This is a genomic window from Nonomuraea sp. NPDC005650, assembly GCF_040605375.1.
In the GTDB taxonomy this organism is placed as follows: Bacteria; Actinomycetota; Actinomycetes; order Streptosporangiales; family Streptosporangiaceae; genus Nonomuraea.
On the sequence record NZ_JBEXCR010000019.1, the window covers coordinates 54,459 to 111,021 of the forward strand.

Sequence of the window (56,563 nt, forward strand, 5' to 3'; positions counted from 1 at the left end):
AAGGCCGTGCTGTCCGGCGAGGTCGTGGACGGCGACAAGGTCAAGGTCGACCTGGGGGACGACGAGCTCCTGATCCAGCGCGGCTGACCATTTTCCCGGAGCCCGGGGCCCCTTTCTGGGGCTCCGGGCTCCCGGCGTTTTCGGGGGTATACGCCGTACACCTTGAGGGTTTACGCTGTATACCATGAAGACGACGTCAGAGCGGATCGCCGAGGCGGCGCGCGACATCCTGGTGGGCGAGGGTTCCGAGGCCGTCACCATGCGGCGGGTGGCCGACGCGGTGGGCATCACCGCCATGGCGATCTACAAGCACTATCCCAACCGTCAGGCGCTGCTGCGCACCGTCGTGGACCGCACCTTCCAGGACCTGGCGGCGAGCTGGGGCCACCGGGTCGCCGGCGGGGACTGGGAGGACCGGGTCTTCGGACTCCTGGATGACTTCCTGGACTTCGCCCTGGGCGCTCCGCACCTCTACACGTACCTGATGACCGAACGGAGAGAGCTGGCCAGGCGCTTCCCCGACGACTTCGCCACCGGTGACTCCCTCGCCTTCGGGCACCTGGTGATCCTGGTGGAGGAGGGCATGCGCGCCGGGCACCTGCGCGAGGACGACCCGCTGGAGGTGACGCTGGCGCTCACCTCGTCGGTGCAGGGCCTGGTCCAGCTCCACCTGGGCGGCCGCATCGGGCTGCCGGAGGAGGAGTTCCGCGCGCTGTGCCGCAGGACTGCCGGAAGGGTCCTCAATGGCGTCAGGGCTTAGGCGCGCACTCGTCGCGGTCCTGCTGCTCCTGGTCGCCGCGACAGGTTACGGCGCCTGGTACGGCAGCGACCAAGCCGTCGGCGTCGTCCACTACGGTCAGAGCAACACCATGGTGCTGTCCGCGCAGCCCGGTGCGGTCACCCTCACCGACACCCCCGACACCCGCAAACCAGGCGTCTACTGGCTGGAGTGGACGGGCTCGTTCACCATGCTCGGACCGGTCACCACGCGCCGGGACGGCCGGGTCACGCGCACGGTGCTGCGCGGGCACCTTCCGTCGGCGGGCACGCCCGGCTGGTTCGGCGACGTCCCGCCCGGCGATCCCAAGGTCGCCTGGGACATCGACTTCTCAGAGATCGCCGTTCCCACCGAGCTCGGCCCCGCCCCCGCCTGGTACGTGCCCGGCCGCGGCACGACCTGGGTCATCGCGGTGCACGGCCAGAACGGCAGGCGCAAGGCCGAGCTGAAGGTGTTGCCGGTCGTGCACGAGCTGGGCCTGCCGTTCCTGGCCATCACCTACCGCAACGACGAGGGCGCGCCACGCTCCCCTGACGGGCTGCTGCACCTGGGCGCCGGCGAGTGGCGCGACCTGGAGGCGGCCGTGCGGACGGCCCAGCGCGTGGGGGCGCGGCGATTCGTCCTGTACGGCACCTCCATGGGGGGAGCGGTCGTCGGCCACTTCCTGACCCATTCGGCGCTGGCCGGCACGGTGGACCGGGTCGTCCTGGACGCGCCCATGATCGACGCCGGCATGACCAACGAGCAGGGCGCGAGAAAGCACGGCCTGCCGCCGTTCTTCGGCCTGTTGGTCGGCCAGGTCATCACCTGGCGCACCGGCGTGGACCTCGATCGGCTCAGTCTCATCCGTCACCCGCCCCGGGTCCGGCCCCCGTCGCTGGTCCTCCACACCGTGGGCGACACCGAACACCCCGTGCGCGAGGCCCGCGACCTGGCCGCCACCGGGGCCAGGATCGGCTGGGACGTCCGGCTGGAGGAGTTCCCGAACGGCGGGCACACCGAGGCGTGGAACACCGACCGCGCCCGCTACGACCGGCTGGTGCGCGACTTCCTGTCCACGAAGTGACGGCACCGGCGTGTCAGGTCCCGGTCAGCCGGCCACGTCTTTGGTAAGGTCCGGCCCACTCTTCGGACAAGCCGCACTCCCGCGGCCGAATGTGTGACTACGTTCAGCGTTCGTCAGATCACCGAAATCGATCAGGGACGTGAAGTGTCATCTCAGAAGATCCGGAGCATCATCGCGGTGGCCACTCTGACCGCGGGCATCACCTGGCTGGCCGCGACCCCCTCGACGGCCCGCTCGTGCGCGGACAAGCAGCCTGTCCTGCTTTCGCCCAAGTCGGCCGTCTCGTACTGTGACGAGCGCACCCAGGCGCGCGTGTACAACGGCAGCAAGCTGGTCACCACCGAGAGCAACGACCTCGCCCAGGCGGCCGGGGAACTGGCCAGGCAGCTCGGCCTGACCGGGCTCGCCTCCGGGCGCAAGGTGCTCGGCATCGCCGACCTGGGCGGGATGGCGGCGACCTGGGGCATGCCCTCGCTGGTCTCGGCCTCGCCCGCGCTGTTCCCGACGGTGCCGGGTCCGGCCGGGATGAAGGATCTGGCGACCGTGGCCGAGGTGCCCGGTCTGCCCGCCCTGCCCGTGCTGCCCGAGAAGCCGCTGGTGGCCAAGGTGCCCGGCGAGGCGTCCCTCAAGGACCGTCCGTACGCGAACCGCGTCGCGGGCCACGAGATCGAGTCGCCGCTGGACCTGCAGAAGCCGGCCGAGGAGGTCGGCTCCGAGGTGGTCGACATCCTGCTGCCCAAGACGGTCGAGAGCGTCGAGGGCGCCTCGATGCTGCCGGGCAGCCAGCCGGCGGTGGACGGGTTCACGGGCCTGGCGCGAGAGCTGGGGCTGCGCTGATCCACCCGGTCCGGGCGCAGGCCGTGCCTGCCGCGCCCGGCTTCCCAGACCGGAGGGGTCGCGGGCCGTACCCACCGTGGCCCCTCCGCCTCCCGCTCGTGGAGGCGCAGGCGTCATCGCGGCACGGTACGTTGCCGCCCGAGGACGCCCCAGGGGCGAAAGTCTCGGGTGCACGGCCGCGGGTGAGCGCGGCCGTGCAGCGGTGGTCAGTGGACGAGAGCGTCCAGTTCGTCCTCAGGGAGCCCGAGATCGACCCGGATGCGGTAGCGGGTGCGCAGGAGCGCCCCCTGCTCCGGATCGTTCTCGTCGCATCCCAGGACCGCCTGGGTGGCCCATTCGAGCCCGCCCTGGAGGTCCCCGTAGGCGACCAGCGTCTCGGCGATCGTGTGAGCGGTCGCCGTGGAGACGCCGCCCTCCGTACGTATCGTCTCGATGACCTCCCTGGCCTCATCGGGCCGGTCGAGCTCGAAGAGGGTGTCGGCGATGCCGGCGCGCGGGTCGAACCCCGCCTCGCCACCGTCCTCTACCGCGCGCTGGAAACACTCCATAGCGCGCGCCGGCTGGCCTGCCGCTCGCCATTCTTCGGCAGCGAGGACCAGGATGGACGCCCTGGAGACGTCGCCCGACGAGTAGCCGAGCGCGACGTCGTATAGCCGACTGGCCAGGGAACTGTGGTCGTCGGCCAATAGGGCCTGCTCAAGCAGACGATCAAGGTGCTCACGGGTCACATGCGCCACACCGCGAGACTACCGAGCCGGTCGGCGCTTTGCCCGGTCAATGCGCATCGCCGGTCAGTCACAAATTAGGTAACGCCGCGTCCAATAGTGCTGACCGAGAGCGTGTTCGCCCAGGTGACAGGGCATATACGGGTCGCTTTGCTGCTACGCGAGCAAGGGGGCTGTGATGGGCGTGTCCAAGCAGATGACCTTCACACTGGCCTGTGTCGTCGTGTTGGCGGCCCTCGTCCCCGGTGTGGCGGGTTATTTGTCGGCCCGATTGGAGGCCATCGAATCCGCCGAACGCAGCCTGCATGCGCTGGAGGCCCGGCTCCATGTCCGGGAGGCCAGGGAAGCCCGGCCCGCCTCGATGTCCTCGCCGTGCCTGCGCACGCCGGCCACCCCGCACTTCCAGCAGGTGCCCGCGATCGCGCTCAGCGAGCACGGGAAGCGGCTGCCTGCCTGGCTGACCGGCCTGATCAGGGAAGCGGCGGACTTCGACCAGGACTAGCGCAGCGACCAGGATCGCAGCTGGCGCGACAGGAAGCCCCGGATCAGCTGTTTGGCCGCGTCGACGATCTCCGGCGAGCCCTTGGGGTCACGGCGGAAGGCCAGCTTGAGCACGGCGTCGCCCGCCTCGACCGCCACCAGCACGGCCAGGTCGAGCTCCGGGCTGTCCGCCAGCCCGAACTCCTTGAGCAGCAACCCCCGCAGCCGGCCCGCGATCACCGTGTTGTTGTCGGAGTCGGAGTCGAGCAGGTTGAGGTCGACGACGTCGCCGAAGTGCAGGCTCTTGAAGCCGGGGACCGTCCTGTGCATGTCGACGTACTCGTCGATGATCGCGTCGATGGCCTCCCACCAGCCGCGATATTCCTCCGTCAGGAACCTGCGGTCGACCCTCCGCACGAACTCCTCGACATTGCGCCGGGTGAGCTCCTGGGTGACGGCCCGCTTGTCGGGGAAGAACTGGTAGATCGACCCGATCGCGACCCCTGCCCGCTCGGCTATGCGAGTGGTGGACAGGGCTTCGTATCCGGTCTCGTCGAGCAGCTCGGCGCACGCGTCGAGCATCCGCTCCACGCGCCGCGCGCTGCGGCGCTGTGCCGGCTGGCGCCTGAGTGCTTTGGACTGGGCGCAATCATCATCGAGTTGCGGCGAGGACACGCAGTCATCTTCTCCCGGATGGGCGATCGTTACCTACCAATTCCTGAATTTCTTTTGGGTCCGTTCCAGCGCGCGAGCGCGCGCATGGATCCAGGCGAAATCCGGGAAAGGGCATACCCGATTTTCCCCTCCAGGTTGACCGGCACGACGGCCTGATTCCGGTGTACGGCCCGCAGAATGTGGGCGGCCACCCGCTCGGCGGGATATCCGCGCCGCGCCAGGCTCCGTACGGCCTCCTCCCGCAGGTCAGCGCCCACGTACGTGGTGTGGCGCGCGATCGGCGTCGAGACGAACCCCGGGCAGACGGCGCTGACCCCGATCCCGTGCCCGCCCAGCTCGGCCCTGAGACAGTCGCTGAGCATCTTCACGGCCGCCTTGGAGGTCGAGTACGCGGGCAGCAGCCGCGACGGCGCGAACGCGGCCAGAGAGGCGACGTTGACGATGTGGCCGCCTTCCCCGCGCTCGACCATGGCGGCGCCGAAAAGCCGGCAGCCGTGGATGACGCCCCACAGGTTGACGTCGATGGTCCTGCGCCAGTCGTCCACCGTATGATCAAGAAAAGACCCGGCGACGGCGATCCCGGCATTGTTCACCACAATGTCCGGCACCCCATATTGAGCGATGATATTTCGCGAAAAATCTTCCATTTGATCGATATGCGATACGTCGACCTGCGCGGCGTGCGCCGTACCCCCGAGGTCCTTGGCGATGGCGTCGGCGGCCCGCGCCGCGGCGTCGGCGTCGATGTCCGCGCACACGACCCGCGCGCCATGGGCCGCGAACGCCCGCGCGGTCGCCAGCCCGATCCCCGACCCCGCCCCGGTGACCACCGCCAGCCGCCCCTCGAAGGCGCGCCGCGGCCCCCGGGCGGCGGGGGCGGCGCCGGCGAACTCGGCGACCATCCGGGCCACCGCCTCGGGGCGGCTCCGGTGCGCCCAGTGCCCGGCCGCCACCTTCCGGTGCCGGAGCCTGGGCGCCCACTGCCCGATCGAGGCCAGCAGCGCCGGGGTCACGAAGGAGTCCCCAGTGGCCTCGATGATCTGCACGGGCACGTCGCCGACGCCCGGGTCGCCGGCCGTGCCCATGTTCAGCCGGTACATCCACAGCCCGTTGCGCCCGTCCTTGACCAGGGTCCGCGCCGGGTGCCCGGGCCGCGGCGAGACCCCCTCGCGCCGCAGCGTGCGGGAGATGATCCGCGGCATGAGCGAGCCCCACGCCAGCTCCGGCGCCGCCGGAACCTGGAACGCCCCGATGTACCAGGACTTGAGGCGCTGCGCCGCGACGTCCCGCCGCCGCCCGTGCCCCAGGAAATGGGCGGTCTGCCGCAGCCCCGGCCCGCCCAGGCTCGTGAACGACGCGATCCGGTCCCGCAGCCCGGCCCGGCCGAGGGCCTCCCAGCCCTGGAGCGATCCCCAGTCGTGCCCCACGAGATGCACCCGGGGCGAGCCGACGGCGTCGATCACCGCGGCGAGGTCGGCGATCAGGTGGTCGAAGCCGTAGTCCCGGCGGTTCCGCGGCGCCGTGGACTCCCCCGCCCCGCGCACGTCGTACCGGACGACGTGGTGGCGGTCGCGCAGGAGCGCGGCCACCTCGTCCCAGACGCGGTGCGTGTCGGGATAGCCGTGGAGCAGCAGCACCGTCGGGTTCGCCGGGTCGCCTTCCTCGAAGACCGCCAGCCGCACGTCACCGGACTCGACCCATCGCATCGCGACCTCCTATTGGACAAACCATCCAATAGAATAGATCGTTCAGGGGCGCGCGGCCAGCCCGGCGCAGGAGCGCAGCGCCTTCCAGTCCGTGACCGCCTGGGTTCGCGCGACCCCCGTCATCGGTATGGGCACGCCCCCCTGGATGGTGGCCGGGGTCCAGGTGTCCTTGAGCACCTTCCGCCCGTTGATGGTCAGCGTCAGGACGCCGGTCAGGCCCGTGGTGCCGGCGGTGGAGTTGTAGAAGACGAAGTTGCCCATGCCGTAATTGACGTAGGCCCTGCCCAGATACCCGGATCCGAGCAGGATGTGCGCGTGCCCGCCGATCACCACGTCGGCGCCCGCCTTGACCAGCTTGGGGGCCAGCGAGAGCTGCGCCGGGTTCGGGCATTTCTGCATCTCGGTGCCCCAGTGCAGGTGGACGATCACGGTGTCGGAGTTCTTCCGCGCCTGCCGCACGGCCCGCAGCAGGCTGGCCTCGTCCTTGGCCGAGGCCAGTCCGCCCTGGTCGGCGGTGGCCGTCCACGCCTGGATGAACTCCGCGTCCAGCACCTGCGTGGCCCCGATGATGGCCACCCGGTTGCCGTTCACGGTCCTGCGGAACGGCTTGTACGCCTGCGCCGCGTCCTTCCCGATCCCCACCACGGGGAACTTGCTGGTCTTGATCGCCGCCAGCGTGTCCGTCAGACCGGTCTCCATGTAGTCCATGCCGTGGTTGTTCGCCATGGAGACGACGTCGACCCCGGCGGCCTTCAGCGCGGTGAAGGCGGTCGGCGGCGCTCGGAAGGTGTACTGCTTCTTCGGCGCCGGCGTCCCGCCCGTGGTGATCGCCGTCTCCAGGTTCACCATTGATAAGTCGGACTTGCGCAGCACGCTCGCGATCGGCCCGAGCGCCGTGCGCGGGCTGGCCAGGCGCGCCCGCAGCATCCCCTCGAAGTGCACGTCCCCGCCGAAGGAGATCGTGTACGGCTGCCGCTTCGGCTTCGGCTTCGCGGTCGGCTTCGGCGTCGGCGACTCGGCCACCGGCCGGTCCACCTGCTTGCTCTGCGGCTCTTTCTCAGGTGCCGACGAGCAGGCCACCAAGGATGCGACGACGGCGAACAACGGCAGGGCACGGGGGAGTCTCATCTGCCGCCACTTCCGCTCGAATCCGGTCGTCTAGGGATTGAGCATGCCATGTAGGGCGGATTACCGCGCAGGCTCCCCCGTCTCCAGCAGCCCGCGCATCGCCCCCCAGGTGGCGTCGTCCATCGGCGTGTACACGACCAGCCGGATCTCGGGCACGGCCGTGAGGCTGGTCGTGCTGAAGCGCAGCTCCCCCAGCTCCACGTGCTTGAACCGCTTCACCCTCGGCCCCGGCTCGGCCACGTCCTGCCTGGCCCAAAGCCGCGCGAACTCGGCGCTCTCCGAGCTGAGCCGGCGTACGAAGTCCTGCCAGCACGGGTCGTCCACGTGGCGGCTGTAGGCGCCCCTGAACACGGCGACCGCCCGCGCGAGCTCCTGGTCGCGGTTGAGCAGCAGGGTCGTGGGGGCGGGGGTGAGGCAGGTGTGCCAGAGCGAGTTCCGCTCGCCCTCCGGCGCGTCGACCACCTCGGGGAACAGGGCGGCGTACGCGGCGTTCCAGGCCAGGGCGTCGCACCGGCTGTTGGTCACGGCGGCGGGCATGTCGCCGAGCCGGTCGAGGATCTGCCGCATCTCGGGCGTCACCTGGCCCGAGTCGGTGCCGGCCGGGATCTGCGCCTGGCCCGCCAGCCGGTAGAGGTGCTGGCGCTCGGCGGCGTCGAGCCTCAGCGTACGGGCGATCGCGTCGAGCACCTGGGTGCTGGCGTTGATCGGGCGGCCCTGCTCCAGCCACGTGTACCAGGTCACGCCGACGCCCGCGAGCTGGGCGACCTCCTCGCGCCGCAGTCCGGGCGTCCGCCTGCGCGGCCCCGGCGCGAGGTCGACCATCTCGGGAGTGATCCGCGCGCGACGCGTCCGCAGGAACGCCGACAGATCAGTGCGCTTTACCTCTGCCACCCTCACATCTCCACAACGGGCCTATTAGTGCCAATACCAGTATAAGTGGGCTCTCGTTACTGGTACTGGATCCCCGGCAGACTGCTACACATGACGCAAACTGCCGCTATCTCCCCTTCCGTGGACACAAAACCACAGGCGGGAACCCGGGCCGGCGGCCTGCTCCTTGCGATCATCCTCGTGGGGCAGTTCCTGGCCATCCTGAACGTCAACATCGTCAACGTGGCCACCCCGACCATCGAGTCCGACCTGCACTCCTCAGGCGCCGGGCTGCAGATGATCGTCGCCGGATACACCATTGTCTATGCCGTCCTGTTGATCACCGGAGCCAGGGTCGGCGACCTGTTCGGCTACCGCAAGGCGTTCCTGGGCGGGCTCGCGCTGTTCACCTTGACCACGCTCGCCGCGGGCCTGGCGCCGACGACCGGCTGGCTGGTGGCCGCCCGCCTGCTGCAGGGCGCCGGGGCGGCGATGATGATGCCGCAGGTCCTGACGTTGATCCAGCGCAACTACCACGGCGCGGCCAGGGGCCGGGCCATGGGCCTGTGGTCGCTGGTGATCAGCGGCGGCATCGTGATCGGCCAGGCGTTCGGCGGGATCCTGCTGGGCTTCGGCATGGGCTGGCGGATCGTGTTCCTAGTGCTGGTGCCGATCGGCGCGTTGCTGCTGGTGGCCGGGACCAAGGTGCTGCCGGCCGACGAGGGCGGCGGCAGGGCGGGCCTCGACCCCTGGGGGCTGGTGTCCCTGTCGGCGGCCGTGCTCCTGCTCGTCGTGCCGCTGGTCCTGGGCCGCGAGCTCGGGTGGCCGACGTGGGGCTGGATCTCGATGGCGCTGAGCGTGGTGACGTTCTTCGCGTTCGTCCGCGTCGAGCGGTGGGTGACGGCCCGGGGCGGGCGTCCCCTGGTGGACGCCCGGGTGCTGCGCGCGCCCGGCATGCGGCCGGGGCTGGCGATCCTGCTGTTCGGCCCGGCGACCTGGGGCGCGTTCCTGTTCACCTCGGCCCTGCACCTGCAGGGCGAACTGCACCTGACGCCGCTGTCCTCCGGCCTGATGCTGGTGCCGTGCGCGCTGGCCTTCGGCCTCGTCGGGCTCGCCTGGCCGCGCCTGCCCCTCCGCCTGCAGCGCCCGCTGGTGCCTTTCGGCTACGTGGTGGCCGCCCCCGCCTACCTCGGCCTGGGGCTCGCCGCCGGCGGCGGCCTCCCGTACGCGGTCATGAGCGCCCTCGTCGGCGCCGGGCTCGGCGTGCAGGTGGCGGTGACGAACATGGCGACCGAGCAGGTGGACGACGCCTACGCGGCGGACGCGAGCGGCGCGCTGCTCACCGTGATGCAACTCGGGCAGGTCATCGGCGTCTCCACGGTGGGGACGCTGTTCATCACGCTGAGCCAGGGCCACGGGACGGTGTCCGCCTCGCTGGTGTCCTCCATCGCCATGGCGGGCCTCGCCGTGGTCGCGGGACTGAGCTCCATTTTCCTCGTACGAAGCCGCGTACCGGCCCGCGCCTGAACTCGGCCTGCGTCCCTGCTGGGACGCAGGCCGTTCGCATGTCACCGTAGATGCATGACCCCCCGTAACCAGCAGCGCACGTCGCGCTTCCTGGTGTTGCTGCTCATGCTGATCGCGCTGGCCTGCGCAGCCGCGACGCTGCTCTCGCCTCTTCTGCTGGATCTCCTCGTGCCCGCAGGCTCGCGATGGCAGCAATTGAGTGACATCGGCCAGACGTACGGCGCGGCATCCGCTGTGCTCTCCGCCTTCGCACTTGTCGCCATTGGTCTATCTCTTTTTCTGCAGGCCAGAGAAATGCGATTTTCACGCCAGGACGCGGAACGTTCCCATCATTTCCAGCTCATGCAGCTGCTGATAGAGAATCCCGCGCTGAGCCGAGAACTCGGCATCTCCGGTACCAGACTCGACTCTCAGGTGCACATCTATCTCAATCTGCTGCTGTCCTACTGGGAGATGCTTTTCCTCACGGGCGAGATGCCGGAGCCCGTCCTGGTGGAATACGCGCGGGCGAACGTCTTCAACGTGCAGGCTGGAACACGTTTCTGGGAGGGCACACGCGAGCACCGCCGTCTGGTGGCGAAGAGCCGTCAGGCCGAGCGATTCGTCTCGGTGATCGACCTCGCCTGGCGGCAGAGCCTGGAGGATCGCCCGGCAGAGACACCGAGCCGAGGTTCCTCGCCCCGCCCGATCGCGGTGGGGGCGGCCGCCGCAGTGGCGGTCGTCGGGGCCGGGATCGCCTGGTTCACCTTGGGAAAGAAGAGGCGCGACACCGGTTGATCAACATGGCGGGGAGTATGCCATGATGTGCGAGTCTTCCGCGCTCGATCCTGCAGGGAGAGCTGGAAAGTCCCGGAGGTCGCGCCTCCACTCGAACGGCCCTGAGTGTTGCTGCTACCAACCCGCAGGGCCGTTCGTCATGCGCCGGCCGTCAAAGCAGCCAGGTCGAACTCGCCCGCGCGGACCCCGGCCGTGAAGGCGGCCCACTCGGCCTGGGTGAAGACCAGGACGGGCCCGTCCTGCTCCTTGCTGTCCCTCAGCGCGACGTTGCCGTCGGCCAGGGGGGCAACCTCAACGCACGTCGCTGCGCCGTTGGAGAAGGTGCTCTTCCGCCAGGCTGCCGTCGTAGTGTGGATGTACATTTTCTCCCCAAATGCGCAAAAAGGGCACCATTGCCCCTTTTGAGGTTTCGTCGTTAACGTCGCCAAAGCATAGCTTTGCGCTGTATAAGGACTCGTGATTCGTCCTCATCCAAAGCTTCCGACCGGATGTGATCGAAAGCCGTCTCGTATCCAGCTACTCGTTCGAGGTCTTCGACGAAGTGAGCTGTATACAACTGTTCCAGGTACACAACTTCATCGAATGCGGAAAACTTCAGATGAATAAACGCACCGGTGTTAACCGGATGAAGTGAGTCCATGGTGAGGACTTGGACGCTGACATGCGGCAGAAGTGAGACCTCCAGAAGATGCTCCATCTGCTCACACATCACCGCCGGTTCGCCGAATCTGCGCGTCAGCGCCGACTCGTCGAGCACCACATGGAGAACGCACGCGTCGGCCCTGTGGAGCACATGCTGTTGCCTGTCCAGCCGGGCCTCGACCCGGCTCCTGACACCGCTGTGCGTGATGCGCGAGATGCCGCGAGTCGCCAGGATCACTTCTCTGGCGTAGTCCTCGGTCTGCAGCAGGCCGGGCACGACCTGGGGTTCCCAGTTGCGCTGGTGCGTGGCCTCTGCCTCCAGCCCGAGGAATCTTGTGTACTCCTCAGGCAGGGCGTTTTCGTAATCTTCCCACCACCCACGCTGCTCCGCGTCCCGCAACAGGCCGAAGAGCTCGTCAAGTTTTGGCCCATCGAGGTGATAGAGCTCCGCCATGGCCTTGATGTCGTCGGCGCTGGGCATGGTCTTGGCCGCCTCGATGCGGCTGACCTTGCTCGCGGACCAGCCGAGATCCTTGGCCGCTCTGGCACCGGTAAGCGATCTTCGCTCCCGGAGAAGGCGCAGTTCCTGGCCTAGCCGGAGCCTGCGTACTGTCGGACTGCCCTGCTGCGATGGCACCGTCCACTCTCCTTTTCGGGAATGAAGGTGTAGTGGGAAGCGGACGTTTAGGCCCGGCTTTCCGGGCCCGTTCGCGCCCAATCTTACACTGCAAGTTGCACACGGCAGCTCACACAGCCTTGCCAGAAGGCTTTCACGGGGAGAGCCTAGGGGCAAGACGAACTCCGTGTAGGGGCGGGTCCGGGTGGAACTTCTCCCGCCAGGAGCCGACGCGACAGTTCTGATGCAAGTTGCACGGCAATCGTGAAGAAAACTAAATCTTCCCTTGCTGAACGTATTGCGGCTTCGCTCACCTCGGGGGACGATCGGTTCCAGGAGGGTTCTCGAGTGACGAGGAGGCCGGAGATGACGACACGGCCGTACACGTCGGGCCTTCCGTCCTCGATCGCGCGGCCCCGCCCGGGCCGTCTCGCCGGCAACGTCGCCGCCCCGGAAATGAAACTCTGCCCCAGGGAGGCCGCTTGCCGGAAGGACTTCGGAATCGCCTGAAGAACTCAGCGAGAGTCCGCTCATTCGAGCCTGGAAAAAACCGGGCCGCGGCTGACCACCAGCGCGCCGCATTCGGGCTGCCACCCTGCGGCGAGACCGGTCATCAGCCGTCGGTCCGGCTAAGAAGCCACCTCTGAAAATGCCGCGAAAGGGGTCTTCTCATGTACTCACAAGGTACCAAGGGACTCGCCCGAATCAAGTCCCGGATCCGAGAGCTTATGGCTTGGGCCGATCGCGAAATCTGCATGGAACCCGACGAGTTCGCCCACCACGTCGGCTGGACCGTGAGCAGGACGGGATTCGGCTCCCGGCGCTACCGCGACCCACGTTTCGACCAGCTCAGCGTGCCACACCGGGTGACCGAGGAGGTGTCCTGACGTGCCGAGGAACCCGCGCAACCAGATCTACCCCGCCAACGAGGACCTCCCCGCCGCCGGGCGCGGCGGGCCGCTGGTCAGGCTGTGGCGGATCCGTACCGAGCTCATGCTGCTCGGCGGGCTGGCGGTGCTCACGCTCGCCCTGCTGGGAGCCACGCAGGAGGGCCGGTGGTGGCCGTTCGTCCTGCTGACGAGCGCCGTCTCGGCGCCGGCCGTCACCAGGACCGGGCGCAACTGGGTGAGCGCGCACTTCTGGTGCGTGGTCTCCAGGCACCGCCTGCACCGGGTCTGCCTGGAGACCACGATGCACACCAGGGCCGGGCGGATCCCGCTGGTGCTCTGGATCACGCCGACGACCACGGGCGAGAAGGCCCTGATCATGACCAGGGCCGGCATCTCCGCCGAGGAGTTCGAGGCGTACAGCGAGGAGATCGCGGCCGCCTGCTGGGCCAGGAGCGCGAACGTCTACCGGCACCGGCGCCGGGCGCAGTTCGTGATCGTGGAGATCGTCAGGCGCGACGAGATCCCGGGGACGACCTCTCCCGGGCTCGACCGGCTGTACGGCAGACAGGCCTGGATCTCGCTGAGAGCCGACCTTGAGGAGCCGCCTGATCTGCGCGCAGGGGTCGCGCTGTCACAGGCGGGCTGAGGACCTGGGGGAATCCGGGACATTTCCCCGGGTGGGAAGCCCCGGAGACCGCGGGGGCTCCGGGGCTTCCCCATGTACGCGGTCCGGGCCAAGATGAGTCCAGCCCGCGAACTCAGAGGAGTCGTGATGACGTCGACCGTCCACCGGACCTGTCCCCTCTGCGAGGCCGTCTGCGGCCTGACCCTCACCCTCGACGAGGGCGGGCACGTCACCAGCGTCCGCGGCGACAAGGACGATCCGTTCAGCAAGGGGTTCATCTGCCCGAAGGGGGCCAGCCTCGGCCGGTTGGACGAGGACCCCGACCGGCTGCGCAAGCCGCTGATCAGGGAGGGCGACCTGTGGCGCGAGGTCGGCTGGGAGGAGGCGTTCGCGGCCGTGAAGGCGGGCCTCGACCAGGTCGCCGACCGCCGGTCCGTCGCGATCTACCTCGGCAACCCGAACGCGCACAGCATGGCGGGCTCCCTCTACGGCGCGCCCCTTATCAAGGCGCTCGGCACCCGCAACGTCTACTCCGCCAGCACCGCCGACCAGATGCCCAAGCACGTGGCGAGCGGGCTCATGTTCGGGCACCCGCTGGCCATCCCGGTCCCCGACCTCGACAGGACCGACTACCTGCTGATGCTGGGGGCCAACCCGCTGGAGTCCAACGGCTCGCTGTGCACCGCGCCGAACTTCCCCGGACGGCTGAAGGCCCTGCGCGCCCGCGGCGGCCGGCTCGTGGTGGTCGACCCACGCCGTACGCGCACCGCCGCGCTGGCCGACGAGCACGTCTTCGTCCGCCCGGGGACGGACGCCTACCTGCTGTTCGGCATCGTCCACACGCTGTTCGCCGAGGAGCTAGTGGGGCTGACACACCAGGTGAACGGGCTGGCCGAGGTGCGCGAGGCGGCCAAGCACTTCCCGCCGGAGGTGGTCGCCACGCGCACCGGCGTACCCGCCGAGGTGATCGTGCGGCTGGCCAGGGAGCTGGCCGGAGCCCCCACAGCCGCCGTCTACGCCAGGATCGGCACCTGCACGGCCGAGTTCGGGACGCTGGCCCAGTGGCTCGTGGACGTGCTGAACGTGCTCACCGGCAACCTCGACCGGCCGGGCGGCGCCATGTTCGCCAAGTCCGCCACGGAGTTCAGCGCACGACGTAGGTCGTACCAGGTGGGCAGGTGGAAGAGCCGGGTCAGGGGCCTGCCCGAGAGCAACGGCGAGCTGCCGGTGGCCACGCTCGCCGACGAGATCGAGACGCCCGGCGAGGGGCAGGTCACGTTCCTGATCACGGTGGCGGGCAACCCCGTGCTGTCGGCGCCCCACGGGGCCAGGCTCGACGCGGCCTTCGGGCGGCTCGGGTTCATGGTGAGCGTGGACCCGTACCTCAACGAGACCACCAAACACGCGAACGTCATCCTCCCGCCGCCGCGCATGCTGCAGTCGGGCCACTACGACTTCGCGCTGCTCGGGTTCGCGGTCCGCAACTACGCCCGCTACTCGCCGCCGCTGCTGCCGCTGGACGGGCAGCCGTCCGAGGCCCAGATCCTGGCCCGGCTGGCCATGATCGCCTCGGGGCTGGAGGGCGATCTGGACGAGTTCGTGATCGGCGAGATGCTGCGCAAGGCCGCCGAGACGCCCGGCTCCGGGATCGAGGGCCGGGACGTGGCCGAGCTGCGCGCCGAGCTGGAGGGCGAGACGGGCAGCGAGCGACGGCTGGACCTCATGCTCAGGCTCGGCCCCTACGGCGAGTGGGCCGGCAAGGGCGACCTGTCGCTGCGCAAGCTGCTCGACAACCCGCACGGCCTGGACCTCGGCCCGCTGGAGCCCCGGCTCGGCGAGGTGCTGAACACCGCCTCGGGCCTGATCGAGCTGGCGCCGCCGCCGATCATCGAGGACGTGGAGCGGCTGCGCGGCAAGCTGGACGAGGACCCGCCGGAGATCGTCCTGATCGGGCGGCGCCACCTGCGCTCCAACAACAGCTGGCTGCACAACGTGGGCCCGCTGGTCGGCGGCAGCAACACCTGCACGCTGCAGATCAACCCGGCCGACGTGGCCAGGCTCGGGCTCGACGGCGAGGCGGTGATCCGCTCCGCGAAGGGGCAGCTCACGGTGCCGCTCGAACCCACCGACACGATCATGCCGGGCGTGGTCAGCCTGCCGCACGGCTGGGGGCACGCGGGCAGCTCCCAGAGTGTCGCGGCCGAGCACGCCGGGGTCAGCGTCAACACGCTCACAGACGAATCCACCATCGACGTACTGAGTGGTAACGCAGTGTTCAACGGAGTTCCGGTCACGATTTCACCAACCGGGGTGATCATCGCACAATAGGGTGTCGCGCGTGACTATCGCGCCAGAAGAGGACCGCCTGAACGCCCAGATCGCCTTCGCCATCGAGATCGACAAGTTGAAGCGGATCATCCGCCGCAACCATTTGATGGACGGCTCGCGGCGGGAGAACACCGCCGAGCACTCCTGGTACGTGGGCACGTTGGCGATGATCCTCGGCGAGCATGCCCCGCCGGGAACCGACCTCCAGCGGGTTGTGGCCATGTTGCTGGTGCACGACCTGGTCGAGATCGACGCCGGCGACACGTTCATCTACGACCCCGTGGAGGTGGCCGCGCAGCCCGATGCCGAGCGCGCCGCCGCCGACCGCATCTTCGGCCTGCTGCCCGACGACCAGGGGCGGTGGCTGCGGGAGCTCTGGGACGAGTTCGAGGCCAGGAAGACGCCGGAGGCCAGGTTCGCCAAGGCGCTCGACCGCTTTTCCCCGATCCTGGCCAACCACCTCACCGAGGGCGGCACGTGGCCGCTGTTCAAGGTCAAGGCCGCGCAGGTCAGAGAGAAGGTACGGATCATCGAGGAGGGCTCGCCGTCGCTCGGCGCGTACGCGCTGGAGCTGGTCGAACTCTCCGTGGCCAGGGGTCACCTGTCCGAGTGATCCCCACATGGGCGGGGTAGGGGACTTGTCGTGAAAGAGGAAGTACGAGCGAAACGTCGGCCTTTGCGGGGTTTGGCCGGGCCGGTTGCTCTCGCCGACCGGCTCGAGAAGTCGAAGGCCCTGGACACGCCGATCCGAGTGCTGGCCAAGACCGTACGCCAGCGCATCCGGCCCGGCCGGCTACGTGACCTGCTGCACGGCGTACCCACGGGCAAGCCCCTGCACCCGCCGCTGGCCACGGTCAGCCTCGGCTGCTGGCTGTCCGCCGCCGTGCTGGACCTGGCCGACGGCGACCCGCGGGCCTCGCGCGTGCTGCTGGCCACGGGCATCGCCAACGCGCTGCCCACGGCGGCGGCCGGGCTGACCGACTGGTCCTCTCTCCACCGCGAGCAGCAGCGCGTGGGCTTCGTCCACATGCTGTCGAACGTGGCCGCGCTGGGCCTGTTCTCCGGCTCCCTGCTGGCCCGGGTACGCGGGCGCGAGCGGATGGGCCGCACGCTGACCCTGGCCGGGCTCGGCCTGGCCGGGCTCGGCGGCTATCTCGGCGGCCACATGGCCTACCGGCAGGCGGCCGGGGCCAACCACGCCCCGCAGGTCACCCACCTGGTGCCGCTGGGCTGGCACGACCTGTGCCTGCTCAGGGACCTGCCGGAGGGCCGGCCCGTCGCGCGGCGGCTGGGCTACATCCAGCTCTTCGTGCTGCGCCAGGGCGAGGCCGTGACCGTGCTCGCCGACCGTTGCCCCCACCTGGCCGGCCCGCTGCACCAGGGCAGGCTGGTCATGGAGAACGGGGAGGCGTGCGTGGTCTGCCCGTGGCACGGCAGCACGTTCAGGCTGGCCGACGGCTCGGTGCGGCACGGTCCCGCGACCGCTCCCGCGCCCGTGTTCGAGACGCGGATCCGGCGCGACGGCACGCTCCAGGTGCGGCCGGGGTTGACCTGAAGCTCGCTTGAGGTTTTACCGTCGGGCTCATGAACACGATTCTGGTGACCGGCGCGACCGGCAATGTCGGCAGGCACGTGGTGTCCCAGCTCGCGGCCGCGGGGCTGGAGGTGCGGGCGCTCGTCAGGAGCCCCGAGCGGGCGAACCTGCCCGAGCGCGTGGACGTGGTGCGCGGCGACCTGTCCGCGCCCGAGACCCTGGAGCCGGCGCTGAAAGACGTGGAGAGCGTGTTCCTGCTGTGGCCCCACGTCACGGCGGACGGCGCCGCGGAGGTGGTCACGACCGTCGCCGGGCACGCGCGGCGCATCGTCTACCTGTCCGCCAACGTGGCGGACGAGCCTGTCACGCACTACCACGAGATCGAGCGGCTGATCCGGCATTCGGGGCTCGGGTGGACGTTCCTGCGGCCCGGCGGGTTCGCGGCCAACACGCTGGGCTGGGCCGAGGAGATCAGGCGGGGCGTGGTGCGCTGGCCGTACGGGCAGGCTTCGCGGTCGCTGATCCACGAGCGGGACATCGCGGCCGTGGCCACGCACGTGCTCACCTCGGCGGGCCACAGCGGCGCCACCTACGTGCTGACCGGCCCAGAACGGCTCACCCAGGCCGAGCAGGTACGCGTGATCGGCGAGGTGGCCGGGCACGACGTGCGCTGGGAGGAGCAGCCACTGGAGGAGGCCCGCGAGCGGCTCACGGCGGCCTGGGGGAACCCGGCCTTCGTGGAGAGCGCGCTGAGCGCGTGGGCCGGCTTCGTGGCGGCTCCCGAGCAGGTCACCCCCACCGTGGAACGGCTGCTGGGCAGGCCCGCGCTGACGTTCCGCCGGTGGGCGCAGGACCACGTGGCCGACTTCAGCTGACCTCGTCCGCGGGGTGCTCCACGAGGGCCAGGATCCGGTTGGACATGAACCTGGCCGTGCGCACCGGCGTGCCGGTGCGGGTGACCTCGCTCACCTCGACGAGCCCCCGCCGCGTGGTCACGTCGACCCGCCGGCCGGCGCGAGTGGCCCTGATCTCGTACGTACGCGGTGTTCCTCCGGCATCGATGACGATCTCTACCCGGTCACCCTTCATGTACGGATTTATACCCGCAAACGTGGCTTCCTATCCGTACACCAGTACGAAAATAGCCGCAATTCCGACGCAGACGATGACCCCCCGGAGCACGGACGCCGGGATGCGCCGCCCCACCCTGGCGCCCAGGAAGCCGCCCGCCGTCGCCCCCATGGCCACCCCCGCCACGGCGAGCCAGTCGACGTGCGCGACCAGGATGAACAGCACGGCGGCCACCGCGTTGACGATCAGCGCGAGGACGTTCTTGGCCGCGTTCACCCGCTGCAGGTGCTCGTCGAGGAAGCTGCCGAGCAGCCCGATCAGCAGCACGCCCTGGGCGGCGCCGAAGTACCCGCCGTAGATCCCGGCGGCCAGCACGCCGAACCACAGCTCCAGCCCGCCGTGCGGGTGCGCGTGCGTGCGCCGCTCGGCCAGCCAACGGTTGAGCCTGGGCTGCACCAGGACCAGCAGGCAGGCCAGCGTGATCAGCGCGATGACGACGACATGGAACACCGACGGGTCCAGGAACAGCAGCAGGACCCCGCCGATCAGGGCCCCGAGCGCCGAGGCCAAGCCCAGGCGCAGCAGGCGCTCGCGCTGGCCGTGCAGCTCGGGGCGGTAGCCGTACGCGGCCGTGAACGAGCCGGGCACGAGCCCGATGGTGTTGGAGACGTTGGCGGTGACGGGATCGACGCCGATCGCCACCAGTGTGGGGAACGTGATCAGGGACCCGGAGCCGACGACGGCGTTGATCGCGCCGGCCACCACCCCGGCCGCGCAGATCGCGGCCAGTTCCCACCCCGTCACGAGCCCTCCTTACGTGTCCGGGCTCTTGGGGGGTGTGAAGAGGCCGCCCAGATTCTCCAGAACTTTGCCCATTTCCGATGGGACGATCCAGATTTTATTGGCGTCGCCCTTGGCGATCTCGGGCAGGGTCTGCAGATATTGGTAGGCGAGCAGGTGCTGGTCGGGCTTGCCCTCGTGGATGGCCTTGAACACCATGCCGATCGCGTCCGCCTGGCCCTTGGCGCGCATGGCCTGGGCCTCGGCCTCCGCCTGCGCGCGCAGCACGGCCGCCTCCGCCTCGCCGCGCGCCCGCAGCACCGCCGCCTGCTTCTCGCCCTCCGCCTGCAGGATCGCCGCCTGGCGCTGGCCCTCCGCGGTCAGCACGGCGGCGCGCTTGTCGCGGTCGGCGCGCATCTGCTTCTCCATCGAGTCCTGGATGGAGGAGGGCGGGTCGATGGCCTTGAGCTCGACCCTGTTGACGCGGATGCCCCACTTGCCCGTCGCCTCGTCGAGCACGCCCCGCAGCGCGGTGTTGATGTCCTCGCGCGAGGTCAGCGTGCGCTCCAGGTCCATGCCGCCGACCACGTTGCGCAGCGTCGTGACCGTGAGCTGCTCGACGCCGATCAGGAAGTTCGCGATCTCGTACGTGGCCGCCTTCGGATTGGTGACCTGGAAGTAGATGACGGTGTCGATGGACACGACCAGGTTGTCCGAGGTGATCACCGGCTGCGGCGGAAAGGAGACCACCTGCTCGCGCAGGTCGATCATGTCCTTGATGCGGTCGATGAACGGCACCACGAGGTTGAGCCCCGGGGTCAGCGTGCGGTGGTAGCGCCCCAGCCGTTCGATGATGGCGGCCGTGGCCTGGGGAATGATGCGGATCGTGCGGGCCACCCCGAAGCCCACCGCCGCGACCACGACAAGGGCGACGATGAGCTGCTCGACGGACATGGCGACGCTCCGAAGTCGAGGGGACCGACTCCGTAGATCCTATTTCGTTTCAGCTACCGGTGGCTTTTATGTGCATAAATAGCGATCAATAGGCGCGCGCGTACCAGCGTCCCTCCGCGCTGCGCTCCAGCGAGAGCGGCACTCCGAACGTCTGCGACAGGTTTTCCGGCGTCATCACGTGCTCCAGCGGCCCCTGCGCGACCACCGAGCCGTGCCGCAGCAGCAGCCCGTGCGTGAACCCGCTCGGCACCTCTTCCACGTGGTGCGTCACCAGCATGAGCGTCGGCGAGCGGTAGTCGCCCGCCAGCACCGAGAGCCGGCGCACCAGGTCTTCGCGCCCGCCCAGGTCGAGCCCCGCCGCGGGCTCGTCGAGCAGCAGCATCTCGGGGTCGGGCATGAGGGCGCGGGCGATCTGCACCCGCTTGCGCTCCCCCTCCGACAGCGTCCCGAACCGCCGCCTGATCAGATGGGCCGCGCCCATCATGTCGATCAGCTCGACCGCCCTGGTCACGTCGTTGGAGTCGTACTCCTCCGTCCAGCGGCCCATGATCCCGTACGAGGCGGTCAGCACGAGGTCGATGACCTTCTCCTCCGGCGGGATGCGCTCGGCCAGCGCGGAGCTCGCCAGCCCGATCCGCGGTCGCAGATCGAAGACGTCCGCTTGTCCCAGCCGCTCCCCGAGCACCTCGACCAGGCCCTCGCTCGGGTAGAGCAACGTGGCCGCGACCTGCAGCAACGTGGTCTTGCCCGCGCCGTTGGGCCCGACGACGACCCAACGTTCGTCCGCGTTGACCGTCCAGTCGATGCCGCGTAGCAGGGCCGCTCCGTCCCGCCTGACGGCGACGTCCTGGAGCCGCAGCACCTGACCACCCATCCCCGATACCTCCTTAGGAGTCACGCTCGGGACAAACCTATTGCAGGGCGAGCGCTTATCGTGGATCGGTGCGCCCTGAATCGCCTGTCTGTCCCTCCCTGGTCGCCTGGGGCAACGCCTGGCTCGCCGGCCACGTCGGCCTCGACGAGGCGGCTGACCACGTGGAAGCCGCCGGTGGACCCGCCGTGGCCGACGACGTCCCGTTGCGTAAATACCTCGCAAACCTGCGCTCCGACGGCCTGCGGGAGCTCCGGCTCGCGCTGCCCGCGCCCGGCGACCCGCTGGGGCTGTCGGGGCCCGCGGCGTTCAACTCGGCCGCGGTCGACGCCGGCCAGGCCGCCATCGCGGTGCTCGACGGCCGCAACCTCGGCCTGGTGCCCACGCCCGACCTGCGCGGGTCGTCCTATGTGGGGGTTCGCCTGGAGGTCCACGACTCCGGGCCCGTACGCCATGATCTGCCGTCGCTGTCGGAGGCCGAGCGGGAGCTGTCGGAGGCCATGCGCGCGGCCACCGACGCCCTGTCCGCCGTCGAGGGCCCCATGCAGTCCCGGCCCTCGGCCGTCGAGCACCGGGGCGGCGAGCTGGCGCCGGGCTATCCCGCGCGGGCGCACCGCGTCTCCGCCCTCGCCGCGCGGCTGGCCACCGTGGTGCGGCTGGCCGACGAGCGCGGGCTCACGTCGGGGCAGATCACCGCCCGCGCCACGGCCCTGCGCGCCCTGGACCGGGCGGTACGCCGTGCGCTCGTGGCCGCCCATCACGCGATCTTCGAGCCGCTCAGGAGCCCGTAGCCGGTCCGCTAGGAGCTCGCGGTCTTCCACAGCCTGACCACCTTGTCCTTGCCCGCGGACACGATGGCCGCGTCCCCGTCGAGTGGGACGATGCCCACGGCGTAGACGCCCTTCTTGTGTGCCTTCACCGGTTTGCCGAGCGTCTTGCGGGTCTCGGGGTCCCAGAGCCTGATCGTGCCGTCGGTGCTGCCGGACAGCAGCACCGTGCGGCCGTCGAGGGTGCCGAAGGACAGCGAGTAAACGATCTTCTTGTGGCCGGAGAGGGTGGCGACGGTCTTGCGGCTCTTCGGATCCCAGAGCCTGATTTTTCCGTCTTTACCGCCAGATGCGATGACCGTCTTCCCGTCGACCTTGCCGACCGCGACCGAGTACACGCCCCTGGAATGGCCCTTGTACGCCTTCCCGTACGCCTTGCGCTTGGCCAGGTCCCACATGCGGACCGTCTCGTCCTCGCTGGCCGAGATGGCGACGGCCTTGTCACCTATGTGGGTGGCGCTGAGCCAGTTGACGGGCTTGCGGTGGGCTCTGATGATCTTGCCGATGGACTTGCGCTTCTTCAGGTCCCAGAACCGCAGATAGCCGTCGGCGTCGCCGGTGACCGCGACGTACTTGCCCTTCACCTTGGTGACGGCCACCGCGTAGACGGCGTCGCCGTGCCGGCCGAGCACCTTGCCCTTGCGCGTCTTGAGGTTCCACAGGCGCACGCTGCCGTCGTAGCCGCCGGAGACGGCCATGGGGGTCTTGCCGACCATCACGCAGGCGACGGCGTACACCTCCTCGCTGTGGCCCTTCATCGTGGCCAGCGACTTGTGCCTGGCCAGGTCCCACAGCCGCACCCGGCCGTCCTGCCCGCCGGTGACCAGCCACGTCTTGCCGCCCGCGGAGATCGCGGAGATCGTCTGGACGCCCTTGGTGTGCCCCTTGAACGACTTCCCGTCCTGCTTGCCGAGGACGGGGACGACCTCCTTCGCGGGGGTGGGGGTCGGGGTCGGCGTGACCAGGGTCGGGGTGGGCGTCGGCGGCTGGGTCTGGGCCTGGGCCTGTGTCTGGGCGGGGGCCGCGCTCACGGAGGTGGTCGCCTGGGCCGCGTTCCCGCCCGTCGGCGTGCCGGTGTTGAACATCTTCGGCCCGAAGAACAGCACTCCCCCGGCCAGGGCGAGCGCCACGACGAGCGCGCCGGCGACCATGGCGGCCCGCCTGCGCCTGGCGTTGACCTCGTCGGGCCGCTCCTCGACCGGCGCGTGCTTGAAGAACGCGTCGTTGTCCGCCGGCCCGCCAGCCTCCCGGGCCGGCGGACGCGTCCGGCTCTTGCCCTGACCCTGACCCTGGCCCCGCCCGGCCGCTGCGTCCTCCGCCCCGGACGCCGCTGGACGGGGCTGGGCCGGGTGGGAGGGGGCTGAGTGGGGCAGGGCGTTCATCGGGTACGGCGGCGGCGCCTGGGACGAACCCGGCGCGGGCTGCTGCCGAGGCACGTAAGGCACACCCTGCGACGCACCACCAGGGGTGGGCGGGCCACCCTGGCCGGGGGCGCCGCCCCGGCCCGCTCCCGGCGCGGCGCCGGGCTGGGGCGGTACGTAGGGCGCGCCCTGTGGCCTGGCCGGAGGCGGCGGATGCGCCTCCCCCGACGGGTTCGCCCACCCGGCCCCGCCAGGAGGAGCGGACGCCGGCGGACCACCGGGGTTCGCCCACCCGGCACCGGGCGCGGGCCCCTGGGGGTTCGCCCGGTCGGCAGCGGGCGCGGCCGGATCCGGCGGGGTCTGCTCGGCCGCGAGTTGCGAGCCCGTGTCGAGCGCGTCCTCCGGCCGCGGCGACTCGCCCTCGTTCGCCAGCAGCCCGAACAGCACGTCGGGTGCCGTGGGCCGCTGGCCGGGCCGCTTGCGCAGGCACGACCGCACGATCGGCCGCAGGGACTCCGGCAGCGCCGAGAGGTCGGGCTCCTCGTGCATCACCCGGTAGACGACCGCGGGCAGGCTGTCCTGGCCGAACGCGGGCCGCCCCGTGGCCGCGTACACCATGGTCAGGGCCCAGCTGAACATGTCGCTGGCCGGCCCCACCCGCTCGGCCGAGATCTGCTCGGGCGACATGTACGCGGGCGTCCCCACGACCCCGCTGCTGATCGTCATGGCCGAGTCCAGCGCCCGCGCGATGCCGAAGTCGATCACGCGCGGCCCGTCGTTGCCGAGCAGCACGTTGCTGGGCTTGAAGTCGCGGTGCACGATCCCGGCGCGGTGGATCGCGGCCAGCGCGGTGACCGTTCCGACGGCCAGGCGGTAGAGCGCGCCGCCCGTGCGCGGCCCGTCCCGCTGCACCACCGCCTGCAGGGAGATCCCGTCCACCAGCTCGCTGACGATGTACGGGTGCTCGCCGTCCATGTGGGCCCCCAGCACCTGGGCGGTGCAGAACTGGGCCACCCGCCGCGCCGCCGCGACCTCGCGCATGAACCGCTCGGTGTCGAGTCCGGGCCTGTCCAGCCGGGTGTTCAGCAGCTTGATCGCCACACGCCGCCCGTCGGGCGACTCGCCCTCGAAAACGATCCCCTGCGCCCCCTTGCCCAGACGGCCGAGCAGCCGGTAGTCGCCCAGTGTTCGCGGATCGCTCGGCTGTAAGGGGTGCGTTTCCGGCACCTGGCCCCTCCCCGTCGTGCTAGACCCCCGCTCACAAATGGGATAAGAGCGGGCAAAAACCCGCAAGTCACCCCAGGTCACGAAAGATCATCGCTCTTTGCGAAAAATTTGCCCTACGCAATAATCGTGGAGATGATCGGGGATTTCCAGCACCGTACGGGGAGCCGTCATATGCGCAGAAGCCTCACTCTCCTCTTAGCCGGCGGTCTGGCCGCCGCGCCGCTGGCCGTGCCCGCTCCGGCGAGTGCCACCACCAGCACCGCAGCCGTCCCCAACGCCGCGACGGTCGCGCGGTCGAAGCCGTTCTCCAGCTTCAAGATCTCCGTCGAGCACACCGGCCGGACCAAGCGCGGCGGCAAGATCACGTACTACGTCCGCGCGAAGAACCTGGGCCCCTACTACGCCGACTACTACTGGATGGGCGGCGAGGTGCCCAAGGGCGTCGTGCCCAAGCTGCGCTGGGGCGGCCCGAAGGGCACCAAGTGCACCTGGGAGGGCCGCTGGTTCTGGTGCTGGGGCCCGCTGCGGCTGGAGAAGGGCAAGACCGACTGGCTGAAGTTCCAGCTGACGCTGAAGAAGGGCACCAAGGGTACGGCCACGGCCCGGGTCGGCGTGATGTCGTTCGACGTCGACCAGGGCATGCAGAACATCGACGAGGAAGAGCTCAAGCGCCTCGGCATCAAGGGCTACTACTGGCTCAAGAAGGTCAACACCAGGATCGTCTCCCCGCCGCGCAGGCCGGGCCGGAGCTGGTCGCCGCCGCCGCCGGTCAAGACCTACAACCCGCCCGCCAGCCACGAGGAAAGCAACAAGAAGAAGGACACCTGACCTTCACCCCAGGCCGTGCCGTACGGCGTACAGCGCGGCCTGGGTGCGGTCCTGGACGCCCAGCTTCATCAGCACGTTGGAGACGTGGGTCTTGACCGTCTTCTCCGCGACCGCCAGGCTCCTGGCGATCTCCCGGTTCGACCGGCCGGCCGCGATGAGCGCGAGCACCTCGCGCTCGCGGTCGGTCAGCGGCACCGGCGACGGCGGCTCGTCCGGCGCGGACAGCATCGCCTCGGCCGCCTCGGCGGCCAGTAACACCTGCCCGCCGTGCACGGCCCGCACGGCCTGCACCAGCGCAGGCGGATCGACGTCCTTGTAGAGGAACCCCGACGCCCCCGCCCGCATCGCCGGACCGACGTCGGACCGGTCGCTCACCGACGTCAGCACGACCACCCTGGTCGCCGACCCGGCCAGCCGTTCGAGCGTGCCGAGCCCGTCGAGCACCGGCATCTTCAGGTCCAGCAGCAGCACGTCGGGCGCCAGCTCCTCGACCAGCTCGACGGCCTGCGCCCCGTCACCGGCCTCCCCGACGACCGTGATGTCGTCCTGCAGGTCGAGGAACGTACGCAGCCCCTGCCGCACCACCGGATGATCGTCGGCGATCAGCACCCGGATCAAACGCCCACCTCCACACGTACCGTGGTCCCCCTGCCGTGGGCCGACTCGACGGTCATGACCCCGCCCACGGACTCCGCCCTGTCGCGCATCGAGACCAGACCCAGGCCGCGCGACTCCGCCTGTTCGAAGCCGTTGCCGTCGTCGCTCACGATCAACACCAGCTTGCCGTCCTGGTATGCCAGGCGCACGGAGACACTCGCGGCCTCCGCGTGCCTCAGCGCGTTGTGCAGCGCCTCCTGGGCCACTCTGAGCAACGCCACCTCGACCTCGGGGGCGACCGGCGGCAGCTCCGCGCACTCGAACGTGACCAGGGACGGATGGAGCCGGTCCAGCATGCGCACGTGCTTGCGCAGCGTCTCGGACAGCCCGTGCCGGTCGAGCTCGGCCGGCCGCAGCTCGACGATCACGGCCCGCAGCTCGGACAGGGCCTCCCCGGCCAGGCGCTGGACGCGTTCGAGCTCGACGGCGGCCTTGTCGGGAGCCCGGTCGAGCATGGCGGAGGCGGCCTGCGCGGTGAGCCGGAGCGAGAACAGCTTCTGCGTCACGGCGTCGTGCAGCTCGCGGGCCACGCGGTTGCGCTCCTCCAGCATGGCCAGCTCGCGGCCGCGCTCGTAGAGCCTGGCGTTGGTCAGCGCGATGGCCGCGTGCGCGGCGAACAGCGTCAGCAGCTCCTGGTCGGCCTGCGTGAAGCCGCCCGGCGTGCGCTTGTTGGCCAGGAAGATGATGCCGATCACCTGGTCGCCGTCGCGGATCGGGACGCCGAGGAAGTCCTTCATCACCGGATGGGCCTTCGGCCACCACTCGAACCTCGGGTCGTCGCGCAGGTCAAACAGCCTGACGGGGCTCCCCTCGCGGAGCATCGCGCCGAGCATGCCATGCTGTCTGGGCAGCGGCCCGATCGCGTCCCACTGCTTGTCGGTGAGGCCCTCGGCGACGAACTCGGCGAACGACCCCTCCTCGTCGGGCACCCCGAGCGCGGCGTAGCGGGCGTCGAGCAGCCGTTGCGCCGAGCGTACGATGACCTGCAGCACCTCCCTGACCGACAGATGCCGGGTGACCGCGAGCACCGCGGAGCTCACCGCCTGCAGTATCTCGTCTCGGTCGGAGGTCACGGCACCCAGCTTATGGTCCTAGGTCGATGTGCCCAGGCGGCGGCGGGCCTTCCGCCCGATGTGCGCAGCCCGCGGCGTTCATAGCGTCGGCATCATGACGAACACCGCACTCATCACCGGCGCTTCCCGCGGTCTCGGACTCGCCCTGGCGAGGTCTCTGGCGGGCGCCGGCTGGAACCTCGTCCTCACCGCCCGCGGCGCGGACGACCTGGAGCGGGCCGCGGCCGAGCTGGGCGCCACCGCGATCCCCGGTGACGTGACGGAGCCCGCGCACGTCGAGCGGCTGGCCCGGGCGGTGCCCGAGCTGGACCTGCTGGTCAACAACGCCGGCGACCTCGGGGTGACGCCGCTGCCGCCGCTGGCGGGCTACCCGCTGGAGGCGTTCAGGGTGCTGCTGGAGACCAACGTCACCGCCCCGCTCGCGCTGATCCAGGCCACGCTGCCGGCCCTGCGCGCGGCGGGCGGGGCCGTCGTGAACATCACCTCGGACGCCGCCACGGGCGCGTACGAGGGCTGGGGCGGCTACGGCGCCACCAAGGCGGCCCTGGAGCAGCTCTCCAACGTGCTGTCGGCCGAGGAGCCCGCGGTCCGGGTCTGGTGGGCCGACCCCGGCGAGATGAACACCCGCATGCTCGCCGACGCCGTGGGCGCCGGGGAGGCGTCCGCCGCCACCGACCCCGCGAAGGTGGCCGCCGCGCTGCACGACCTGGTGCGGTCCCGCCCGGCCAGCGGCAGGGTGAGCCTGCAATGACCGTCGCACTCGACTTCGCGCTGCCGCCGGGCCTGTCGGCGAGCGAGCCCCCCGAGGCGCGGGGGATGTCCAGGGACGCCGTGCGCCTGATGGTCTCGCGCGGCGACCTCGCCCCCTCGCACCACCACTTCGCCGACCTGCCGGGGCTGCTCGGCCCCGGTGACCTGATCGTCGTGAACAACTCGGCGACCCTGCCCGCGGCCGTCCGGCTCGACCGGCTGGCCGTGCACTTCTCCACCGCCAACGAGGACGGCACCTGGCTGGTCGAGCTGCGCCGCCGTACCGCCACCGCCTCCGAGCCCTACGGCGGGGGCGAGCCCGGCGAGTGGCTGCCGCTGCCGGGGCGGGCCACGCTGCGGCTGATCGAACGGGAGACGCCGCGTCTGTGGCGGGCGTCGCTGGACCGGGCGGTGGAGCCGTACCTGCGGGCGCACGGGGCGCCGATCCGCTACTCGTACGTGAGCGAGGACTGGCCGATCGAGGCGTACCAGACCGTGTTCGCGACCGTGCCGGGGAGCGCGGAGATGCCGAGCGCGGCGCGGCCGTTCACCGCGGAGCTGGTGACGGCGCTGGTGGCGCGCGGGATCGGGATCGCACCGATCACCCTGCACACGGGGGTGGCCTCGCCGGAGAAGGACGAGCCGCCCTACGCCGAGCGCTACGAGGTGCCGGCCGCCACGGCGCGGCTGGTCAACCTGGCCCGCGAGAGCGGCAACCGGGTGGTGGCCGCGGGCACCACGGTCGTACGGGCGCTGGAGACTGCCGTGGGCGCCGACGGGCGGGTGGCCGCCGCCGCCGGGTGGACCAGCCACGTCGTCACGCCTCGGCGCGGCGTACGGGCCGTCACGGGGCTGATCACCGGGCTGCACGAGCCACGCTCCAGCCACCTGCTCATGCTGACCGCGATCGCGGGCGAGACGGCCCTGGCGCAGGCGTACGGGGAGGCGCTACGGAACGGATATCTGTGGCACGAGTTCGGTGACACGCACTTGATTCTACAGAAATAGCCTTTACATAGATTTTGCCATCATGATAGGAACAGCGGGCATTTAACGGGGGCTTCAATCGTGTGCGCCTCCCCGTGACCACTTCCTCACCGGAGACGTTTAATGCGTAACCTGACCAAGGCCGCGTCGCTGGCATTGCTGGCCGCGGCCCTGCTTGTCCCGGCTGTTCCCGCTTCCGCTTCCGCCACTACGGTCGCCGACGAGCCGTTCTCGGTCTTCGACGTCAAAGTGAAGGCCGCGAAGACCGCCAAGGCCGGCGGCAAGCTCAACTTCGGCATCATCGCCACCAACAAGGGGCCCTACCAGGCCGACGCCTACTTCGTCGGCGGCGAGTTCCCCAAGGGTGTCGACCTCAGGCGGATCATGTACAGGACGAACGTCAAGGGCACCCAGTGCGGGCTTGAGGGCCGCGCGTTCTACTGCCTCGTGCCGAAGGTCCTGGAGAAGGGTGACTCCATCGCCCTGATCTTCGAGACCAAGCTCAAGAAGACGGCGAAGGGCACGCAGACGGCGAAGCTCGGCGTGGTCTCCTACGACGTCCAGACGGGCATGGACAACATGAGCAAGGAAGAGCTCGACCGGCTCGGCATCCCCGAGCACGGCTACGTGAAGACGGTCAAGACCAAGATCGTCCGCTAGCACCACGCTGTTCGCGTCCCTTGGAACGTTACGGCCGACGAAATGTTGTCCGAGCGTCCACGGGACATTCACCTCGGTGTCACCCGCTGGGACACCCGCGGTAGCGCCCGCGCCCGAATGCCCGACCTGCTGCGCGGGCACCGGGCCGGGCGCAGTACCGTGGCTGGATGTGGACCAGCGCAGCCTCCTGATCACCCTGACCGGCCCCGACCGGCCCGGCGTCACCTCGCGGCTTTTTTCCGTTCTGTCCGCCTTTCCGGTGACGGTGGCGGATATCGAACAGGTCGTCATTCGCGGCCGGCTCACGCTCGGCGTGCTCGTCACGTACGCCGGCGGCCCCCCGACGGGCACCGGCACCACCCTCGGCGCCATGTGGACCGCGGTCGAGCGGGTGGCCGAGGACCTCGGCATGGAGGTGGAGCTCTCCACCGGCTCCCAGACCAAGGAGCAGCGCCGCCGCGGCCGCCTGTCGGTCAGCGTGCTGGGCGCCACGCTCCAGCCCGCCGCCATCGCGGGCATCGCCGGGCGCATCGCCGCCGCCGGCGCGAACATCGACCGCATCGAACGCCTCGCCCAGTGGCCCGTCACCTGCATCGAACTGTCCGTCTCCGGCGCCGACCCCAGCTCGTTGCGGGTGGAGCTGGCGGCCGAGGCGGCCGTCCAAGAGGTGGACGTGGCCGTGCAGCGCACCGGCCTGTCACGGCGGGCCAAGCGGCTGATCGTCATGGACGTCGACTCGACCCTCATCCAGGGCGAGGTCATCGAGCTGCTCGCGGCCCACGCCGGGTGCCTGGACGAGGTCGCCAAGGTCACCGAGCAGGCCATGCGCGGCGAGCTCGACTTCTCCGAGTCGCTGCGGCGCCGGGTGGCGCTGCTGGAGGGGCTGCCGGCGGAGGTGTTCGAGGAGGTGCGCAAGGAGGTCGTGCTCACGCCCGGCGCCCGCACGCTGGTCCGCACCCTCAAGCGGCTCGACTACCGCTTCGCCATCGTCAGCGGCGGGTTCACGCAGATCACCGACGGGCTGGTCGAGGAGCTCGGCATCGACTACTCGGCGGCGAACGTCCTGGAGGTCATCGACGGACAGCTGACCGGCCGCGTCGTGGGCGAGATCGTGGACCGGCCGGGGAAGGCGCGGGCGCTGGAGCGGTTCGCGCGGGAGGCCGGGCTGCCGATCTCGCAGACGGTGGCCATCGGCGACGGGGCCAACGACCTCGACATGATCGCCGTGGCCGGGCTTGGCGTCGCCTTCAACGCCAAGCCGGTGGTGCGGCAGGCGGCGGACACGGCGGTCAACACGCCCTACCTGGACTCGATCCTCTACCTGCTGGGGATCTCCAGGGACGAGGTCGAGGCGGCGGACGCGGAGGACGGCGCCCTGTCCGCCGGCTGACCTCAGCCGGGCACCCTTACCGCCGAAGGACGGGCCGGGCCGGTCAGTGCTCCTTCGGGTCCCAGAGCGTGACCAGGCGGCCCTCGCCCATCCAGAGCTCGTCCCAGTCGGACTCCACCTCGATCACCGCGAACGCGCCCGGCCGGAACGTGTACTCGCCTCCGGCCAGCCCCACGGCCAGCTCGTGCACGCCCGGGTTGTGCCCGCACAGCACCACCGTGCTCAGCTCGGGGTCCACTCGCCGGACCAGCTCCAGCAGCTCATCGGGGTACGCCTCGTAGATGTCGCCCTCGTAGCCGATCTCCGCCTCGGGAAAGGCGATCTCGGCGGTGCGCTTGGTCCTGAGCGCCGGCGAGCACAGCACGAGGTCCGGGGCCAGCCCGGCCGCCCGGATCTCGTCGCCCGCCCGCTTGGCGTCCCGCTCACCCCGCTCGGTCAACGGCCGCTCCCGATCGGCCAGCCCGGCGATGTGGGCGGCCTTCGCATGCCGCAGCACAATCAAGGTCCGCATCCGATCACCCCGTCCTCGAAGCCCAGACGGCCAGCCCGACGATCACGGCCAGGATGACGAACATCCCCAGCAGAATCAGGCCCAGGGTTTTCCCGCCGCTGGGCTGCTTGTCACCTGTCACGCGCCCAGTTTCCCACCGAGCCACCACGGTCCCACGCCCGCCTTCTACCTGAACCTCCCACCCCCTCCCGCCCGAACTCCCCCGCCCACCTGCCGCCACCCTCGAACGCCCGCACGCCGCGGGGCCGGCAACCAGCTCCCGACCATCCCAGCAACCGGAAGCAGCCCCGCGCCCTGGAACAAGCTCTGCGGGCCCCGCAAGGAGCCCTACAGCCACGAGAGGCCGGAAAACGAGACGCCCGCCCCTACGCAGTAGGGCGGGCGCCTCTCCAGGGTATGGCGGTGCTACGAGGCCACGGGCTGGTGCTCCCGGTTGTCGTTGTTCGCCGGTTCGGTGCTCACGGAGCGCCGCTTGGAGACCACGATGGCCGCGACCACGACGCCCACCGCCACCACCGTGACGCCGATGCGCAGGGCCGGGTTGCCCGCGTACAGCACCACCGCGGGGGCGACGAGCAGCGCCACCAGGTTCATCACCTTGATCAGCGGGTTGATGGCAGGCCCGGCCGTGTCCTTGAACGGGTCGCCGACCGTGTCGCCGATGACGGTGGCGGCGTGCGCCTCCGAACCCTTGCCGCCGTGGTGGCCGTCCTCCACCAGCTTCTTGGCGTTGTCCCACGCGCCACCGGAGTTCGAGAGGAAGACGGCCATCAGGGTGCCGCACGCGATCGCGCCCGCGAGGAAGGCGCCCAGCGGCGCGTACCCGAGGGCGAACCCGACCGCGATCGGCGTCATGACCGCCAGCAGGCCCGGCGTGGCCAGCTCGCGAAGCGAGTCACGGGTGCAGATGTCCACGACCCGGCCGTACTCCGGCGTCTCCGTGCCGTCCATGATGCCCGGCTTGTTGCGGAACTGGTCGCGTACCTCGAAGACCACGCGCATCGCGGCCCGTCCGACCGCCATGATCGCGAGCCCCGAGAAGAGGAACACGACCGCGGCCCCGATGATGAGGCCGACCAGTACGTTCGGCTGGTCGACGCCGAGGGTGAAGGTGGAGAAGTCGCCGAGCGCGGACTTGACCGCCCCGCTCGCCCTGGCCAGTTCGCTCTCCACCGCGGTGCGGAAGGCGCCGAACAGCGCGGTCGCCGCCAGCACGGCCGTGGCGATCGCGATGCCCTTGGTGATGGCCTTGGTGGTGTTGCCGACGGCGTCCAGGCTGGTGAGCACGCGGGCTCCGTCGCCCTCGACGTCGCCCGACATCTCGGCGATGCCCTGCGCGTTGTCTGAGACCGGCCCGAACGTGTCCATGGAGACGATGACGCCGACCGTGGTCAGCAGGCCGGTGCCCGCCAGTGCCACCGCGAACAGCGCGATCGTCACGTTCCCGAACCCGAGCAGGAACGCGCCGTAGACCGCGCCGCCGATGACCAGGGCGGAGTAGACGGCCGACTCCAGACCGACGCTGATGCCGGCCAGGATGACGGTGGCCGCGCCGGTGGCCGAGCTCTCGCCGATCTCGCGTACGGGACGGCGGCTGGTCTCGGTGAAGTAGCCGGTCAGCAGCTGGATGGCGCTGGCCAGCACCAGACCGATGAGCACCGCGCCGATGGCGATGAGCCGCGGGTTGGCGTCGGACTGCTCGGTGGCGCCGGTCAGAGCGCTGAAGCTGTCGGGCAGGTAGAGGAACGCGGCCACCGTGACAAGCACCGCGGAGATCGCGGCCGAGATGAAGAAGCTGCGGTTGATCGCCGCCATCCCGTTACGGTCGCGGTCGCGCATTCCGGTGACGAAGATGCCGATGATCGCCGTGATGACGCCGATCATGGGGACGATCAGCGGGAAGACCAGGCCTTCCTCGCCGAAGGCCACCTTGCCCAGGATGAGGCTGGCGACCAGCATGACCGCGTACGACTCGAACAGGTCGGCCGCCATGCCCGCGCAGTCACCGACGTTGTCGCCCACGTTGTCGGCGATGGTCGCGGCGTTGCGCGGGTCGTCCTCCGGGATGCCCTGCTCGACCTTGCCGACCAGGTCGGCGCCGACGTCGGCGGCCTTGGTGAAGATGCCGCCGCCGACTCGCATGAACATCGCGAGCAGCGCCGCCCCGAACCCGAATCCCTCGAGCACGCCGGGGGCGTTGCCCTGGTAGATGAACACGACCACGGCCGCACCGAGCAGGCCGAGGCCCACGGTGAACATTCCGGCGACGCCGCCGGTGCGGAACGCGATGCGCATGGCGCGCTTCTCGCCCGATTCGTTGGCCGCGGCGGCGACGCGGACGTTTCCGCGCACGGCCAGCCACATGCCCGTAAATCCGGTCAGCGCGGAGAAAACCGCCCCGACCACGAAGAAGATCGAACGTCCGACGACGACTTCTGTTTCTCCGGGTAGCAGGAGCAACAGGATAGGTATCAGTACGACGAAGATCGCCAATGTGCGGAACTGGCGCGCCAGATAAGCGGCTGCGCCTTCTTGTACGGCACGCGCGATGTTCTGCATGCGCTCCGTGCCTTGGCCGGCGGACAGCACCTCGCGCACCAGGCCGCCTGCGACGGCTAGTGCGATCAGTGCGACCGCGGCGACCACGATCACGATGGTGAGATTGTTTCCACTCAGGGCCAGATTGGACGCTGGCTCCGCTGCCAGCATGTGCCTGCTCATCGTTCTCCTCGGCAAGACCGGTCGTCCTGCCCGGGCGGTGCTGCAGTTTTCCTCGGCGGGTGTTGCGGCACCATCCGGGTTGTGGGTGCCGCTTCCGGTTGAATCCGCGTTCCGCCGGATCACCTTGGCCGGTGCCGGGAGTCTACGCAGGCACTGAACGGATATGAAGGCTCTCGAGGTGGCTAATTGTGCGCGCGTCTAGTAATCCCCTGACAGCGGGCCGGTTTGCGGCCTGACAGGCGAAATTTCCCCGCGCTTAAGGTCATGAAAACCTTCAGTTAGGTCCGGACCGAAACTCGGGCCCTCTGGAGCGATGCCCAAGGGTCGTACGGGACGGGAGACAACCCCCGAGACAGCCGCTCACTCCTACCCCCGCCGCCCGCCACCGGCACCGCCACCCAAGGCACGGTCCCCGGCACCACCACCCGCGAACCCCCGGCCTCACCGCCGCCCACACGCGGCCTCAAACCCACCGCCCGCCCTGTGGACCGCACCTCATCCGACGACCGGAACACCCATCCGACCCCACCGCCGCGCCCCGCCTCACACCGACCGAATCCGCCACCCACCCGGTCCACTCGCCCACCCGCACGCCCCACCCCGCCGTAGGCGCGTCCACACCGTGGGCTCATTCACCCCATAGGGGGCCACACCGTAGGCACCCTGCGCCCATGAGCGCCCCACGCCATACGCACCTTCACCACACCGTGAGCCGTCCACACCGCACGCGCCTCCACCCCGGTGTGACCACCCACACCGTGGGCAGCCGATCGCCTGGAGAACCCCACTGACCTCGCGTGGCCGCTCACACCGTGGACCCATGGCCCCGCGCGACCATTCGCCCGTGAACCCGCCAACAGCCCCGCGGACCCCTGGCCCACGTGGCAGGCCGCCCCTGCGAACCACCTGCGCGCCCCGGGAGGACCCGCGCCATGGAGCCGTTCGGCCCAAATGCACGCCGACCGCCCGACCCGCTCGTCGGCCACCGAGGTCACCGATCCATCCCGGTCAACGAGGGCGGAAGCCACGGTGCCCGTGCGCCGTGACGGTGGCCGGCCACGTGCGGGTCAGCGGGCGTCACCCTGGAGGCGCTCAGCCACGTGCGGCGGGTGGCGCCGCCCGTGCTCCGCCGTAAAGATGGGGTTTTGAAGCACAGAACAGCCGCGCCGGGCGCCACAGAGGGACGCCCGGCGGAGCGAGGCGGGACGGCGGGGCCGGCTCAGACCTTGGCGGTGGCGGGCCAGCTCATGCGGATGTTCGTGCCCTTCGGGCTGGGGAAGACCTCGACGTCGTCGGCCAAGCCCTCGATGACTGCGAGGCCGAAGCCCGACATGAACGAGTCAGAGAGCATGCCCAGGTCGAGGGGCTGCTCCTGCTTGATCTCATCGCTGGGGGCGTGGTCGCTGACCGTGACTTCGAAACGCCCGGAGTCGTCACGCAGCTCGATGCGGATGGGCTCGCCCGGACAGTGGACGCGGTGCGCCTCGACTGCCCGGGAGCAGGCCTCACCCACAGCGAGCCTGACCTCGTCCAGCAGGGACTCCTCCACGCCGGTGCGGCGAGCGATCGCCGTCGCCACCAGCCGCGCGGTCCGCACGTGGGCGGGAAGAGCGCTGAACGTCAGTTCGACGGTAGCCATGCTACTTGTCTTTGCCGTGAGCTTCCTTGGCCTCGTCGACCGAAGCGTAAATCCCGAAGACCTTGGTCAGACCGGTGATCCGGAAGATCTTCAGAATGCGCTCCTGCGTGCAGACCAGCTCAAGCGAGCCGTCGTGCGCACGAACCCGCTTGAGCCCCCCGACCAGGACGCCAAGGCCCGTGGAGTCGAGGAAGTCCACCTTCTCCATGTTGACGAGCAGGTGGAAGTTGCCCTTGTTCACCAGGTCGATGAGGAGCTCACGCAATCTCGGCGCCGTGTAGACATCGATCTCACCCTCGACCTCCACGATGGTGAGTCGGTCTTCGGTGCGGTGATCCAACTTCAGATCCACAGATCCTCCAGCGCCTCGCCTGCGAAAGTACTCTCTTGGGACTGGCAATCTGGAGCGTGGCCCCAGATCGTCCGACCCTGACGCGCGGCATTCAACCACGCGTCTGGCTTGTGTCTATACGAAATCACGATTCCCGGCGACTTTGCCCACCGATGCAAGACTGGAAACAGTGACTTCCTCCGCATCCTCCCCACAACAGGCGGGTCCACTCCTCCGCCACCTGCTCGGTGTTCCCGCACGTCATGAGCGTGTCACCCATGTGGAGCATGTTCCAGCACGTCAGGCGGGTCAAGCCGAATGGCCCAAATGGACGCCAGAAGTGCTTGTTACGCGCTTGGCGAACCGCGGGGTGACAGGACTCTGGCCACACCAGTACGAGGCCGCCGACCTGGCATTTCGTGGCCGAAACGTGATCATCTCAACAGGTACGGCGTCCGGGAAGTCGCTGGCGTACCTCACTCCCGCCGTCGCCTCCTGCCTCGACGGCGACACGATCCTGTACCTGACCCCGACCAAGGCCCTGGCCGCCGACCAGCTGCGCAGCCTGCGCGAGCTGCGCATCACCCAGCTCCGCGCGGCCTGCTTCGACGGCGACACACCGTTCGAGGAACGTACGTGGGTGCGCCAGCACGCCAACTACGTCCTGACAAATCCCGACATGCTGCACCGCAGCGTCCTCCCCCGCCACGCCCAGTGGTCGTCGTTCTTCCGCCGGTTGCGCATGGTCGTCGTCGACGAGTGCCACGGCTACCGCGGCGTCTTCGGCTCCCATGTCGCCCAGATCCTGCGCCGCCTGCGCCGCGTCTGCGCCCGCTACGGCTCGCACCCCACGTTCCTGCTCGCATCGGCGACGGCGAGCGAGCCTGGAGCGTTCGCAATGAGGCTGACGGGGCTTGAGATGGACGAGGTGACTACGGACGCCTCACCCAAGGGTTCCACCACCATCGCGCTGTGGGAGCCGCCCCTGACTGAGCTACGAGGCGAGGGAGGGGCTCCTGTACGGCGGACGGCCACGGCGGAGGCGGCGGACCTGCTGGCGGACCTCGTCCTGGCCGAGGTGCGCACGCTCGCCTTCGTCCGTTCCCGCCGCGGCGCCGAAACGGTCGCCCTCACGGCCCGCGCCAAACTCGCCGACGTAGCCTTCTCCCTCTCAACCCACCACCCCCGACCCTCCACCGGCCGCCCCGCCGCTTCCGGCACCCCCAGTGGGCTCACCACCGCAGCCCCAGCGGCCGGCACGACAGATCCGACGCGTGCACCGGCGGCCCCGGCGGTCGGCACGACGGACCCAACGCTCACCCCGGCGGACTCGGCGACCGGCACAACGGACCCAACGTTCACCCCGGCGGACCCGACGACAGGCACGGCAAATCCGGCACACCCGGCGACCGGCACGACGGACCCAACGCTCATTCCGGCGGACCCAGCGGCCAGCACGACAGATCCGGCGCGCGCACCAGCGGACCCCGCGACCGGCACCTCAGCACACGGGGGCAGGGCGAACCAACCGGCCCCCGAAAGCTCCCTAACCTGGGCACTCCCAGACCCCCCAGCCAAGCCGGACTGGACCGACCTCCCGAACAAGATCGCCGCCTACCGCGCCGGCTACCTGGCCGAAGACCGCAGGCTCCTGGAGAAGGCCCTCCGCTCGGGCACGATCATGGGCCTGGCCACCACCAACGCCCTCGAACTCGGCGTGGACGTCTCAGGCCTGGACGCCGTGCTGATCGCGGGCTGGCCAGGCACCCGCGCCTCCCTCTGGCAGCAGGCCGGCCGGGCGGGCCGCGACGGCCAGGACGCGCTCGCCGTGCTGATCGCCAGGGACGACCCCTTGGACACCTATCTCGTCCACCACCCCCAGGCGCTGTTCGGCCAACCCGTGGAGGCGATCGTCCTCGACCCGGACAACCCGTACGTCCTGGGCCCCCACCTCTGCGCCGCGGCCGCCGAGATCCCGCTGACGGACGACGACCTGCCCGTCTTCGGCGCCACCACCTCGACGGTCCTCGACGACCTGGTCTCCAAGGGGCTGCTCAGGAGGCGCCCCGCGGGCTGGTTCTGGACCAAGCGGGAGCGGGCCACCGACCTCGCCGACATCCGAGGCGGCGGAGGCGCCCCCATCCAGGTCGTGGAGTCATCCACCGGACGCCTCCTGGGCAGCGTGGACGAGCCGTCCGCGCACACCGCGGTGCACACGGGCGCGGTCTACATCCATCAGGGCGAGACCTTTCTCGTGGAGCTCCTCGACCTGGAGGCCGGCGTCGCCCTGGTGTCCAGCGCGACCCCGGACTTCACGACGTTCGCTCGCGACATCACCGACATCTCCATCCTCGCCACCCAGCGCTCCCACCCCCTCGGCCCCGGCACGCTCCACTTCGGCGAGGTGGAGGTGACCCGGCAAGTGGTCTCGTACCTCAAGAGACGCCTCCAGTCAGGCGAGATGCTCGGCGACGAGCCCTTGGACCTGCCACCCCGCACCCTCCGCACCCGCGCCGTCTGGTGGACGCTCCCCGCATCGGCCGTGGCGCCGCTCGCCGAGGCGGGCATCGACCTCGGTGGCGCCGCCCACGCCGCCGAACACGCCTCCATCGGCCTGCTCCCGCTGTTCGCCACCTGCGACCGCTGGGACATCGGCGGCGTCTCCACCGAACTGCACGCCGACACGGGCCTGCTCACCGTCTTCGTGTACGACGGCCATGAGGGCGGGGCGGGTTTCGCCGAACGCGGCTACTCCCGTGCGGCCGACTGGCTGACCGCCACACGCGAAGCCATAACCTCCTGCGAATGCGAACGAGGCTGCCCCTCCTGCATTCAGTCCCCGAAATGCGGCAACGGCAACGAGCCTTTGGACAAACGAGGCGCCGTCCGCCTCCTCAACACCCTGCTGTCCCCTCAGTAAAAGCGCCGCGACACCCCGCAGGGGCCCCAACGCCCGGCTACACCTGCACTTGCGCACGCCAGCCCCGGACTCCGCGCCTGGGTGGTCGACAAGCCGAATCAACCAATCGACTTAGCTTTCACCGTCTCTGTGCCGAGGGCCCACGTAAGCGCGTTGCTCGCCCTCACCCTTTTCCTCATCTTCGCCGGACCAGAAATCAGCCGCCCCCGGCTGCGGGCGCTCCCAGAAGCCGCTGTCCTCCATCGACCGGGGAGACGGCGGCAGGTAATCGTCCCAGCGATCCTCCATCCGTACCGCCGGCCGGACAGGGGCCGCGTCGGACTCGGGAACATCCGTGACCGCAGAGCTGGACAAGGTGATGCGGACCGGCCCTTGGCGCGCTTCAGGGACATCTCGCACCTCCTCCACCTCGAACGCGGCGGCGGCCTCCTCACGCTTCCGGTCGAGCGCGGGCGGCGACGGCGACCGCTCGGGAGCCGCCCCGTCGGAAGGCTCGCCAGCCCCCGCCTGCTGCGCCCGAGACTGATCGGGAACCCGGGTCTTGGCGACGGCCAGGATCACGGCGGGCCGCCGCCGGGGCGGGGCCGTGGCGACCGAAGCGCTTTCGTTCGCATGCGTGACCTGAACCCCACCGGCCGCCGCAACGCCCACACCCGTCGCCGCTGTGGCCGTACCGGACGTGGAGCTCTCACCCGTGGCGAGCGCCCGCCGCCTTGCCCACGCACCCGCATGGGCGCCGAACAGCAACAGGAGGATGCCCGCCGCGACGTAGAGGCCGTACTGGCCGAGGTTCCCGATCGGTGACTCGACTGACTGCGCCTTCACGTCGGGCTGGACGGGAGCGGTGTCCGCGCCGTTCTTCGCGTCGGACGGGCGCAGTCCGCCCGTTTCGCCGGTCGTCGGGATCGGCAGGTTCCCGTTCGGGTCGGCGTCGGGTATCGCCGGCAGTTTGGCGGTCGTCCGCTTGTGCGTCGTCGGTCTGGTCGTCGGCAGGGTCTGCCTCTTGGCGGGCAGTGTGGGGAGCGGGTCGACGTTCTTGGTGGTCTTCGGGGTGCGGGTGCCGGTGGTCTTCTTCTTCGTCGGCGTGGGCGTCGGCGCGGCGGGGAAGGCGACGTACGCGGCGGCCGAATTGCCCGACCCGATCGACCCGCCGTCGCCGTCACCCCTGAACGCCTTGACCGTGAACCCCACCTTCTGGCCCTTCGCCTTGGTCGGCACGGCGAGCACCGCCTGGCACGTGGACCCGGCGCACGCGCTGCCGGCGGGCAACCTTCCCACGATGCCGGACTGGCTGTTGGAGACCTCGTACGACTGCAGGTCGGGCTCCGAGCCCTTGCTCCAGGTCAGCCGGACCTTGGCGCTGCCCTGCCGGGTCGCCTTCACGTTGCCCGGCGCCTCAGGCGGCCGCCGCAACTTGAACGTGCTGGTCGCGTAGCTGCTCCCCGTGATCTCTCCCTTGAGGGTCACGGTGAAGGTGCCGTTCGGAGCATTGCCGGCATCGAACGTGCCGGAGATCGTCTGGTTCGCACCCCCTCCGGCGACCTTCCGGCTGGGCGTGGAAGGCCCTTCGACATAGAGGCCCACGTTCAGCTGAATCACGCCCGTAAGCGCGGACACCGTCACGGACGAACTCGAAAGCACCTGGCCGTCAGCGGGCGAGGTGATCTGCCCGGACGAGTCGGCCCGCCGGGTCACCGCGGCGGCCTGAGCGGTCCCGCCAAGCGCGATGGTGCCGGCCACGATCATCCCCGCGGCCACCACTCTGCCGACTACCGTCACGACGCTTCCCTCCATCGAGAGCCTCGCGCCGCCTGACCGCCCTGGGGCGTTCACGCGACGACCGGAAGTGCAGTCCGCCCGGCCGATACGGTCACCGACCGTCCCCGAACCCGCACCCTAGCGACTTAGCTCCGGCTCTCCCAGCCGCCCTGTCGCATACGGCATGGACTGAGGGTAAGCGGAACCTTACGGTACATATACAACTCTTGGACACCACGTCTAAGAAGTCGTAACTGGATCGCGACCTATCCCGCAAGCCCCAACGACCCCACCGTTTTCGGCCCACCCATTCGATTCATCCACCACGTTTCACGCCAACCGAAATGCTGCCATTCATCACATTCACGCCATAGCGACCACACCACCCATTCACCCCAAAAAGCGCACCTGCGTCGACTGCGCTGGCGGCCGGGCTTGGGGCGAGGTGGCAGCGGAGGTTGGGGCGGGGGTGGCATGGAGATGGCAGTCAGGGGCTGTGGTTGGTGTCGACGGGAAGCTCCTGATACGGAGCCGAACGGCCTTGGCGGGAAGCTGCCGATGTGGGACGGGTGGGGCAAGCCGCACTGCCGCCCTGCACAACAGCCACCCAAGCCTCACTGCCAGCTACGCGCCAACCTCCATCCCGAACCACCAACTCCGCGCCGACACCGGCCCTCCTTCGCCCTTTACTTCCCGCCCAAAAGGCCGCGTCGCTGATCACCAGCTCCCCAACCGCATCGCCCCAACCCTCACCGACGACTTCGGACTAACACCGCCCCGCCGTCACGACCGCTTCCCCAGCCCGACACTTGCCCCGTCCTCAACCGCCTCCTCGTCAGCCTCGCCCCAACCCCCGCGACCAGTTCCCCAGTAACGCTGACTCCCCTTCACCACCTGGCTCTCCGCCAACGTCGACCCACCCGCCCCACCTACTCCTCCGCCCACCTCCGCCCACCTCAACCCGCCCTCACCACCCGCCCTCACCACCCGCCCCTCGGTAATGACGTCTCCGACCGGTTTGTCGATCTACACTTCGGGGCCGTGGCTGAAAACAAGCGCGGCGGGTCCTTCTATGACGCACCTCAAGTCGCCGAGCGGTATCTAGGTCACCGGCATAGTGGTGTGTCGAGCCCCAACCATGTAATGGAGGAACCGGCGTTCCTGGAGGAGTTGGGTGAGGTCACGGGGCTTCGGGTGTTGGATCTCGGGTGCGGGGATGCGGCCATTGGACAAGTCGTGTTGGATGCCGGCTGTCGTAGTTACCTGGGCCTGGACGGCTCGGCCGCGATGGTCGAGGCAGGCAATTCGGCGTTATACGGAACAGCCGGCCGCGTCGAGATGGTCGATATCGAGGACTTCTCCGCTCCGCCGTCTTCGTTCGATCTGATTGTTTCGCGGTTGGCCTTTCACTATGTCGAGGATATCGAGCCGGTGCTGGCATCTTGTCATGAGTGCCTCTCACCTGGTGGGCGCATCATCTTCACCGTCGTTCATCCGATTCTGACCTCGCACGACCCTGGCGTTCAAGGGAAGCGGACGTCTTGGGTCGTTGATGACTACTTTCTCCAAGGGCCGCGCGAAAGGCAATGGATGGGCGGCACCGTCACTTGGTTTCACCGCACCATAGAGGACTATGTTGCCTTGCTAACCAAGTCAGGCTTTTCTTTGACTTCTCTGAGCGAGTGTGCGCCCCGGGAGGATCGCTTCAATGGTGATGCTGACGAGCTGGCGCGTCGGCGTCGCGTTCCGCTGTTTCTGCTGCTTGCCGGTATGCGTGCTTGATGGTCGAGTGGCACGGCTCGGGCGTGGTCAGGGGTCGTTCATGCCGGTCCGGCGCGAGATCTGGCTGTCAGCGTACGTGGGCCTAATATCGGTAGTGAGATCGGCAGCGAGGTCCAGACGTCGGCGATTTCGTTGGTGATTTCGCATCGGATCAGCTCCGCCCCGTTCTGCTTGGCCAGGGTGGCGGCTCGGGCGCAGGCGGCTTCCGGGTTGGTTATCGCTAGCTTGGCTGCTACAAGGGCACTCAGGTCGGCGGCGCTGTTTACGCGATGGCGTGCCACACGTACCGAGCCCACCATGGCGAACGCCGCGGCGACCGCCATGAGGAGGCCCATGAGAGCCACACCCCATAGCGTGGCTGAGCCCTTTTCCTTGGGATTGATGGAGACCTCCTCTCCTGCAGGGCTCGATTGCCTATGGTCACGGGAGATATCCCGGCTCGGTGTCGGCGGTGGCTGTGGCGGATATTTGCACTGCGGGCAATGGCTGGGCCCAGGGTGGTCGTATTTCTATGGCGATCTGAACTTTTGTGGTTTCTGTGTCGCGGGTTACGGCTACCTGTGCTTCTTGGCGGGTGGCCGTACGGGCTCGGGCCATGACCTGGTCGAGAGGTTCGCCCCTGGCTGCTGCTCGTGCTGCGGCGCGGGCCGCGTCCACACATTCGAGCTGGGCGCTGACAGCCTGAATGGCCCACAGCGCGGCTGCGAGTACGACCATGAGCGCGGGCAGCACCGCGGCGGTCTCGGCCGTGACCGAGCCCCGCGATGCCGACCGCTTTCTACCCAGGGAGGTCCGCGCTTGGCGGAGGGTCATCCGGTGACGGTGTTGAGTGCTCGATCGATGAGTGCCTTCAGCATTTCCTGGACTTCTGGGCTGCTCACCACCTTGAACAGAAGCGCGGCGAAGGCACAGGCCGCAATCGTGCCTACTGCGTATTCGGCCGTGGACATGCCACGCTCCCGGTTGACCGTCGCGTAATGAAGCCATCTGTTGGGTCGCGCAGATGCGGGGCTGGTGGTGGGCCCGGACGGGGCCGGCTTGGGTGATCCGTTTTGAGTGCTCGCGGTGATGGTCGACGGCCTCAGGGCTTCTGCCGGCGGCTTGGTCGAGGTTTCCCTTTGCGACTTGGTGGTCTTGGGAGCGGCTTGTGCGGTGGTGTTGAGGGCCCGCGGGGTGCTTCGGGTGATCCGGGTACGGCTGAGCGAGAACTTACCGGCTGCTTCGTTGCTTGACGTGGCGTGACTGGCGTCTGGGGCGGCTTTGATGTCGTCTGGCATGGTGGCGGGACTGTGCATCGTGCCTCCAGGTGGTGCTCGGAGCCGGGGTCTTGTCCGGCGGGAGTCCTTAGGTTGGCCGAAGCCGGGTTCCGGACGATGGACCGAACGACGTTCTGTGGATGAGTGAGTTCCGCGAGCCCAGCGTTGTGGATGAAGCGTCTCGAAGCCGTTGAGCCCTGAGGCTTTTTGCACCCGGAGGGCACTGTCGACACGGGGCACTGTCGGTGGATGGGAACTGCTGATGGGGAGGGCAGCGCTTCCAACTCGGGCGGCGCCGTCATCGGGGCGGCGCCGTCAACGGGGGTGGCCCGGGTCCGGAATGTCGGCGAGAAGTAGCAGCACCCCAAGACTCAGCGCTCGCCCCCAGCACGGTGCCGCCAGACAGCAAGGTCAGCAGGGACTGATTGTTGCGAACTCGAACGACAGCATGACGACGCGGCTCAGCCAAATCACGTTCTTCACGAAGATCCAGTCCAAGCCCTTCTCGCCGGCGATGTCGAGGTGTTCGGCCCGCACCAGACCAACGCGCACCACCACCCGTTGAGAGGCGGTGTTGGCCGGGCGTACACGGGCGATGACGGGCAGTGCGGGAACGCGTTCCGTCACCCGCATTCACGCCCTCGCCAGCCATCTTTTAGGATACGACTGTATCCATTCGGGAGATGGGGTCATCATGCGCATGCCTGACCGACCGTCCGCCTTCACCAGCGACTCTGCCCGTGACAAGTACTACGCCGTCTATGACCGAGTGCTCGGCGAGCTGTGGCCGGTCCCGGTGGACGCCGTCGACGTGGAGACCCACGCCGGCATTGTGCGGATCCACCGGGCCGGACCCGCCACAGGAGACCCCATAGTCCTCGTGGCCGGCGCCGGCGGGAACGCGCTGGCCTGGTACCGCTACATCGAGCCGCTGGCGCGCACGCGCCCGGTCCTTGCCCTCGACCCTCTCGGTGAGCCAGGCCGCTCGGTTCAGACGCGGCCGCTCGCGACCGGTGCCGAGGTCGGCGGCTGGTTCACCGACGTACTGGCCGCAGTCGGAGCCGAGCGCGCCCACGTGGCGGGCTTCTCTTACGGCGGCTGGACCGCGGTGGAACAACAACTCGGCGGGGGCGGCCGGGTCGCGGCGCTGACGCTGGTGGACCCGGGCGGCCTCGCGCCGTTGCCCAGGCGGTTCGTCCGGTGGGCCCTTGCCGGCGCCATCGCCTCCATGCTTCCTCGTACGTTGCGACACCCTATGGCCGGCGTAGTGGGCAACGGGGCGCTGCGTGAGGATGGGCTGATGAGCCTGATGCAGGCCGGATGGTCCTTCCGCCGACGCCTGCCTCTTCCGCCCGCCTACACCGACGAGCAGATCCGCGAGCTGTCCGTGCCCGTACAGGTGCTGCTGGGCGCCCGCAGCGCGCTCCTCGACGCGCAGGCGGTGGCCGCACGGCTGGCCGACATCGCGCCGTCCTGGCGCGTGGAGATCGTGCCCGGCACCGGACACGGGTTACCCGTCGAAGCTCCGGACCTGGTCGCCAAGCGGATCCTCGCCTTTCCCGGCCAGGTGCGGCCCGGGACCGCAACGCCGAAGCACAACTCGAACAACAGGTAGGAAACGGGCATGCCCCGACAGGTGGATCATGATGAGCGGCGGCGCCATTTGACCGAGGCGCTGCTGCGCATCGCCAGCACGCGGGGCCTGCAGGCAGTGTCGATGCGTGAGATCGCCGCCGAGGCCGGGGTCTCGCTGCGCGTGGTCCAGTACTACTTCACGAACAAGCGGGCCCTGCTCGAGTCCGGCCTCACCGAACTGGGTGCCCGCATGGACCGCCGGGTCAAACAGCGGGCCGCCGCCGCCGCGGGCGAGCTGACACCACGAGGCGTTTTCGCCGCCGTCCTCGGCGCGATCCTGCCCTTCGACGAGCAGAGCAAACTGGACTCTATGGCCTGGACCGCCTACTACACCGCCGCCCTCACCGACCCAGCGCTCGCCGCGGTCGGGGTCACCCTGCCCAACGCGCTGGAAAACTTCCTCACCGTACGGTTGACCGCCGCGCAGCAGGCCGGAGACATCTCCCCCGATCGTGATCCGCGTACCGAAGTCGCCGGCCTTCTGGCTCTCGCCAACGGCCTGACCTCCAGTGTTCTCAGCCGACAGCGCAGCCACGAGGCCGCCATCAAGATCATCGACTATCACCTGGACCGCCTGTTCGGGCCGGCAGCGGCTTGACCCAGCGGGACCACTGCGGTTGAGGGGCATAGCCGGCGGCGTTCCAGGCTGAGTGGGCAAGTGTGTTGTCGTGCAGGACCATGGCATCGGCCCGGAAGGCGCCGAAGCCGGCGAAGCGGGCCTCTGCCTTCACCAGCAGCGCGGTGGCGATGCCCTTGCGGCGATGGGACGGGTGGACGGCAAGGCGGTACAGGTGGGCTCGCCAGCCATCCCAACCGGCGATGACGGTCCCTGCGATCTCGCCGCCGCACTCCGCTATCAGCAAGGCCTCGGGGTCGCGGTCCAACAGCGCGGCTATCTTGCCGGGCGAGTCGTGCCGATCGGTGCCCTCGGCGGCCAGCCGCCAGAACTCCAGCACAGCATCCACGTCATCCCGGCTGCCGATTCTGATCTTTACCTCGGATCCTTGCACGGACAAGAACCTAGTACGCGGGGCCATGTGGACCACCTCCCGCTGCGAGCGTGCGCCAGGGTCCCGGTCGGCATAGCGGATTTGGACAGGCGGCGGCATCGGGCCTCGGAAATGGCATCGGGCGTACGGCACGCGCACCTTCAAGGGCCAAGTCTGATGGGTGTAGCTCTTTTGCAGTGACTGTATGAGCTGGGGGTTGTGGTCTGGGCTGGTTGATCGGGTTGCTGACTCTCCGATGAGTGAAGGCGTGGGAGCGGACATGGCTGGAACGGAGGCCGAGGTGCTGCACGGCCTGCTTCAGGAAAGGTTGCGGAAGACGCCTGAAGCTTTGCCGATTACTCCGGTGGCCAGGAGCGGGCCGCCGGGGACGGCCGACAGCGAGGTCAGTTCGCCGCCGGACGAAACCCTGGTCCAGCGGCCGGAGGGGTCGCGGTGGGCGAGAGCGGAGTCGTAACCGTTAATGTCGGTGGAACCGAGAAACCAGTGGCCACCCCTGCCATCGGGGACGGGTGGGAGGTCACGGACCATACGCCCGGCCTTCGCGGAGGTGTCCTCGCTGCGCCAGCCGGAACCGGTCTGGAAGAGCAGAAACGAAGACGCCCCGATCTCCCCTGTGATCCAGGTGCCGGACGGGTCGGCGGTAATGGCGGTCAGCCGAGGGCCGGTCGGGTCGGGTGGGAAGTCGTCGGACAGTGGTGCGGCCTTGGGCAGCGCTTCGGTCAGGTTGACTCGGGTCCAGACCTTGCCGTCGAAGTGGTGCACGAAGGGGGCGTCGCCGTCGAGGGCCCAGATGTCGGTGGCGGAGCGGGCGCTGACTCGGAAGGCGGAGAAGGAGACGCTCTGTTCCGACCAGGTGGCGCCGTTGTAGTGCCAGGTCTTATGGTCGCCGAAGATCCACACGTCGTTGTCGGCGGTGACGGCGAGGCTTCCGGCCGTACCGGGCAGCTTGTGGACGATGGTCCAGGCACGTCCGTCCCAGCGCAGGACGGCGGTGTTGCCCTCGTCGCCGGCCAGGGCCCACACGTTGGAGGGGGCGGACGCGGCGACCGGGCCGATGTTGCCGCGTGTCACCGGGAAGTCGCTTTTCGTCCAGCGGTCGCCGTCCCAGTGGAAGGCTGTGGGGCGGTGCGGGCCGTCGGCCATCGGCAGCCAGGCGCCGATGCCGAGGATGTCCCAGCCGAAGGCCCAGGCGTCGTGCTCGCCGGTGGCGATGACCTGTCCGTAGGTGACCGACGACTGGGCGGCCACCAGCTTCCAACGGTCGTTGCCGTCGCCCATAGGGGCGGTCCACCCCAGCCAGAGGCCGGCGGCGGCTGCGGCCGCCGCGATGACGGTTGCCCACCCGAGCCACGGGCCGGTGGCGGTCAGCTTCAGAGACATGATCGAAGCGTATGAAGGCCGCCAGAACGGCACATGAGTATTCGTACTCAGATGGATGGGCGTAGGGCCGAGTTCGTGGCAGTGGAATCGTTGCCGGGAACTCGCGCGGCGGCAGGCCGATTCCCGGCAGCGGGTCGAGGAGCTTGGTGAGCAACTCGCCGAGGTGCGGGCGCGGTTGGAGGCCGAGGATGATCGGTTGTCGCGGTCGCTGATCGCGTAGGGAGATAGCTGACCGAGAGAAGCAGCGCCTTCGCCCACCATCACCAGGACCAATATGCCCCACGGGCTGATCGAACCAGTCACTGTGGAAGAACCACACCCAAGTCTGATAGACGGCGGCATCCTGCCTCAGGGGTGGCGCCGGATGCACGGCACCATCGCACCCTCAACCCGCGGAGTTGGGGAGAGCGCGGCATCGTGCTCCCGAGGCACCGTCGAGGAGACGGCGGCATCGCGCTTCCAAGGCGGCGTCGGATGTGCGGGGAAGCGGTGTGAGGGCGTTGGAGAAATCCATGGGTGGGGTAGTGGGCTCCAGCACCGCTCCACTGTGTGTCGGTCGGATGTGCCCGGCCCGCCGCTGAGAAGGTGCTGGCGGGGGCTCGGGCAGATGGATCTGCCCGGTCATCCGGCGAGACCTCTGCGCTGTCGATCTTCGACATGCGGTCTGACCATGGACTTGTCGCTTCGCCCCGTTTCTCCCGGCCATGGGCCCATTCGTGTTCTTTAGGACGGCGTCCGATCCTCTCCCTCGGAAGAAACAACTTCAGCTTGTGTATGAAGAACCCCACTCTGGCCACGATGGATGGCTGCCGCAGGTGTGAACTTTCTGTCATCGTGTGCTCAAGCAGCAAAACCCGGCCCGTCATCAGACCCCGGGAACTCGTCTGAGCTGGCACAAAGGCGGGAATTCATGGACCTAGAGACACAGATCCTCGAGTTGCTGTTGCACCTCCAAACCCTCAAAGCGGGCCAGCACCACAGCAACAAAGGAACCGCGGCCGACATGGCCCAAATGCAGGCCGACATCAGCAACGTCCAAACCGCGATAAGGCGAGACCTCGCCGTTCTGTGCGACGAGGTGGCAGCCCTTCAACGGCACATGAACGAGCACCGCGCATCCAACCGACCGCAATGCCGCAAAGGTCGTAATCCCGATAAGGCACAGTGATCGGCTGGCGACTCGGACTCGATCTTTTCGCTGCACCTGCGTGAGACTTGGCCTGAGCCTTCCCGTCTGCGGCTGGAAGCTCAGGCCAAGCTCGGCGTAGGGGCGGCGTTGGGGCGCGGAAGGCGACGTAGCGGCCCAGGCAGCGGTGCCCCCCATAAGCCTTGGGGGCGCGGGGAAGCGATGTAGGCATGAGCAACCGCGGTTCTGGGCGGAGGCCTGGTGCGGTTGCCGAGGTTGGTTGCCTCGTCCGGCAGGAGGCTGGCCTGGAAGGGCGCTTCTGCGGTTGGTGCCTCGTTAGGGTCTCGGTGCCGGTGGGGTTGTGAGGCGGACTGGGGCTGTCGTTCGCCTGGATATCCAGGATGTACTTCGATTGCGAGGTTCGGTACTGGGTCGTCAATATTGCCCCCCAAATGGGGGTTATAAGCTCCTTCGTCAAGAGGAGCCCGAAAGGGCGTTTTTTGTGGTGGAGTTGTGGGAGGCTTCTTTCGGTGCGATAGGCGGACTTAAGGTTGTTTCGCGAGGCAGGGCTTGGCGGGGACGACATCTCCTTTATGGTCTGCTTGTCCTGGGAACGTAGACGGCTACGGCGTCGTCGTTCTACGGGAGGATGATTGTGGAGGCCAGCCCGGCTATTACGGGGATAATTCCAAGCAGGACGAATGCCGGGAGGAAGCACAGGCCGAGTGGGGCTACTGCCTTTACGCCGACACTTCTGGCTGAGGCGACGGAATTGGCCCTGGCGGCTTCGCGAGCGTCGTCGGCCAGGCGGGTCAGGACGTCCGCCACAGGTGCGCCGCTTTGAGCTGCTCGGCTCATCGCTCGGGCAAGTTGGGCCATGGTTGGGTCCTTGGCGAGGGTGGCCCAGGTGGGGTCGGGATCGGCGCCCAGGCGTAGTTGGGTGCTGACCCACTTCAGCCGCTGGCCGAGGGGGCCGCCGATCGCGTTGGCGGCGATTTCCGTGGCGTCGCTCACCGGGCGGCCGGCGAGCAGGCATGCGGTCATCAGATCGGCGGCGAAGGGGAGGTCTGCTGCGATTCGGCGGCGGTCGCGGTGGTTCTGCTGGGGTTGCTTCTTGTGGAGGAAGGCTGCCAGTGCCGGGGTGACCAGGAGGCCGGCGATGGTTCCGGTGATGCCGCCGATCAGGAGCGCGGTCAACAGGCCTGTGCAGGTGGCCATGGTGATCGTCTTGCGGGTGATGCGGGGTGAAGGGGGATCTTGCCAAGGTGGCTCGTCATCGCCATTTTGGGCTTGCGCTTGTTGGGTTGGATGCGGCTCTTGAGGGTTGTGCTCGGGTCCGGGTGAGGGCCCGGCTGGTGGGCGCAGTCGGGTCAGGCGTTCTGCTGGGGTTCGGGGAGAGAACCACATCCACGTGGCCAGGCCGGCGAGCAAGGCGGAGAGCCATTCGAGCATTGGGCGTGGTCCGATCGGTTCGGTGTGGTGCGGGTTTGATGGGTTGGCTGGCGTGGTGGATCAGTGGGCTTGGCGAGCGGCTGGCGTGGTGAGTCGGCTGGCGTGGTGGGCCAGCGGGCTTGGCGAGCGGCGGGTGCTGGGTGGGTAAGGGTCCTGCCTGGAGCGGAGGGTTCTGCTGCGGTTGCGGCGCCTGCCGATGTCTGGCTGGTTCTGCCTTGGGTGACGTCTCCTGCCTAGGTTGCGGGTCCGCCTCGGGTTGCGGACCTGGCTTGCGTTGCTGGTCTGGCTTGCATTGCTGGCCTGGCCTGGGTTGCCGACCTGGCCTGGGTTGTGGGTTTTGGTGAGGTGACGGGCTTCAGGTGGGTGGATGTGGGTTTGGGTTTGTGTGTGGGTGGTTGTTTTGGGCTTGTGTTTTGGGGTGTTGGTCTGGTTCTTGGGGGGGTTGGGTTAGGTCTGGGCTTGGGTTGCCATGTGGTTGGTCCACCACAGGCCGCAGGCGTCGAGGGCGATGCCTGCTAGCAGGCACATGAGGCCGGGGAGGCTGCCTAGGAGGAAGTCCAGAGGGTGCATGTTGAGGGCTGCGGCCATGAGGAGGCCGAGGGCGGGCAGTACAGCCAGGAGGCGGGCTGTGGTGCGAGGGCCTGCGAGTTGGGCGGCTACGTCCTGGCGGTGGGTTTGGGCTGCGCGTAATGTGCCCGCGACTCGCTCGACCAGGGCGGCCAGTCCTGCGCCCACCGTGACGCCTACTTCCCAGCAAGCTGCCAGTTGGCGGAGGCCCTCGCCTCCCTGAGGTGGGGCGGATGAGGTGAGGGCTGCGGAGACGTCGCCGCCGTCTCTTGCCGCGGCGACGACTGGGCGCAGGGTCTCCGCGTCCGGGAAGTCCACTGATGTGATTGCCCTGGTCAGGGCTTCTCCGGGGGTGCGTCCGGCCGACAGCTCCGCCGACAGGGATTGGCAGAGCTCTATTGATGCGTGGCGCCAGAGCTGTGCGCGGCGGGCGGGGGTCGGGCGGGTGAGGCGGGTGGTCAGGGAGGTCCAGCGGGGTTTGTTCCTGCCTGTGACGAGCCTGGTCAGGCGGGTGGTGGGGGTGTCTGGGGCTGTCCACAGCCAGATCGCGCAGGCTGTGGACAGTGCTGCGATGAGAGCGCCGGTCATCGTGGTGCCTTGGTCTTGGGGCTCATGGCTGTGCTCTTCGGGAGAGGGCTTCGTAGGCGGGGCCGGGTTGGGAGTTGCCCCTGGCGTCGAAGGTCACGGCTGGGATCGACTCGACGAAGCCGGCCGACGTTCTGGAGAGCAGGCAGATCTCGGCGATACGGCGTCGGCCGTCCGGGCGGCCGCGGGTCAGGTGAATGACCGCGTCGAGTGCCGCGGCCAGCTGACTGTGTACGGCCTCCCTGGTCAGGCCCGCTGCGCAGCCCAGGGCTTCCAGGCGAGGGGGTACGTCGGCCGCGGTGTTGGCGTGAAGCGTGCCGCAGCCGCCTTCGTGGCCAGTGTTGAGGGCGGCCAGCAGGTCCACCACTTCGCTGCCTCGGACCTCCCCCACCACCAGGCGGTCTGGGCGCATTCGGAGCGCTTGGCGTACCAGGTCGCGCAGGCTCACGCCGCCTGCGCCTTCCAGGTTCGCCGGGCGGGTTTCCAGGCGGACGACGTGCGGGTGGAGAGGGCGGAGCTCGGCTGAGTCCTCTACCAGGAGCAGGCGTTCTGCCGGGTCGGCGAGTGACAGCAGGGCTGACAGGAGTGTCGTCTTGCCGGTGCCTGTGCCGCCTGTCACCAGGAACGCCAGCCTGGCGCTCACCATGGCGGTCAGCACCGGGATGGCGGATGGGGTGATCGTGCCCGCCGCCACCAGGTCGTCCAGGGTGAACGTACGGCGCGGTGGTAGGCGTAGCGAAACGCAGGTGCCGCCCGACGCCACCGGTGGAAGCACGGCGTGGAGGCGGACGCCGCCGGCGAGCCTGGCGTCCACGTACGGGGAGGCGTCGTCGAGTCTTCTGCCCGCGACGGACGCCAGGCGCTGGGCCAGCCGGCGGACGGCCCCGTCGTCCGTGAAGGTCACAGAAGTGCGGTGTAGACCGCTGCCATCGTCTATCCACACCTCACGTGGGCCGTTGACCAGGACGTCTGTCACGTCCGGCCGGGCCAGGAGCGGCTCCAAGGGGCCGGCGCCCATCAGGTCGGCGCAGAGGGCCCTGGCCACGGCGAGGATCTCCGCGTCGCCGTACACGGATTTCTCGGCTCGCAGGGCCACTGCCACCTGGGCGGCGCTGGGTTCTACTCCTGCTCTGGCCAGGCGTACCCGAACGGCTTCCACCAGTTCCTGGGACACGGCTTCGGTGGGTGCGGGCGATTTCGGGGTGCTCATGTCGGGAGGAGGTCTCGCAGGAGTGTGGTGCACAGGGCGCCCAGCACGGTGCGGGGGCCCAGTTTGGGTAGCTCGCCGCGGTTGAGGGTGGCGGTGAGTCTCGGCTGGTCGGGCAGGTTGCCAACGGACGGGATGCCCAGGGCGGCAGCGGCCATGTCGTCGTCCACGACTCCTGGGCGGAGGATCGCGCGGATGTCGGAGGTGTGTTTGCGGGTTTCGCCCAGCACCTGTACGGCCGAGAGGATGCCGCGTACGTCGGCCGTGGCGACCATCAGTGTGGTCTTCGCTCTGGTGAGGGCCTCGATCGCGGCCGGGTCTAGGTGGCGGGGAAGGTCGACGACTATCAGGTCGAAGCCTCGCTGACCCGCCTCCAGGACGGAGCGCATCGCCTGGGCTGGGATCGCCGCCACCTCACCTCTGTGGAAGGAGAGGACCGCCAGGTCGCCGAACGACGGCAGTGCGGCTTGAAGGGCGCTGGAGTTGATCCGGCCCTCTCTGGCCACCAGGTCTCCCCAGCGGGCGCCCGATGCTTCCTCGTGGCCCAGCAGTGCGTCTATGCCGCCGCCCAGCGGATCGGCGTCCAGGAGCAAGGTACGGAGGTGGTCGCCGGAGGCGCGTAGGGACAGGCAGGCCGACAGCACGCTCGCGCCTGCCCCGCCTCGGCCGCCGATCACGCAGATCACGGATCCGGAGCGGGGGTCGGGCTCCATGGCGTCTGCCAGCCGCTCGACCAGGTGGCGTTCGTCGTTGGGGAGGGTCAGGACGGTCTGGGCTCCCACGGCCACGCATTTTCGCCAGGTGTCCGGGTCGTCCGGGGCCCGGGTCACGAGGAGGACCTGGTCTCGGGTGGGGGGTGAGCTCGCCGCCACGGCGTCTGCCTGGTCGGCGCCTACCGCTATCAGTGGGGCCAGGTTCCAGAACGGGCGGGCGTGGGCGGGGACGTGGGCGACGTCGAGTTGGGCGCCGGCTGCGGCGGCTATGCGGACGAGGTCGTCCAGCAGGGCGTGGTCTTCGGTGATGACCAGGGGGCGGTGCATGTCGGCCTCATTGGGGTGGTGGGTGGCGTTGGGAGGCCAACCTTGCTGGAGGTGGGTGGGGTGGGGAGAGGGTGAACGGGGTTCTGGGGATTGTTGGGTGGGGGTGGGGTGGGGCTGTGGATATCGGGTGTGGTGGTGCGGCGTGATGATGACGGCGGTGGGGGCCGGGACCGGGGCGGGGCCCGGATGTGGCGCGGTGGTTGGCGCCGCTGCGGTGGAGGCTGCGATGGGGGGTGCTCGGAGAAGCGCGCCGTGGTGACTGTGGTGGTAGGTGGTCAGGGTGGCGAGGGCGGCTCAGTGGGCGGCTTCTCGCAGGGGAGCGTGATGGCCAGACCCGATCTGCGGGAAGGCACGGGGCGTGGCGCTCGGCGAGAGGTGCACCGCGGGGACGCGGGGACGCGGGGACGCGGGGACGCGGGGACGCGGGGACGCGGGGACGCGGAAAGGCGAGGGTGTGGCGCTCGGCGTGGGACCGCTGCGGGAAGGCGCGAGGCGGGGGCGCTTGGTGGGGGCCCGTCGTGGGGACGGCGCAGAGACCGCGGGCGGGGTGCTCGGTGAGAGCCCGCCGTAGGAAGGCCCCGCGGTGCGTGTGGGCGTTCGGTGGAAGGCCCGCCATGGGGAAGTGCAAAACCTGCTCTGTGGAAGGCCCGCCATGGAAGGCGTGGGGGTGCTCGGGGAGAGCCCTCCGCAGGAAGGCGCAGAGGCGCGGGTGGGCGTTCGGTGGAGCCCCGCCGTGAGGGAGCACAGAGGTTCGGGGGAGGCCCGCCGCAGGGAAGCGCAGGAGCGCACGTGGGTGCTCGGAAGGCCCGCCATGGGAAGCGTGGGTGCTCGGTGGAAGGCCCGCCGTGGGGAGCGTGGGTGCTTGGTGGAAGGCCCGTTGTAGGGAGGTGCGGGGGTGAGGTGCTTCGTAGGGGTGTGGTGGTGGGGGTGGGCCCTACGAGAGTGGGTGGAAAAGGGGCGACCCCCGCCGGGGGGGAGAGCGGGGGTCGCCTGATCGGTCCGGCTCCGGGGGGGTAGAGCCGGTCCCGTTTCAGAAGAAAGCTTTCATCACTTCACCAGAGCCTGGCAAGGGACTGGCAAAGGTACTCCGTGCACAGTCGCTCCAGTTTCGGGCGATACCCCCGTATGCTGCCCGATGGACTCGAGTTTCGTCGAGGAGCAATCTCGCATTTTCGCCAAGTTTTTTGTCTGCGCCATAACGATCACATAAAGGCGATCACTCTCTGTAATCATCACAGCTTGGTAACCAGATCACGGAGGGTGGCCATGGCGGGGTATGCCAGGGCGCCCCTCATCGCCTGGTAAAGGTCTTGGTCCGAGGGCTTCCCATCAGGGCGGATCCGTCGTAGAAAGGTGTCACGGACCTCTTGTCCGGGCGCATCAGCCGGGCACCCACGCGCGACCAGCCGCGGGAGGCGCGTCGTGACGGGCTTGACCCGCTCCGACGAATACAGGTGCACGCTTGGTAACCCGGTGTGATGCGCCGGCAGACGGCGTCTCTTGACTGAGACGCCGTCAGCTATGTCAGCGGTTCGGCCCGACGCCCCAACCTGCGCCTCCGCCGCCGTGACCTCAGCCTCTTTGCATCGCCTCGCAGACGGCGGTCGCCTCGCGCACCCCCAGGCTTACCGCGGAGGCACACTGTTGTACCCACTGCGCGACGCCCTCCGGGGTCCCGCTCAGGTACGCCCTCAACGCTTCCGCGTACGAGCCGTGCTCCAGATGTCCGACCTCCACGGCCACGAGGGACTTCGGGTCCAGGCCGTACTCGACCAGGGTCAGGCGCTCGGCCGCGCGTGCCACGATCCCGTCCGCCGTGCCGAAGGGACGCAGTACGGCCAGCTCGGCGTGGACGACGGCGGCCAGCACGATCGCGGGCGCCTTCGTGGGGCGTTCGAGCAGGCCGAGCAGCCCGTCCATGCGCGTGGCCGCCTCCGACACGCTCGGCGCGGGCCCCAGACCCAGCGGGTCCTGCGCCTCGTCCACCGCCCGCGGACGGCCCAGGACGGCCTGCGGGGCCAGGCCGGTCGCCGCCACCGCGTGCAGGCGGGCGAGCACCTGCCGCGGCGACGCCCGCCATGTCGAGCCCAGCCGGCCCAGCTCCGCCGACGCGCGCAGGGCGCCCTGGACGAGCGGGTCGTGGACCTCGTCCCGGCGCAGGGCGTCCAGGGGCACGTCCACGCCCTCCAAGGACGCCGAGGCCCGCGCGCCCCGCAGGGACGACTCCGTGGAGACGGCCGGGCTGGCCCGGCGCAGGACTCGGTGGCGGTACAGCCGGTCGACGGCCTGCCTGGCGGATTCCACCGCCTCGGGGACGCCGGGGAACTCCGCGATGACAGCCAGTGGGTCACTCACGGGAACCGACCTTACCCGCGAGTACGACCGCTCCCGGTGACGACCGTACCGGCACCCCGGAGGAAGGCAGCGCGCGCTCAAAAGGTCACGGTGCGTCGAGAAATCCCGTCGATCGAATATGCGCAACCCTTTATGGGTCCCCACCAGATTTCAGGATGACAACGTTTCAATAGCGGTTGTCATGCGACCTGATAAGCGGAGGCCCCTCGGTACAGACCTGTCTAGACCTCTTGTGTGTGGAGGCCGTGAGCTGGTGAAGTGGGACACGACCTATCCAATCTGGCCATAGAAGGAGCACGAGGTGGCCCCGGAGACCCCCGGCAACGAGACCCAGGCGCTGTCGAACCTGCTACAGGAGAACCGCCGGTTCGCACCGCCGGCTGACCTGGCGGCGGCCGCGAACGTGACCGCCGCCGCATATGACGAGGCCGCCGCCGACCGTCTCGCCTTCTGGGAGCGCGCGGCCGACCGGCTGGCGTGGGCCAAGCGGTGGGAGACGACCCTCGAGTGGAACGCCCCGTTCGCCAAGTGGTTCGTCGGCGGCGAGCTCAACGTGGCCTACAACTGCGTCGACCGCCACGTCGAGGAGGGCCGCGGCGACAAGGTCGCCTACCACTGGGAGGGCGAGCCCGAGGGCGACACCCGTAC

At 69.3% G+C, this 56,563-nt stretch carries 55 protein-coding genes (2 of these 55 only partly in view); 24 read left to right on the forward strand and 31 right to left on the reverse strand.

What is annotated here, in order from left to right; genetic code table 11:
• The 4 genes from clpB to ABZS69_RS30955 all read left to right on the forward strand — a co-directional run.
• Positions 1-87, forward strand: the end of a protein-coding gene (clpB, locus tag ABZS69_RS30940) for an ATP-dependent chaperone ClpB (RefSeq protein ID WP_355378726.1). The gene continues 2,484 nt to the left of window position 1, outside the view; the window shows 87 of its 2,571 coding nt (coding positions 2,485-2,571); its start codon lies beyond the left edge, outside the window; the stop codon is at positions 85-87.
• A 97-nt stretch (positions 88-184) separates the two neighbouring features.
• The gene (locus tag ABZS69_RS30945) at positions 185-760 is read left to right on the forward strand and encodes a TetR/AcrR family transcriptional regulator (protein WP_355378727.1); all 576 of its coding nucleotides are present in this window, start codon (positions 185-187) and stop codon (positions 758-760) included.
• Positions 744-1,844 carry a hypothetical protein gene (locus tag ABZS69_RS30950; protein WP_355378729.1) on the forward strand — a complete coding sequence of 367 codons (1,101 nt, stop codon included), beginning with the start codon at positions 744-746 and terminating at the stop codon, positions 1,842-1,844. The genes ABZS69_RS30945 and ABZS69_RS30950 overlap by 17 nt, the downstream gene beginning before the upstream one ends.
• Positions 1,845-1,988: 144 nt before the next feature.
• Entirely contained in the window at positions 1,989-2,681 is a 693-nt protein-coding gene (locus ABZS69_RS30955) for a hypothetical protein (RefSeq protein ID WP_355378731.1), read from the forward strand.
• Between the two features lie 206 nt (positions 2,682-2,887).
• On the opposite strand, the gene ABZS69_RS30960 is transcribed toward ABZS69_RS30955, so the two are convergent.
• A complete protein-coding gene (locus ABZS69_RS30960) occupies positions 2,888-3,418 on the reverse strand; it encodes a hypothetical protein (RefSeq protein ID WP_355378732.1) in 531 nt (176 codons plus the stop codon).
• Positions 3,419-3,584: 166 nt separating this feature from the next.
• Between ABZS69_RS30960 and ABZS69_RS30965 the strand changes: the two genes are divergently transcribed.
• Positions 3,585-3,908, forward strand: a complete 324-nt coding sequence (locus tag ABZS69_RS30965; RefSeq protein ID WP_355378734.1) for a hypothetical protein — start codon at positions 3,585-3,587, stop codon at positions 3,906-3,908.
• Here ABZS69_RS30965 and ABZS69_RS30970 read toward each other — a convergent pair.
• From ABZS69_RS30970 to ABZS69_RS30985, 4 genes are all read right to left on the reverse strand, one after another.
• On the reverse strand, positions 3,905-4,468 hold the full coding sequence (locus ABZS69_RS30970) for a TetR family transcriptional regulator (protein ID WP_355379026.1): 564 nt from the start codon (positions 4,466-4,468) through the stop codon (positions 3,905-3,907). The genes ABZS69_RS30965 and ABZS69_RS30970 overlap by 4 nt on opposite strands.
• Positions 4,469-4,590: 122 nt before the next feature.
• The gene (locus ABZS69_RS30975) at positions 4,591-6,267 is read right to left on the reverse strand and encodes an SDR family oxidoreductase (RefSeq protein ID WP_355378736.1); all 1,677 of its coding nucleotides are present in this window, start codon (positions 6,265-6,267) and stop codon (positions 4,591-4,593) included.
• A 42-nt stretch (positions 6,268-6,309) separates the two neighbouring features.
• A complete protein-coding gene (locus ABZS69_RS30980) occupies positions 6,310-7,395 on the reverse strand; it encodes a CapA family protein (protein ID WP_355378738.1) in 1,086 nt (361 codons plus the stop codon).
• Positions 7,396-7,455: 60 nt separating this feature from the next.
• The gene (locus tag ABZS69_RS30985) at positions 7,456-8,286 is read right to left on the reverse strand and encodes a helix-turn-helix transcriptional regulator (protein ID WP_355378739.1); all 831 of its coding nucleotides are present in this window, start codon (positions 8,284-8,286) and stop codon (positions 7,456-7,458) included.
• 120 nt (positions 8,287-8,406) lie between these two features.
• On the opposite strand from ABZS69_RS30985, the gene ABZS69_RS30990 reads away from it, so the two are divergent.
• A complete protein-coding gene (locus ABZS69_RS30990) occupies positions 8,407-9,792 on the forward strand; it encodes an MFS transporter (protein ID WP_355378740.1) in 1,386 nt (461 codons plus the stop codon).
• 54 nt (positions 9,793-9,846) lie between these two features.
• Positions 9,847-10,569, forward strand: a complete 723-nt coding sequence (locus ABZS69_RS30995; RefSeq protein WP_355378742.1) for a DUF6082 family protein — start codon at positions 9,847-9,849, stop codon at positions 10,567-10,569.
• Positions 10,570-10,706: 137 nt separating this feature from the next.
• On the opposite strand, the gene ABZS69_RS31000 is transcribed toward ABZS69_RS30995, so the two are convergent.
• The gene (locus tag ABZS69_RS31000; protein WP_355378744.1) at positions 10,707-10,931 is read right to left on the reverse strand and encodes a DUF397 domain-containing protein; all 225 of its coding nucleotides are present in this window, start codon (positions 10,929-10,931) and stop codon (positions 10,707-10,709) included.
• 53 nt (positions 10,932-10,984) lie between these two features.
• The gene (locus tag ABZS69_RS31005) at positions 10,985-11,848 is read right to left on the reverse strand and encodes a helix-turn-helix transcriptional regulator (RefSeq protein WP_355378745.1); all 864 of its coding nucleotides are present in this window, start codon (positions 11,846-11,848) and stop codon (positions 10,985-10,987) included.
• A gap of 734 nt (positions 11,849-12,582) precedes the next feature.
• Here ABZS69_RS31005 and ABZS69_RS31010 point away from each other — a divergent pair.
• The 6 genes from ABZS69_RS31010 (at position 12,583) to ABZS69_RS31035 (ending at position 18,079) form a co-directional block, all read left to right on the forward strand.
• Positions 12,583-12,714: a hypothetical protein gene (locus ABZS69_RS31010; protein ID WP_355378747.1), complete on the forward strand. Its 132-nt coding sequence runs from the start codon at positions 12,583-12,585 to the stop codon at positions 12,712-12,714.
• 1 nt (position 12,715) lies between these two features.
• The gene (locus ABZS69_RS31015; RefSeq protein ID WP_355378748.1) at positions 12,716-13,363 is read left to right on the forward strand and encodes a hypothetical protein; all 648 of its coding nucleotides are present in this window, start codon (positions 12,716-12,718) and stop codon (positions 13,361-13,363) included.
• 126 nt (positions 13,364-13,489) lie between these two features.
• Entirely contained in the window at positions 13,490-15,670 is a 2,181-nt protein-coding gene (locus tag ABZS69_RS31020; RefSeq protein WP_355378750.1) for a molybdopterin-dependent oxidoreductase, read from the forward strand.
• 1 nt (position 15,671) lies between these two features.
• On the forward strand, positions 15,672-16,283 hold the full coding sequence (locus ABZS69_RS31025; RefSeq protein WP_355378752.1) for an HD domain-containing protein: 612 nt from the start codon (positions 15,672-15,674) through the stop codon (positions 16,281-16,283).
• A 63-nt stretch (positions 16,284-16,346) separates the two neighbouring features.
• Positions 16,347-17,225, forward strand: a complete 879-nt coding sequence (locus ABZS69_RS31030) for a Rieske 2Fe-2S domain-containing protein (RefSeq protein WP_355378754.1) — start codon at positions 16,347-16,349, stop codon at positions 17,223-17,225.
• 29 nt (positions 17,226-17,254) lie between these two features.
• The gene (locus ABZS69_RS31035; protein WP_355378756.1) at positions 17,255-18,079 is read left to right on the forward strand and encodes an NAD(P)H-binding protein; all 825 of its coding nucleotides are present in this window, start codon (positions 17,255-17,257) and stop codon (positions 18,077-18,079) included.
• Here ABZS69_RS31035 and ABZS69_RS31040 read toward each other — a convergent pair.
• The 4 genes from ABZS69_RS31040 to ABZS69_RS31055 all read right to left on the reverse strand — a co-directional run bounded on the left by ABZS69_RS31040 (position 18,072) and on the right by ABZS69_RS31055 (position 20,883).
• Entirely contained in the window at positions 18,072-18,293 is a 222-nt protein-coding gene (locus ABZS69_RS31040; RefSeq protein ID WP_355378757.1) for a hypothetical protein, read from the reverse strand. The genes ABZS69_RS31035 and ABZS69_RS31040 overlap by 8 nt on opposite strands.
• A gap of 30 nt (positions 18,294-18,323) precedes the next feature.
• Positions 18,324-19,079 (reverse strand): sulfite exporter TauE/SafE family protein, encoded by a 756-nt coding sequence (locus tag ABZS69_RS31045; RefSeq protein ID WP_355378759.1) that lies wholly within the window; start codon positions 19,077-19,079, stop codon positions 18,324-18,326.
• Positions 19,080-19,088: 9 nt separating this feature from the next.
• Positions 19,089-20,009 (reverse strand): SPFH domain-containing protein, encoded by a 921-nt coding sequence (locus ABZS69_RS31050; RefSeq protein WP_355378760.1) that lies wholly within the window; start codon positions 20,007-20,009, stop codon positions 19,089-19,091.
• Between the two features lie 85 nt (positions 20,010-20,094).
• Positions 20,095-20,883, reverse strand: a complete 789-nt coding sequence (locus tag ABZS69_RS31055; protein ID WP_355378763.1) for an ABC transporter ATP-binding protein — start codon at positions 20,881-20,883, stop codon at positions 20,095-20,097.
• A gap of 68 nt (positions 20,884-20,951) precedes the next feature.
• On the opposite strand from ABZS69_RS31055, the gene ABZS69_RS31060 reads away from it, so the two are divergent.
• Complete coding sequence (locus ABZS69_RS31060; protein ID WP_355378764.1) at positions 20,952-21,671, forward strand: hypothetical protein; 720 nt, start codon at positions 20,952-20,954, stop codon at positions 21,669-21,671.
• A gap of 8 nt (positions 21,672-21,679) precedes the next feature.
• Here ABZS69_RS31060 and ABZS69_RS31065 read toward each other — a convergent pair whose 3' ends face one another.
• Positions 21,680-24,295: a serine/threonine-protein kinase gene (locus ABZS69_RS31065; RefSeq protein WP_355378766.1), complete on the reverse strand. Its 2,616-nt coding sequence runs from the start codon at positions 24,293-24,295 to the stop codon at positions 21,680-21,682.
• Positions 24,296-24,466: 171 nt separating this feature from the next.
• Between ABZS69_RS31065 and ABZS69_RS31070 the strand changes: the two genes are divergently transcribed.
• Entirely contained in the window at positions 24,467-25,123 is a 657-nt protein-coding gene (locus ABZS69_RS31070) for a hypothetical protein (protein ID WP_355378768.1), read from the forward strand.
• Positions 25,124-25,126: 3 nt separating this feature from the next.
• On the opposite strand, the gene ABZS69_RS31075 is transcribed toward ABZS69_RS31070, so the two are convergent.
• Both ABZS69_RS31075 and ABZS69_RS31080 read right to left on the reverse strand, forming a co-directional pair.
• Positions 25,127-25,741: a response regulator transcription factor gene (locus ABZS69_RS31075; protein WP_355378770.1), complete on the reverse strand. Its 615-nt coding sequence runs from the start codon at positions 25,739-25,741 to the stop codon at positions 25,127-25,129.
• The gene (locus ABZS69_RS31080; protein WP_355378772.1) at positions 25,738-26,853 is read right to left on the reverse strand and encodes a GAF domain-containing sensor histidine kinase; all 1,116 of its coding nucleotides are present in this window, start codon (positions 26,851-26,853) and stop codon (positions 25,738-25,740) included. Before ABZS69_RS31080 ends, ABZS69_RS31075 begins: the two co-directional genes overlap by 4 nt.
• A 94-nt stretch (positions 26,854-26,947) precedes the next feature.
• On the opposite strand from ABZS69_RS31080, the gene ABZS69_RS31085 reads away from it, so the two are divergent.
• The 4 genes from ABZS69_RS31085 (at position 26,948) to serB (ending at position 30,640) form a co-directional block, all read left to right on the forward strand.
• Entirely contained in the window at positions 26,948-27,604 is a 657-nt protein-coding gene (locus ABZS69_RS31085) for an SDR family oxidoreductase (RefSeq protein WP_355378774.1), read from the forward strand.
• The gene (locus ABZS69_RS31090) at positions 27,601-28,611 is read left to right on the forward strand and encodes an S-adenosylmethionine:tRNA ribosyltransferase-isomerase (protein ID WP_355378776.1); all 1,011 of its coding nucleotides are present in this window, start codon (positions 27,601-27,603) and stop codon (positions 28,609-28,611) included. Before ABZS69_RS31085 ends, ABZS69_RS31090 begins: the two co-directional genes overlap by 4 nt.
• 102 nt (positions 28,612-28,713) lie before the next feature.
• On the forward strand, positions 28,714-29,250 hold the full coding sequence (locus ABZS69_RS31095; protein ID WP_355378778.1) for a hypothetical protein: 537 nt from the start codon (positions 28,714-28,716) through the stop codon (positions 29,248-29,250).
• Positions 29,251-29,419: 169 nt separating this feature from the next.
• Positions 29,420-30,640: a phosphoserine phosphatase SerB gene (gene serB, locus ABZS69_RS31100; protein ID WP_355378780.1), complete on the forward strand. Its 1,221-nt coding sequence runs from the start codon at positions 29,420-29,422 to the stop codon at positions 30,638-30,640.
• A gap of 43 nt (positions 30,641-30,683) precedes the next feature.
• On the opposite strand, the gene ABZS69_RS31105 is transcribed toward serB, so the two are convergent.
• From ABZS69_RS31105 to ABZS69_RS31120, 4 genes are all read right to left on the reverse strand, one after another.
• Positions 30,684-31,151: a histidine phosphatase family protein gene (locus ABZS69_RS31105; protein ID WP_355378781.1), complete on the reverse strand. Its 468-nt coding sequence runs from the start codon at positions 31,149-31,151 to the stop codon at positions 30,684-30,686.
• A gap of 405 nt (positions 31,152-31,556) precedes the next feature.
• On the reverse strand, positions 31,557-33,872 hold the full coding sequence (locus ABZS69_RS31110; RefSeq protein WP_355378783.1) for a sodium-translocating pyrophosphatase: 2,316 nt from the start codon (positions 33,870-33,872) through the stop codon (positions 31,557-31,559).
• A gap of 1,219 nt (positions 33,873-35,091) precedes the next feature.
• A complete protein-coding gene (locus ABZS69_RS31115; RefSeq protein ID WP_355378785.1) occupies positions 35,092-35,511 on the reverse strand; it encodes an ATP-binding protein in 420 nt (139 codons plus the stop codon).
• A gap of 1 nt (position 35,512) precedes the next feature.
• A complete protein-coding gene (locus ABZS69_RS31120; RefSeq protein WP_043629845.1) occupies positions 35,513-35,863 on the reverse strand; it encodes an STAS domain-containing protein in 351 nt (116 codons plus the stop codon).
• A 409-nt stretch (positions 35,864-36,272) separates the two neighbouring features.
• Here ABZS69_RS31120 and ABZS69_RS31125 point away from each other — a divergent pair, with 409 nt between their 5' ends.
• Positions 36,273-38,762, forward strand: a complete 2,490-nt coding sequence (locus ABZS69_RS31125) for a DEAD/DEAH box helicase (protein ID WP_355378787.1) — start codon at positions 36,273-36,275, stop codon at positions 38,760-38,762.
• A 111-nt stretch (positions 38,763-38,873) separates the two neighbouring features.
• On the opposite strand, the gene ABZS69_RS31130 is transcribed toward ABZS69_RS31125, so the two are convergent.
• Positions 38,874-40,541 carry a hypothetical protein gene (locus ABZS69_RS31130; RefSeq protein ID WP_355378789.1) on the reverse strand — a complete coding sequence of 556 codons (1,668 nt, stop codon included), beginning with the start codon at positions 40,539-40,541 and terminating at the stop codon, positions 38,874-38,876.
• Positions 40,542-41,561: 1,020 nt separating this feature from the next.
• On the opposite strand from ABZS69_RS31130, the gene ABZS69_RS31135 reads away from it, so the two are divergent.
• Positions 41,562-42,302: a class I SAM-dependent methyltransferase gene (locus ABZS69_RS31135; protein WP_355378791.1), complete on the forward strand. Its 741-nt coding sequence runs from the start codon at positions 41,562-41,564 to the stop codon at positions 42,300-42,302.
• Between the two features lie 38 nt (positions 42,303-42,340).
• Here ABZS69_RS31135 and ABZS69_RS31140 read toward each other — a convergent pair whose 3' ends face one another.
• The 4 genes from ABZS69_RS31140 to ABZS69_RS31155 form a co-directional block, all read right to left on the reverse strand.
• Positions 42,341-42,733 (reverse strand): Rv3654c family TadE-like protein, encoded by a 393-nt coding sequence (locus ABZS69_RS31140; RefSeq protein ID WP_355379027.1) that lies wholly within the window; start codon positions 42,731-42,733, stop codon positions 42,341-42,343.
• Positions 42,723-43,115, reverse strand: coding sequence for a TadE family type IV pilus minor pilin (locus tag ABZS69_RS31145; RefSeq protein ID WP_355378793.1), 393 nt, complete (start codon positions 43,113-43,115; stop codon positions 42,723-42,725). Before ABZS69_RS31145 ends, ABZS69_RS31140 begins: the two co-directional genes overlap by 11 nt.
• Positions 43,112-43,579 carry a DUF4244 domain-containing protein gene (locus ABZS69_RS31150; protein WP_355378796.1) on the reverse strand — a complete coding sequence of 156 codons (468 nt, stop codon included), beginning with the start codon at positions 43,577-43,579 and terminating at the stop codon, positions 43,112-43,114. The genes ABZS69_RS31145 and ABZS69_RS31150 overlap by 4 nt, the downstream gene beginning before the upstream one ends.
• A 390-nt stretch (positions 43,580-43,969) precedes the next feature.
• Positions 43,970-44,191, reverse strand: coding sequence for a hypothetical protein (locus ABZS69_RS31155; RefSeq protein ID WP_355378799.1), 222 nt, complete (start codon positions 44,189-44,191; stop codon positions 43,970-43,972).
• A 67-nt stretch (positions 44,192-44,258) separates the two neighbouring features.
• On the opposite strand from ABZS69_RS31155, the gene ABZS69_RS31160 reads away from it, so the two are divergent.
• Both ABZS69_RS31160 and ABZS69_RS31165 read left to right on the forward strand, forming a co-directional pair.
• Positions 44,259-45,173, forward strand: a complete 915-nt coding sequence (locus ABZS69_RS31160; RefSeq protein WP_355378801.1) for an alpha/beta fold hydrolase — start codon at positions 44,259-44,261, stop codon at positions 45,171-45,173.
• Between the two features lie 48 nt (positions 45,174-45,221).
• On the forward strand, positions 45,222-45,791 hold the full coding sequence (locus ABZS69_RS31165; protein WP_355378804.1) for a TetR/AcrR family transcriptional regulator: 570 nt from the start codon (positions 45,222-45,224) through the stop codon (positions 45,789-45,791).
• Here ABZS69_RS31165 and ABZS69_RS31170 read toward each other — a convergent pair.
• The 8 genes from ABZS69_RS31170 to ABZS69_RS31205 form a co-directional block, all read right to left on the reverse strand.
• Complete coding sequence (locus ABZS69_RS31170; RefSeq protein ID WP_355378807.1) at positions 45,745-46,203, reverse strand: GNAT family N-acetyltransferase; 459 nt, start codon at positions 46,201-46,203, stop codon at positions 45,745-45,747. The two genes, ABZS69_RS31165 and ABZS69_RS31170, sit on opposite strands and share 47 nt — an antisense overlap.
• 297 nt (positions 46,204-46,500) lie before the next feature.
• Complete coding sequence (locus ABZS69_RS31175) at positions 46,501-47,583, reverse strand: hypothetical protein (protein WP_355378810.1); 1,083 nt, start codon at positions 47,581-47,583, stop codon at positions 46,501-46,503.
• Positions 47,584-48,499: 916 nt separating this feature from the next.
• Positions 48,500-48,694 (reverse strand): hypothetical protein, encoded by a 195-nt coding sequence (locus ABZS69_RS31180; RefSeq protein WP_355378812.1) that lies wholly within the window; start codon positions 48,692-48,694, stop codon positions 48,500-48,502.
• A gap of 654 nt (positions 48,695-49,348) precedes the next feature.
• Entirely contained in the window at positions 49,349-50,161 is an 813-nt protein-coding gene (locus ABZS69_RS31185) for a type II secretion system F family protein (RefSeq protein ID WP_355378814.1), read from the reverse strand.
• Positions 50,162-50,608: 447 nt separating this feature from the next.
• Complete coding sequence (locus ABZS69_RS31190) at positions 50,609-51,316, reverse strand: type II secretion system F family protein (RefSeq protein WP_355378817.1); 708 nt, start codon at positions 51,314-51,316, stop codon at positions 50,609-50,611.
• A 22-nt stretch (positions 51,317-51,338) separates the two neighbouring features.
• Entirely contained in the window at positions 51,339-52,523 is a 1,185-nt protein-coding gene (locus ABZS69_RS31195; protein WP_355378820.1) for a TadA family conjugal transfer-associated ATPase, read from the reverse strand.
• Positions 52,520-53,560, reverse strand: a complete 1,041-nt coding sequence (gene ssd, locus ABZS69_RS31200) for a septum site-determining protein Ssd (RefSeq protein ID WP_355378823.1) — start codon at positions 53,558-53,560, stop codon at positions 52,520-52,522. Before ssd ends, ABZS69_RS31195 begins: the two co-directional genes overlap by 4 nt.
• A 1,572-nt stretch (positions 53,561-55,132) precedes the next feature.
• Positions 55,133-55,915: an oxidoreductase gene (locus tag ABZS69_RS31205; RefSeq protein WP_355378826.1), complete on the reverse strand. Its 783-nt coding sequence runs from the start codon at positions 55,913-55,915 to the stop codon at positions 55,133-55,135.
• A gap of 301 nt (positions 55,916-56,216) precedes the next feature.
• Here ABZS69_RS31205 and acs point away from each other — a divergent pair, with 301 nt between their 5' ends.
• Positions 56,217-56,563, forward strand: partial view of an acetate--CoA ligase gene (acs, locus tag ABZS69_RS31210; RefSeq protein ID WP_355378827.1) — the 5' portion only. Its footprint extends 1,627 nt past the window's final position; only the first 347 of its 1,974 coding nucleotides appear in the window; it begins with the start codon at positions 56,217-56,219; the stop codon falls past the right edge of the window.

Excerpts from the sequence above, each read along its gene's own strand:
- ABZS69_RS30970 (WP_355379026.1), bottom strand. The coding sequence starts at position 4,468 with ATGCTCGACGCGTGCGCCGAGCTGCTCGACGAGACCGGATACGAAGCC.
- ABZS69_RS31160 (WP_355378801.1), top strand. The coding sequence starts at position 44,259 with ATGCCTGACCGACCGTCCGCCTTCACCAGCGACTCTGCCCGTGACAAG.
- ABZS69_RS31155 (WP_355378799.1), bottom strand. The coding sequence starts at position 44,191 with ATGCGGGTGACGGAACGCGTTCCCGCACTGCCCGTCATCGCCCGTGTA.
- ABZS69_RS31040 (WP_355378757.1), bottom strand. The coding sequence starts at position 18,293 with ATGAAGGGTGACCGGGTAGAGATCGTCATCGATGCCGGAGGAACACCG.
- ABZS69_RS30995 (WP_355378742.1), top strand. The coding sequence starts at position 9,847 with ATGACCCCCCGTAACCAGCAGCGCACGTCGCGCTTCCTGGTGTTGCTG.
- ABZS69_RS31115 (WP_355378785.1), bottom strand. The coding sequence starts at position 35,511 with ATGGCTACCGTCGAACTGACGTTCAGCGCTCTTCCCGCCCACGTGCGG.
- ABZS69_RS31000 (WP_355378744.1), bottom strand. The coding sequence starts at position 10,931 with ATGTACATCCACACTACGACGGCAGCCTGGCGGAAGAGCACCTTCTCC.
- ABZS69_RS31190 (WP_355378817.1), bottom strand. The coding sequence starts at position 51,316 with ATGACCGGCGCTCTCATCGCAGCACTGTCCACAGCCTGCGCGATCTGG.
- ABZS69_RS31085 (WP_355378774.1), top strand. The coding sequence starts at position 26,948 with ATGACGAACACCGCACTCATCACCGGCGCTTCCCGCGGTCTCGGACTC.
- ABZS69_RS30950 (WP_355378729.1), top strand. The coding sequence starts at position 744 with ATGGCGTCAGGGCTTAGGCGCGCACTCGTCGCGGTCCTGCTGCTCCTG.
- ABZS69_RS30975 (WP_355378736.1), bottom strand. The coding sequence starts at position 6,267 with ATGCGATGGGTCGAGTCCGGTGACGTGCGGCTGGCGGTCTTCGAGGAA.
- ABZS69_RS31105 (WP_355378781.1), bottom strand. The coding sequence starts at position 31,151 with ATGCGGACCTTGATTGTGCTGCGGCATGCGAAGGCCGCCCACATCGCC.
- ABZS69_RS31070 (WP_355378768.1), top strand. The coding sequence starts at position 24,467 with ATGCGCAGAAGCCTCACTCTCCTCTTAGCCGGCGGTCTGGCCGCCGCG.
- ABZS69_RS31175 (WP_355378810.1), bottom strand. The coding sequence starts at position 47,583 with ATGTCTCTGAAGCTGACCGCCACCGGCCCGTGGCTCGGGTGGGCAACC.
- ABZS69_RS30965 (WP_355378734.1), top strand. The coding sequence starts at position 3,585 with ATGGGCGTGTCCAAGCAGATGACCTTCACACTGGCCTGTGTCGTCGTG.
- ABZS69_RS31055 (WP_355378763.1), bottom strand. The coding sequence starts at position 20,883 with ATGGGTGGTCAGGTGCTGCGGCTCCAGGACGTCGCCGTCAGGCGGGAC.
- ABZS69_RS31035 (WP_355378756.1), top strand. The coding sequence starts at position 17,255 with ATGAACACGATTCTGGTGACCGGCGCGACCGGCAATGTCGGCAGGCAC.
- ABZS69_RS31050 (WP_355378760.1), bottom strand. The coding sequence starts at position 20,009 with ATGTCCGTCGAGCAGCTCATCGTCGCCCTTGTCGTGGTCGCGGCGGTG.
- ABZS69_RS31150 (WP_355378796.1), bottom strand. The coding sequence starts at position 43,579 with ATGCCAGACGACATCAAAGCCGCCCCAGACGCCAGTCACGCCACGTCA.
- ABZS69_RS31145 (WP_355378793.1), bottom strand. The coding sequence starts at position 43,115 with ATGACCCTCCGCCAAGCGCGGACCTCCCTGGGTAGAAAGCGGTCGGCA.
- ABZS69_RS30980 (WP_355378738.1), bottom strand. The coding sequence starts at position 7,395 with ATGAGACTCCCCCGTGCCCTGCCGTTGTTCGCCGTCGTCGCATCCTTG.
- ABZS69_RS31195 (WP_355378820.1), bottom strand. The coding sequence starts at position 52,523 with ATGAGCACCCCGAAATCGCCCGCACCCACCGAAGCCGTGTCCCAGGAA.
- ABZS69_RS31090 (WP_355378776.1), top strand. The coding sequence starts at position 27,601 with ATGACCGTCGCACTCGACTTCGCGCTGCCGCCGGGCCTGTCGGCGAGC.
- ABZS69_RS31110 (WP_355378783.1), bottom strand. The coding sequence starts at position 33,872 with ATGAGCAGGCACATGCTGGCAGCGGAGCCAGCGTCCAATCTGGCCCTG.
- ABZS69_RS30945 (WP_355378727.1), top strand. The coding sequence starts at position 185 with ATGAAGACGACGTCAGAGCGGATCGCCGAGGCGGCGCGCGACATCCTG.
- ABZS69_RS31185 (WP_355378814.1), bottom strand. The coding sequence starts at position 50,161 with ATGCTCGAATGGCTCTCCGCCTTGCTCGCCGGCCTGGCCACGTGGATG.
- ABZS69_RS31020 (WP_355378750.1), top strand. The coding sequence starts at position 13,490 with ATGACGTCGACCGTCCACCGGACCTGTCCCCTCTGCGAGGCCGTCTGC.
- ssd (WP_355378823.1), bottom strand. The coding sequence starts at position 53,560 with ATGCACCGCCCCCTGGTCATCACCGAAGACCACGCCCTGCTGGACGAC.
- ABZS69_RS31095 (WP_355378778.1), top strand. The coding sequence starts at position 28,714 with ATGCGTAACCTGACCAAGGCCGCGTCGCTGGCATTGCTGGCCGCGGCC.
- ABZS69_RS31010 (WP_355378747.1), top strand. The coding sequence starts at position 12,583 with ATGGAACCCGACGAGTTCGCCCACCACGTCGGCTGGACCGTGAGCAGG.